Annotated in this window: 46 protein-coding genes and 2 pseudogenes (2 of these 48 cut by a window edge); 41 read left to right on the top strand and 7 right to left on the bottom strand. The window is 57.4% G+C overall.

What is annotated here, in order from left to right; all coding sequences use genetic code 11:
• The 9 genes and pseudogenes from glnT to RA27_RS23780 form a co-directional block, all read left to right on the top strand.
• On the top strand, positions 1–790 hold the 3' portion of the coding sequence (gene glnT / locus RA27_RS17775; RefSeq protein WP_039542182.1) for a type III glutamate--ammonia ligase. 539 nt of this gene lie to the left of the window's left edge; the window shows 790 of its 1,329 coding nt (coding positions 540–1,329); its start codon lies beyond the left edge, outside the window; it ends in the stop codon at positions 788–790.
• Between the two features lie 138 nt (positions 791–928).
• Positions 929–1,792, top strand: a complete 864-nt coding sequence (locus tag RA27_RS17780; RefSeq protein ID WP_039542184.1) for a nitronate monooxygenase — start codon at positions 929–931, stop codon at positions 1,790–1,792.
• Between the two features lie 321 nt (positions 1,793–2,113).
• A complete protein-coding gene (locus tag RA27_RS17785; protein ID WP_039542186.1) occupies positions 2,114–3,223 on the top strand; it encodes an aromatic ring-hydroxylating dioxygenase subunit alpha in 1,110 nt (369 codons plus the stop codon).
• 15 nt (positions 3,224–3,238) lie between these two features.
• Positions 3,239–3,676 carry a lactoylglutathione lyase gene (gene gloA / locus RA27_RS17790; protein ID WP_039542190.1) on the top strand — a complete coding sequence of 146 codons (438 nt, stop codon included), beginning with the start codon at positions 3,239–3,241 and terminating at the stop codon, positions 3,674–3,676.
• Between the two features lie 3 nt (positions 3,677–3,679).
• The gene (locus RA27_RS17795; RefSeq protein WP_039542193.1) at positions 3,680–4,078 is read left to right on the top strand and encodes a cupin domain-containing protein; all 399 of its coding nucleotides are present in this window, start codon (positions 3,680–3,682) and stop codon (positions 4,076–4,078) included.
• A 151-nt stretch (positions 4,079–4,229) separates the two neighbouring features.
• Positions 4,230–5,669 (top strand): glutamine synthetase family protein, encoded by a 1,440-nt coding sequence (locus RA27_RS17800; protein WP_039542195.1) that lies wholly within the window; start codon positions 4,230–4,232, stop codon positions 5,667–5,669.
• A gap of 62 nt (positions 5,670–5,731) precedes the next feature.
• Positions 5,732–6,748 carry an alpha/beta fold hydrolase gene (locus RA27_RS17805; RefSeq protein WP_039542393.1) on the top strand — a complete coding sequence of 339 codons (1,017 nt, stop codon included), beginning with the start codon at positions 5,732–5,734 and terminating at the stop codon, positions 6,746–6,748.
• A gap of 189 nt (positions 6,749–6,937) precedes the next feature.
• Positions 6,938–7,462 carry an Lrp/AsnC family transcriptional regulator gene (locus tag RA27_RS17810; protein WP_039542198.1) on the top strand — a complete coding sequence of 175 codons (525 nt, stop codon included), beginning with the start codon at positions 6,938–6,940 and terminating at the stop codon, positions 7,460–7,462.
• Between the two features lie 247 nt (positions 7,463–7,709).
• Positions 7,710–8,048, top strand: a pseudogene (locus RA27_RS23780) (transposase); the annotation flags it as partial.
• Positions 8,049–8,057: 9 nt separating this feature from the next.
• Here the strand turns inward: RA27_RS23780 and RA27_RS17815 are convergent.
• Positions 8,058–9,064 (bottom strand): annotated as a pseudogene (locus RA27_RS17815) (M20/M25/M40 family metallo-hydrolase).
• A gap of 132 nt (positions 9,065–9,196) precedes the next feature.
• Here RA27_RS17815 and RA27_RS17820 point away from each other — a divergent pair.
• From RA27_RS17820 to RA27_RS17850, 7 genes are read left to right on the top strand one after another with little or no spacing between them, the layout of a single operon-like run.
• A complete protein-coding gene (locus tag RA27_RS17820; RefSeq protein ID WP_241484102.1) occupies positions 9,197–10,081 on the top strand; it encodes a MurR/RpiR family transcriptional regulator in 885 nt (294 codons plus the stop codon).
• A gap of 31 nt (positions 10,082–10,112) precedes the next feature.
• Complete coding sequence (locus RA27_RS17825; protein WP_039542201.1) at positions 10,113–10,889, top strand: ABC transporter substrate-binding protein; 777 nt, start codon at positions 10,113–10,115, stop codon at positions 10,887–10,889.
• 33 nt (positions 10,890–10,922) lie between these two features.
• Positions 10,923–11,633 (top strand): ABC transporter permease, encoded by a 711-nt coding sequence (locus RA27_RS17830; protein ID WP_039542204.1) that lies wholly within the window; start codon positions 10,923–10,925, stop codon positions 11,631–11,633.
• Positions 11,633–12,367, top strand: coding sequence for an ABC transporter permease (locus RA27_RS17835; RefSeq protein WP_039542207.1), 735 nt, complete (start codon positions 11,633–11,635; stop codon positions 12,365–12,367). Before RA27_RS17830 ends, RA27_RS17835 begins: the two co-directional genes overlap by 1 nt.
• A complete protein-coding gene (locus RA27_RS17840) occupies positions 12,364–13,122 on the top strand; it encodes an ATP-binding cassette domain-containing protein (RefSeq protein WP_039542210.1) in 759 nt (252 codons plus the stop codon). Before RA27_RS17835 ends, RA27_RS17840 begins: the two co-directional genes overlap by 4 nt.
• 41 nt (positions 13,123–13,163) lie before the next feature.
• A complete protein-coding gene (gene menC / locus RA27_RS17845; RefSeq protein WP_039542397.1) occupies positions 13,164–14,297 on the top strand; it encodes an o-succinylbenzoate synthase in 1,134 nt (377 codons plus the stop codon).
• Positions 14,294–15,016, top strand: a complete 723-nt coding sequence (locus RA27_RS17850; protein WP_039542213.1) for a GNAT family N-acetyltransferase — start codon at positions 14,294–14,296, stop codon at positions 15,014–15,016. The genes menC and RA27_RS17850 overlap by 4 nt, the downstream gene beginning before the upstream one ends.
• Before the next feature lie 199 nt (positions 15,017–15,215).
• Here the strand turns inward: RA27_RS17850 and RA27_RS17855 are convergent, their stop codons facing one another.
• Positions 15,216–16,178 carry a LysR substrate-binding domain-containing protein gene (locus tag RA27_RS17855; RefSeq protein WP_152610736.1) on the bottom strand — a complete coding sequence of 321 codons (963 nt, stop codon included), beginning with the start codon at positions 16,176–16,178 and terminating at the stop codon, positions 15,216–15,218.
• A 79-nt stretch (positions 16,179–16,257) separates the two neighbouring features.
• Between RA27_RS17855 and proX the strand changes: the two genes are divergently transcribed.
• The 10 genes from proX (at position 16,258) to RA27_RS17910 (ending at position 37,687) form a co-directional block, all read left to right on the top strand.
• Positions 16,258–17,217 (top strand): glycine betaine/L-proline ABC transporter substrate-binding protein ProX, encoded by a 960-nt coding sequence (gene proX / locus RA27_RS17860; RefSeq protein WP_039542216.1) that lies wholly within the window; start codon positions 16,258–16,260, stop codon positions 17,215–17,217.
• 63 nt (positions 17,218–17,280) lie between these two features.
• Positions 17,281–18,300 (top strand): glycine betaine/L-proline ABC transporter ATP-binding protein, encoded by a 1,020-nt coding sequence (locus RA27_RS17865; RefSeq protein ID WP_039542401.1) that lies wholly within the window; start codon positions 17,281–17,283, stop codon positions 18,298–18,300.
• Positions 18,301–18,311: 11 nt separating this feature from the next.
• Positions 18,312–19,229, top strand: coding sequence for an ABC transporter permease subunit (locus RA27_RS17870; protein WP_039542218.1), 918 nt, complete (start codon positions 18,312–18,314; stop codon positions 19,227–19,229).
• Between the two features lies 1 nt (position 19,230).
• A complete protein-coding gene (gene betC, locus RA27_RS17875) occupies positions 19,231–20,727 on the top strand; it encodes a choline-sulfatase (protein ID WP_052265362.1) in 1,497 nt (498 codons plus the stop codon).
• A gap of 727 nt (positions 20,728–21,454) precedes the next feature.
• Entirely contained in the window at positions 21,455–22,189 is a 735-nt protein-coding gene (locus RA27_RS17885) for a LuxR C-terminal-related transcriptional regulator (protein ID WP_039542223.1), read from the top strand.
• Between the two features lie 140 nt (positions 22,190–22,329).
• A complete protein-coding gene (locus tag RA27_RS17890) occupies positions 22,330–32,145 on the top strand; it encodes an Ig-like domain-containing protein (protein ID WP_039542225.1) in 9,816 nt (3,271 codons plus the stop codon).
• Positions 32,146–32,159: 14 nt separating this feature from the next.
• Positions 32,160–32,945: a SapC family protein gene (locus RA27_RS17895; RefSeq protein ID WP_082025181.1), complete on the top strand. Its 786-nt coding sequence runs from the start codon at positions 32,160–32,162 to the stop codon at positions 32,943–32,945.
• Positions 32,942–34,255, top strand: a complete 1,314-nt coding sequence (locus RA27_RS17900; RefSeq protein WP_039542230.1) for a TolC family protein — start codon at positions 32,942–32,944, stop codon at positions 34,253–34,255. The genes RA27_RS17895 and RA27_RS17900 overlap by 4 nt, the downstream gene beginning before the upstream one ends.
• A gap of 8 nt (positions 34,256–34,263) precedes the next feature.
• Positions 34,264–36,384, top strand: a complete 2,121-nt coding sequence (locus RA27_RS17905; protein WP_052265363.1) for a type I secretion system permease/ATPase — start codon at positions 34,264–34,266, stop codon at positions 36,382–36,384.
• A 1-nt stretch (position 36,385) separates the two neighbouring features.
• The gene (locus tag RA27_RS17910; protein WP_039542232.1) at positions 36,386–37,687 is read left to right on the top strand and encodes an HlyD family type I secretion periplasmic adaptor subunit; all 1,302 of its coding nucleotides are present in this window, start codon (positions 36,386–36,388) and stop codon (positions 37,685–37,687) included.
• A 164-nt stretch (positions 37,688–37,851) separates the two neighbouring features.
• On the opposite strand, the gene RA27_RS17915 is transcribed toward RA27_RS17910, so the two are convergent.
• The 5 genes from RA27_RS17915 to RA27_RS17935 form a co-directional block, all read right to left on the bottom strand.
• On the bottom strand, positions 37,852–38,178 hold the full coding sequence (locus RA27_RS17915; RefSeq protein ID WP_039542235.1) for a hypothetical protein: 327 nt from the start codon (positions 38,176–38,178) through the stop codon (positions 37,852–37,854).
• A gap of 245 nt (positions 38,179–38,423) precedes the next feature.
• A complete protein-coding gene (locus RA27_RS17920; protein WP_039542238.1) occupies positions 38,424–39,524 on the bottom strand; it encodes an aminotransferase class V-fold PLP-dependent enzyme in 1,101 nt (366 codons plus the stop codon).
• Positions 39,524–40,258: an SDR family NAD(P)-dependent oxidoreductase gene (locus tag RA27_RS17925; protein WP_039542241.1), complete on the bottom strand. Its 735-nt coding sequence runs from the start codon at positions 40,256–40,258 to the stop codon at positions 39,524–39,526. Before RA27_RS17925 ends, RA27_RS17920 begins: the two co-directional genes overlap by 1 nt.
• Before the next feature lie 4 nt (positions 40,259–40,262).
• Positions 40,263–40,793: a 2,4'-dihydroxyacetophenone dioxygenase family protein gene (locus RA27_RS17930; protein ID WP_039542244.1), complete on the bottom strand. Its 531-nt coding sequence runs from the start codon at positions 40,791–40,793 to the stop codon at positions 40,263–40,265.
• A gap of 17 nt (positions 40,794–40,810) precedes the next feature.
• A complete protein-coding gene (locus RA27_RS17935; RefSeq protein ID WP_039542248.1) occupies positions 40,811–41,512 on the bottom strand; it encodes an SDR family oxidoreductase in 702 nt (233 codons plus the stop codon).
• A 96-nt stretch (positions 41,513–41,608) separates the two neighbouring features.
• Here RA27_RS17935 and RA27_RS17940 point away from each other — a divergent pair, with 96 nt between their 5' ends.
• The 15 genes from RA27_RS17940 to RA27_RS18010 all read left to right on the top strand — a co-directional run.
• Positions 41,609–42,364: an IclR family transcriptional regulator gene (locus RA27_RS17940; protein ID WP_039542253.1), complete on the top strand. Its 756-nt coding sequence runs from the start codon at positions 41,609–41,611 to the stop codon at positions 42,362–42,364.
• A gap of 279 nt (positions 42,365–42,643) precedes the next feature.
• Positions 42,644–43,006: a DUF2089 family protein gene (locus RA27_RS17945; protein WP_082025182.1), complete on the top strand. Its 363-nt coding sequence runs from the start codon at positions 42,644–42,646 to the stop codon at positions 43,004–43,006.
• Positions 42,996–43,949, top strand: a complete 954-nt coding sequence (locus RA27_RS17950; RefSeq protein ID WP_039542257.1) for a LemA family protein — start codon at positions 42,996–42,998, stop codon at positions 43,947–43,949. Before RA27_RS17945 ends, RA27_RS17950 begins: the two co-directional genes overlap by 11 nt.
• 3 nt (positions 43,950–43,952) lie before the next feature.
• Positions 43,953–44,987: a TPM domain-containing protein gene (locus RA27_RS17955; protein ID WP_039542260.1), complete on the top strand. Its 1,035-nt coding sequence runs from the start codon at positions 43,953–43,955 to the stop codon at positions 44,985–44,987.
• Between the two features lie 256 nt (positions 44,988–45,243).
• Positions 45,244–46,431 carry a cation:proton antiporter gene (locus tag RA27_RS17960; protein ID WP_039542262.1) on the top strand — a complete coding sequence of 396 codons (1,188 nt, stop codon included), beginning with the start codon at positions 45,244–45,246 and terminating at the stop codon, positions 46,429–46,431.
• 253 nt (positions 46,432–46,684) lie between these two features.
• Positions 46,685–47,362 carry a response regulator transcription factor gene (locus tag RA27_RS17965; RefSeq protein ID WP_039542265.1) on the top strand — a complete coding sequence of 226 codons (678 nt, stop codon included), beginning with the start codon at positions 46,685–46,687 and terminating at the stop codon, positions 47,360–47,362.
• Entirely contained in the window at positions 47,349–48,710 is a 1,362-nt protein-coding gene (locus RA27_RS17970) for a HAMP domain-containing sensor histidine kinase (protein WP_039542268.1), read from the top strand. The genes RA27_RS17965 and RA27_RS17970 overlap by 14 nt, the downstream gene beginning before the upstream one ends.
• An 82-nt stretch (positions 48,711–48,792) precedes the next feature.
• The gene (locus RA27_RS17975) at positions 48,793–49,446 is read left to right on the top strand and encodes a YfdX family protein (RefSeq protein WP_039542271.1); all 654 of its coding nucleotides are present in this window, start codon (positions 48,793–48,795) and stop codon (positions 49,444–49,446) included.
• A 131-nt stretch (positions 49,447–49,577) separates the two neighbouring features.
• Positions 49,578–51,239, top strand: a complete 1,662-nt coding sequence (locus RA27_RS17980) for an ABC transporter substrate-binding protein (RefSeq protein WP_039542274.1) — start codon at positions 49,578–49,580, stop codon at positions 51,237–51,239.
• Positions 51,240–51,384: 145 nt separating this feature from the next.
• Positions 51,385–52,371 carry a MoxR family ATPase gene (locus tag RA27_RS17985; RefSeq protein ID WP_052265364.1) on the top strand — a complete coding sequence of 329 codons (987 nt, stop codon included), beginning with the start codon at positions 51,385–51,387 and terminating at the stop codon, positions 52,369–52,371.
• Between the two features lie 10 nt (positions 52,372–52,381).
• Entirely contained in the window at positions 52,382–53,287 is a 906-nt protein-coding gene (locus RA27_RS17990; RefSeq protein WP_039542277.1) for a DUF58 domain-containing protein, read from the top strand.
• On the top strand, positions 53,284–53,742 hold the full coding sequence (locus tag RA27_RS23265) for a DUF4381 domain-containing protein (protein ID WP_052265365.1): 459 nt from the start codon (positions 53,284–53,286) through the stop codon (positions 53,740–53,742). The genes RA27_RS17990 and RA27_RS23265 overlap by 4 nt, the downstream gene beginning before the upstream one ends.
• On the top strand, positions 53,739–54,734 hold the full coding sequence (locus RA27_RS18000; protein WP_039542414.1) for a VWA domain-containing protein: 996 nt from the start codon (positions 53,739–53,741) through the stop codon (positions 54,732–54,734). The genes RA27_RS23265 and RA27_RS18000 overlap by 4 nt, the downstream gene beginning before the upstream one ends.
• Entirely contained in the window at positions 54,731–56,689 is a 1,959-nt protein-coding gene (locus RA27_RS18005) for a VWA domain-containing protein (RefSeq protein ID WP_039542280.1), read from the top strand. Before RA27_RS18000 ends, RA27_RS18005 begins: the two co-directional genes overlap by 4 nt.
• Before the next feature lie 14 nt (positions 56,690–56,703).
• On the top strand, positions 56,704–57,671 hold the 5' portion of the coding sequence (locus RA27_RS18010; protein WP_039542282.1) for a BatD family protein. It continues 721 nt past the right edge of the window; the window shows 968 of its 1,689 coding nt (coding positions 1–968); it begins with the start codon at positions 56,704–56,706; the stop codon falls past the right edge of the window.

A 57,671-nucleotide genomic window follows, 5' to 3' on the forward strand; every position in this document is an offset into this window, starting at 1 on the left:
AGACGCCAATGGCCAGTTCGAGATGAACTGGGAATATGACGATGCCCTACGCACCGCCGACAAGCATTCCTTCTTCAAGTTCATGACCAAATCGGTGGCCGAAAAGCACGGCTTCCGTGCGACATTCATGCCGAAACCGGTCGAAGGACTGACCGGAAATGGCTGCCATGCCCATATCTCGGTCTGGGACGCACCCGGCGCCGATGCCGGGATCAATGTCTTTGCCGGTGACGGCGATGGCCCAACGGGCGAGGTTGGCTTGGGTGAGAAGGGTAAGCACTTTCTTGGCGGTATCATGAGACATGCCATCGCCATGGCGGCTATCACAAACCCCACTGTGAATTCCTATAAGCGGATCAATGCTCCCCGCACGATGTCCGGTGCGACCTGGGCGCCGAACACCGTAACATGGACGGGTAACAACCGTACCCACATGGTGCGTGTCCCTGGGCCGGGCAGGTTTGAATTGCGTCTGGCGGACGGTGCGACAAACCCCTATCTGCTGCAGGCCGTGATCATCGCGGCTGGCCTGTCCGGTATCCGATCACAAGCCGATCCAGGGCCACGCTACGATATCGACATGTATGCCGAGGGTCACACGCTGACCGATGCCCCGAAACTGCCGCTGAACATGTTGGACGCCCTGCGTGAATTTGATCGGGACGGTGAGTTGAAAGCGGCGATGGGTGAAGAGTTCTCGGCAGCGTATCTGAAGATGAAGCATCAGGAGTGGAATTCCTTCGTCAGCCATTTCTCGCGCTGGGAAAAGAAGCATACGTTGGATATCTGACCGGATCGACGGAGTGGCTGGCATTTTCCGCAGACACGTCGCCAACCGTGCCGCAATCAGACCTTAAATGTCGCCGGAGTGTTCGTCACGCTCCGGCGTTTGTGGTTGAATATTGTAACGTTATAAAAGAGATGAAGAGTGATCGATACCCGATTCACCCGTCAATTTGGGCTAACATGCCCAGTGATGCTTGCCCCTATGCCAGGTATGGCTGATGGGCTGTTGGCTTCGGCTGTCGCGCAAGCGGGTGGCCTGGGTATGATCGGGGTTGGTCAGCGAGACGCCGGGTGGATCGCGGCTCAGTTTGGAGCCGCAGGGCGTGAAAAAGTCGGCTGCGGATTCCTGACATCTCACCTGGCGCAATCGCCAGAGTTGCTGGATTTGGCATTGTCTCGGCAGCCGCGTGCGATTTTCCTGACTCACGGCGACCCTCGCCCTTTTGCCCCTCGGATCGCGCAGGCGCAGATTCCGTTGATCTGTCAGGTGCAGAGCCTGGAGGGTGCGGCCTTGGCGGTCGATGCCGGGGCCGATGTCATCGTGGCACAGGGCGGTTCGGCAACCGGCCCTACAGGCGTGCGCACAACGCTTGCCCTGTTGCCGGAAGTGGCCGATTTCCTGCACCGCGAGGCACACGACACCGTTTTGCTGGCCGCCGGAGGCATTGCGGATTCCCGAGGGCTGGCAGCCTGTCTGGTAATGGGTGCTGATGGTGTTGTGATTGGGACCCGCCTGTGGGCCAGTGTCGAAGGACGGGTGTCCGATACACAGATGCAACAGGCTTTGCGGGCAACAGGCGATGATACGATCCAGACCCTGCAATCGGATACGGGCTGCTCTGAGCCTATAGCGACCCGATATTTGGCGAATACCCGCAGCACGTGCCCGGCGGGTGAAGGTATCGGGCTGATCCGGGACTTCCCGCCCGTCGCCGACATTCTCAATACCCTCACGGACAGGGCGGGCCGGTTGATGATTCACGCACAGCGCAAAGTGATCCCGTAAGGCGGTTGAGCCTTACATATCTCTGACCCCGAGCGGATTCGGGTTTCGCAGATGCAAGCGAGGCGCGCTGTTTGATTCGAAGAAGACTGCCCGAGGTCTGGCGGTTCCCGCAGAGTTGCGCCGAAAGGTTACGAAAACATCACATTACTCCCGGATATATGAGATATACTCTACGAATATAGCCAGTTTGTGTGATGGATTCGAAAAAATTTCTAGACAGGATGCGTATTACGCAGTTCACTGATGCTTAGACGCGTCGAAAGCAGATCGGTGACCTCCCTGCGGCGGCGGTCGCGCAATCTAATGTCAGGAACTTGAACGATGAACCCAATCCATTCGTTGCTTGAGTCTTTCTACGAGGAAACAACGCCCAAACGGGGCCTGCCCGCAGCCGCGTACAAGGATACGGAATTCTGGCGGGCCGAGTGCGCCTCGGTCTTCACGCGCAACTGGATTTGCGTCGGCTTTGCGCATGAATTGCAGTCCACCGGAGATGCCGTGCCGGTTACCGTGGCAGAGCACCCTCTGCTGCTGGTGCGCAACACCGCGGGTGAGATCAGAGCTTTCCACAATATCTGCCGCCATCGCTGTCTGACATTAGTCGATGCACCCAAAAACGTGGGCAAACTGATCCGCTGCCCCTATCACGCCTGGGCCTATGATCTGGACGGCCAGTTGCGTGCGGCCCCGCATTTTGGTGGTGCGAACGCGCATCAGGCGGATGGCTTTGACAGGAAAAAGAACAGTCTTGTTCCGGTGCGCAGCCACGTCTGGAATGACTGGATATTTGTTAACCTCGATGGAACGGCGCCTGATTTCGATGAATACTCTGCCGCCATTCAATCTCATCTGGAGGGCATGAACTGGGACAAACTGAACTGTATAGGAACGCTCGATTTCGGGGAAATCGCCTGTAACTGGAAGTTCATCATGGAGAACTTCATCGAACCGTATCACGTGCAGTTCGTACACGCCTCGACCACAGATCAGCCGCTGGAGGATCACTATACGATCATTGACGGCAACTGCATGGGTAGTGCTGTCGATCTGGAGGAAGAGATCGGGACCTCTGGCAGTCTCGGTGTCAGCTCCCGTTATCTGACACTCTATCCGAACTTCATTCTGGGGCGGTACTTTCCCGATCAACTGGGTGTCTATCTGAACATTCCGACCGGCCCCGGCACGATGACGCAAAAAAGGGCGCTTTACACCACCGAGGGCCAGACCCTGACGCAAGACGAAGTCGAGGGTCTGAAGAAACTGTGGTGGGATGTGCACAAGGAAGATCACGAAATGACCGAACGGCTTCAGCTGGGGCGGGCATCATCGATCTCGGATGAGGGCGGTGTGTTGTCCCCGGCGTGGGAGGACAGCGTCCGTGCGTTTCAGGAAATGGTGGCGCGTGACGTGACCACAGCCGGACAAAATTGACTTGAGGAGAATAGCGTGAGCGACACGATAAGCAGCGGTTTCCGCCTTGCACACACGATGATGCGGGTAATGGATATGGAAAAATCACTGGAATTTTATTGCGGCATTCTGGGGATGCAGGTCCTGCGCCGCACAGATTACCCCGAAGGCAAGTTTACCAACACGTTCATCGGCTACGGCCCCGAGGCGGAGTCTCCGACCCTAGAGCTGACCGCAAACTGGGATCAGGAAAAGCCGTATGAAAAGGGAAATGGCTGGGGGCATATCTGCATCGAAACACCGGATGTCTACAAAGCCTGTGAAGATCTGGCCGCAGCCGGGGTGAACATCACCCGTCCGCCCGGACCAATGAAAAACGGCACGCGCGTTATCGCGTTTTGCGAAGACCCTGACGGCTACAAGGTCGAACTGAACGAATCCATTCTGAAACATCTTGCCAAGGAAGGGTCCTGATCCATGGGCGACAAACCGCAGCTATTCAAGTTCGATCTGGTCGAAGAACGCTATAACGCGATGGGGGAAAGCGACACCTACATCAAACCGATGGTGACCAGCGAGTTCAGCAAGACCATGTGCGGCGGCATCAATGTGCTGAACAACATCAAGGTGCCGTGGGATCTGACCTGCGATGAGATCATATATTGCCTCGAAGGAACCTTCCGGCTGGTCTGCGATGGCGAGGAATATGTCTGCGATCGTGGCGATGTTCTGTTTGTGCCCAAGGATAACCACATCTCTTACGAAGCGGATGGCAAATGTGTCATCTTCTATGCCGCCTATCCTCATAACTGGAAGCAACTGGCCGGTATCACCAAGGTTCCGGGAATTGACCCAAGCGATTTTGTGGCGGGCTGAGTGCCCGACACAGCCTGAAGGCAGGCGCCCCCCACTCTGTTCTTCCCGTTTCGGGGCGCCTGCCTTCCCCCATGGCAAATGTACTGCCCAATATTACGCTGCCACGTCCTGAAACCGGACGGCTCGCGGGGCTCTGACAGGAGGAAGCCAAATGCCCAAAGACAATTCAAACAGCCGGATTTACTATGAGAGCTTCCAGGATGCGGTTGAACGCAATCGGCCCAGGATACCTGCCGTCAAAAAGCGGCTGGAAGAGGCGGGCGTCAAGTATCTGATGGGCGCATGGATCGACCTGCACGGCATTCCCAAAACCAAACCCGTCCCCATGAGCGATTTCGAGGAACTCTGCCTTGGGAAGGGGCCGCAATTCGCTGTACACTCGATTTCATATGTCCCCGAACTGAGCCCGGCCGACAGCGACCAGGTCGTGGTGCCGGATTTGGATGCGGTCTATGTCTGCCCGTGGGACACTTCGATGGCGATCATCTTCTCTGACCTGTATTGGGAAGACGCGCCCTATAACGTCTGCCCCCGCCAGGCGCTGAAGCGTGCGATGCATGAGGCGGCACAGGAAGGGTATGCAGGATATGCCGGGGTTGAGCCGGAATTCATCGTCATGAAATACGATGAAGCCGGTCAGCCCGTGAAAGCCTTCGATGACGACCCGGCAGATGGGTTGCGCCCGCGCCGCCAGGCGTTTGGCTACGACGTGGAATACTCGGTCGACTCGATGCCGTTCCTCAAAGACATGATCGACATCATCGAAGGATTGGGTTGGAATCTGCATGATGTGGTGGCCGAAGGCGCCTATTCCCAGTTCGAACTGGATTTCCACTATACCAACATGCTGGAAATGTCGGACAGGCTGGCGTTCTTGCGCATCGTTCTGAAAGAGGTCGCCAAGAAACACGGCATGTTCGTGACATTCATGCCGAAACCGACGGTGGGTGACTGGCGCTCGGGTGCGCATATCAACATGTCGATGCAGCATGAAAGCCGCCCCGGCGAGAACATATTCGAGACACCGGAAGGTGAATGGAGCGACGAATCCCGCTGGGCCGTCGGCGGTCTGATGGAACATGCCGAGGCGATCACCGCGATCACCTGTCCGATTGTGAACTCGTATAATGGCCTGGTGCCGCGCGTCGGCGGTTTCGAAGGCGGTACTGTGACATGGGCGCCGACTAACATCACATACGGTTACAACAACCGCTCGGCCCAGTTCCGCCTGCCACAAAGCCGCCACTGCATCGAAAACCGTGCGTGCGACATGACGATGAATGTCTACCTTGCGATGGCCATGCACCTGAGTTGCGCAGTGAAGGGGATCAAAAACAAGATCGACCCGGGCAAGCCGACCGATTTTGACCTCTATTCCAAAACCGAGGCCGAGCTTGCCGAGCTGGGTATCCGCCGTCTGCCGCGCACCCTGTTTAACGCCATCGAGGCTTTGCGGCATGACGATATGGCAGAACACGTTATGGGCCCGGTCATGCGCAAATCCTATCTGGAGTACAAAAACGACGAGTGGGAGAGGTATCACCAGTCCGTCACCGACTGGGAAGTGCAGGAATACCTGCGGCTTTACTGATCGAAATAAAGGTGGCCGCGGTGAAGGCCGGGGCCGCCAATTTGTCAATAACAGGTGCCTCCATGACACAGGAATTTCAAATCCTCGAACTTGGCGATTTTCCTTTGTTGTCGGGCCTTGTCCTGAACAACGCCAAGCTTGCATACCAAACCTACGGGACCCTTTCGCCAGCCCGCGACAATGTAATCGTGTTGCCAACCTTTTACACAGGCACCAATTCGCGCAACGAAGGGTTTTTCGGGGCGGGACGTGCCATTGATCCGGCGCGGCATTTCATTGTCAGCCCCAATCTGTTCGGTAACAGTCGATCATCATCTCCGTCGAACACGCCGCCGCCGCAGGATGGGCCGCGTTTCCCGTTGATCCAGATGTGGGATAACATTGCCGCACAGCACCGGCTGATCCACGATCATCTGGGCATTGATCGGATCGCACTGGTGGCAGGCTGGTCCATGGCTGGTTGCCAGTCTTATCAATGGGCGGCGCAATATCCGGATATGGTGCAGGCGATCCTTCCGTTTTGCGCTTCGGCCAAAACCTCACCACATAACTTCGTGTTCCTCGAAGGCGTCAAAGCCGCGCTTTGCGCAGACCGGAACTGGAATGGTGGCGACTACGACAACCCTCCTGTCGCGGGCCTCAAAGCGTTTGGGCGGGTTTATGCGGGCTGGGCATTTTCCCAGACCTTCTATCGCGAGGCTCTGTACAAACGGCTTGGCTTTGAAACAATCGAAGACCTGCTTGTCGATTGGGAGGTCGACCACGTTGAAGGCTGGGACGCCAATAACCTGCTGGCCAAGCTGGCCACATGGCAGGCCGGCAATATATCGACAGGTCCACTGTATAATGGCGATTTCAAAGCGGCCCTTGCGGCGATCAGAGCCCGTGCGATCCTGATGCCCTGCACGCATGATCTGTATTTCCCGCCCGAAGACAACGCGATTGAGGCAAGACATATACCAAACGCCGTGTTTCGCCCCTACGATTCACCCTGGGGACATTGTGCAGCTAATCCCGGAAACGATTCCGGATTCACAGCGGCGCTGGATACGGCCATTCGAGAGCTTCTGCAGGACTAGTGCAAGGAAAAGGACTGAGGATCGGGAGCTTTTCGGCAGTTCATTGGTATGGCGATGCTGAGGGTTGAAGATATAACTGCGGATGCCTTGAGATGATCCGTAAATCGATTTGATGTCCGGTAACGTTTGCTTTTATGTTTCGGTTTCGGACGAAACGCCTGCGAACCTGCTGAAACAGAAGGAACGGTCGTGAACTTATCGCGGAAGCCAGAAGTCGAAAAAACCGTCCGCCAGCGAGGGACGCATTCGGTTGACGAGCGTTTGAACAGCGAAATCGTTCAGATGTTGGAACATGATGGGCGGACGCCGTTTTCGGAAATTGCCCAGAAACTCGGCGTTTCGGAAGGCACGGTTCGAAACCGCGTCAACGCCATGAAGGATGCGGGTCTACTGCGGATCGTGGCAATCGCAGACCCTGCCGCATCCGAATACAAGGCGGATGCGATGATCTGCCTGAAGGTCGCGCCAAGTGTCACCCCGCAAATGGTCGCCCAGCGGCTGGGTGAGGTGCCCAGCGTGGTCTACATTCTTTGGGTGACGGGCCGTTTTGATTTGATGGTCGAGCTGGTCTGTGACGAACCGGACGACCTGACAACCTTTCTCGAGGAACACATCCACGGCGCCGACGACATCGTGGATTCCGAAGTCATGCTGGGCCTCAAGAACTTTAAGAACCAGTTCTTGCTCAAACGTAATTGGGAGCCGCGTGCATGAAGCCGCGGCCATGCTCCGAAAGGTCGTCTGAGGCCCGAAACCCCGAGGAGTTACGGACCTCAGGAGGGATCAGTTAAACCACCATCTTTCAATTGCGCGGCCACCGTCCAGCTCCCAGTCACCACCAATTTTCGCAGGTACGCCGACACTGGCTGTCACTGACATGATGTGATTGGCAAACATTGGAATAACGGTGCCACCATCATCAGACACAAGTTGCTGCATCTCGTGATAGATGTTGGCTCTCGGTTTCGATTTGGTCGTGGCTGATAGTCTGCCACCACCGCACGTTCTTCCGGCAGACCGGGGTCACGACGCCGACAGCATTCGCAACACCATGGACAACCGCAACGTTCTGCAAATGATCCCATGCGGAAATCGCGCAAGAAGCGCGTTGGTGCCGACAGGTCACTCCATCGCCTTGGTAACTTGGTGGAGCGTTGCTTCAACAAGCTGAAGAATGCCCGCGGCGTCGCCCACACGATATGACAAGACCGCCGAAAGCTACCTCGGCTTCTTCGAAATAACATCGATCCGCCTCTGGCTGCGCCATTTGTCAACACGACCTAGATCGCGAACTGGCTAGAGGCAGACATCAGCTTTCGGTTTGTTGAAAAAAATCCCGCAGGATTGTGGAATAGACCGCCTTGAGCTGATGGACCTGCGCAACCTCGACCCGCTCGTCTACCTGATGCATTGTTTGTCCGACCAATCCAAACTCAACAACCGGGCAATGCGCTGTAATAAACCGCGCATCCGATGTTCCGCCGGTTGTCGAGAGTTCCGGCTCAATACCAGTATGTCGCAGAACAGCTCCTGCAACCAGTGCGGATAGGGGACCGGGTTTGGTCAGGAAGCTCTCGCATGAATCGATGATTGCGACATCGATTGCGACCTTGAACGAAGCGGCAACGCGATCCGCCTCGGACCGTAGCCATTCCGTTAGGCTCGACGAAGAATGCAGGTCGTTGAAACGAATATTTACCGTGGATGTGCACTGTGCGGGTATGCGGAGTGCCCTTGAATACCCGTCGCCGTAAAGGCGACGGACATATCGCCGCGCCGCCCGATCTTGATCATATCTCCCATCTTGTCCGGGCAGGTTGGCTCTCCTACCAGACAGTAAGACATACGCTCACCGGTGTGCTTCATATGCTCCAGCAGGGCTGCTGTGCCATCCACTGCTTCCCCTTCTTCATCGCCCGTGATTGTCAGGATCACCGAGCCATCGGGCGGCGTTTGTGTCACAAAGTCGATTGCGGCGGCCACAAATGCTGCGACACCGGATTTCATGTCGGTGGCACCACGGCCGTACAGAACTCCGTCTTTCAGGGTGGCGTCGAAGGGTGGGTGTGTCCAATTGTTGACGTCACCCACCGGAACCACGTCGGTATGCCCATTGAAGCCAAAGGTTCGGGGATGAGTTTTGGTGCCCCAACGGGCAAACAGGTTACATACATTGCCACGATCGACTCTGACGCATTCGAACCCGGCAGTGCTCAGGAGGTTTTCCAGCAGAACAAGGGCTCCGCCTTCGACAGGGGTCACCGAGGGGCAGCGGATCAGATCGGCCGTCAAGCCTACGGCATCCACTTGTGTCATAGCCTTACTTCCTCTCCAGATCATATGACCGGCAGTCGGCAAACCGCTGGCAGTTTGGCATCTGCGCCTTTCTGTTGACTTTTGCAAGAAAACTTTTACAAGATTCACCATAGAAAAAAACTTGCAGAATGTGTGAACTTGCAATCGTCCGTCAAAACGAAAGTATCAGAGTTTCTGACCTCGGGATCGAAGGCCGAAAGGGCTTTGGCAAGTCATATCCTGAACGCTACTGAGAGCATCCCTTTTGAAACGGCCGCCAGTCTCGGCAAGAAAGTGGGTGTCAGCGAATCCACCGTCGGGCGATTTTGTCGGTCCGTGGGATTCAGAAGTTTCAAGGATCTCAAAGACAAGCTAAAGGGCGATCTTGGCGATACGCCCTGGCTGGTCAGCGACCGCCTGCAAGAGCTGCGCGTCTCCGTCCGTGGGGGCGAACAACATCTCAACGCAGGGATGGAGCTGGAAATTGCGGCGTTGGTCCGCATCTATGAATATGCCGCGACGCCTGAGTGGCAGAACGTGGTCAGGCGTCTTGCCACCTGTAACACGGTTTTCGTAGCCGGTTTCCAGACAGAGCGCGGAATGGCACAGTATTTTGCAAATCAACTTCAATACCTGCGGGATCGCGTTGTTCTGACCGACTTGGCAGGCGGAAACTTTGCTGAAATTTTGGCTGCAGACGCCGGTTCCTGCCTTCTGATCTTCGAGGCGCGGCGGTATTCACGCCTGTCCAAGGTTTTGGCTCAGGAAGCCCGCGCTGCAGACATCCCTGTCACTCTGGTTACCGATACCTTTTGTGATTGGGGAGCAGAATCGACCACGGAAATGTTTACCATTCCCACCCAATTCAATCAGTTTTGGGACTCCACCGCACAAATGGCGAGCTTTGGCAACCTGTTGCTGAACAGTGTTTTTGTCGAACTGGGCGTGGCAGTCGAGTCTCGTCTGAAACGTACGGCTGAGCTCTATGGAAAGTTTATCGGTCACGTGGGTGATCCGGTGGGCAAACTTGAAACGTGAAAGACCAAACCTTCAACATGGAGAAAGTGTTATGAAACTGAGAACCGCTCTGTCCGTTGTGCTGGCGACCACCGCGATCACAGCGACTGTTGCTCAGGCCGAAGGCCTGCGGCTGGGTACCGAGGGCGCCTATCCCCCGTTCAACTATATTGAATCGGATGGCAGCATTGCGGGTTTCGATGTCGAGATCGGGCTGGAACTGTGCAAGCGCATCGGAGAGGAATGTGAAATCGTGGCACAGGACTGGGACGGGATCATCCCCGGTTTGCTGGCCAACAAATATGATTTCATCATCGCCTCGATGTTCATCACTGACGAGCGCAAGAAGCGGGTTGATTTCACCGATCCGTACTATTTGGCGGCCATGACCCATGTTGTCCCGAAAGACTCGGGTATTACCGAATTCACAAACGAAAGCATGGCCGACAAGGTGATCGGGGCGCAATCGGGTACCACTCAGGCGGATTATATCGAAGCGACTTACCCGGATGCCGATATCCGTCTCTATCCGACTCAGGACGAAGTGAACCTCGACATGGCGTCCGGGCGCATCGACCTGCAGGTGGGTGACATGCTGCCCATGCTGGACTGGACCACCAAGACCGATGATGGCGGCTGCTGCGAACTGGCCGGCGAGCCGATTACCGATCCGGCCTTCGTTGGTGAAGGCGTGGGCATCGCCGTGCGTCAGCAGGATGACGAGTTGCGTGAAAAGCTGAACGCCGCTCTTGCAGAAATCCGCGCTGACGGCACTTACCAGACGATTAACGACAAGTACTTTGATATCGACGTCTATACGATGAAGTAAGATCGACGTCCCTCCGGCCCCAAAAGGTGATCTATGTTTGAGCTCTTTTCATACGGCGATGCCGGCTGGGGGGATGAAATTCTGCGCGGGTTGGCGATCACGGTACAACTGGCAATCGTCACGCTCCCCGTCGGGCTTTTCCTCGGATTTCTTGCTGCCTTCGCATCCATGTCGAAACTGGCACCGTTAAGATACCTCGGTTTTGGCTATACCACCGTGATGCGCGGGCTGCCCGAAATTTTGACACTGTTTGTGGTCTATAACGGTGTTGGGCTTCTGATAAACGCGATACTGCATTGGTGGAATCCCGAAGCGTCGCCCACCGAGTTCAGCCCCTTCGCAGCCGGTGTGGTGGCACTTGGCATGGTCTTCGGAGCCTTTGCCGGAGAGGTTTTGCGCGGCGCGTTCCAATCCCTCGACCAGGGTCAGGTTGAGGCCGGGCGGGCCATTGGCATGACCGAGCGCAAGGTTTTCTGGCGTATCCGGCTGCCCCAACTTTGGCGTTTTGCACTGCCCGGGTTGGGCAATCTCTGGATCAACATGCTGAAGGACACTGCACTGGTGTCGGTCATCGCTTTGGACGACCTGATGCGCATGACCAAGGTTGCCGTTGGTGTCACGAAACAACCATTCACCTTCTATCTTCTGGCTTGCATGATTTACTGGGCAATGTGTGTCCTTTCCGAACTGGTGCTTGCACGGATGGAAAAACGCGCCAACCGCGGTATTCGGAGGGCCAGCTGATGCACCCGATCGAAATCATCACGCAATACTGGCCCCGATTGCTTGATGGCACGTTGCTGACCATCAAGCTGACGCTGCTTGGTGCCTTGATCGCGGGATTGGTATCTCCGGCTTTTGCGCTGATCCGCGTCCATGCCTCGCCGATGGCTCAGGCGCCGCTCAGACTTTATATTTCGTTCATGCGTGGCACGCCCATACTGGCGCAGCTGTTCCTGATCTTTTACGGCTCGGGTCAGTTCCGTCCCGAGCTGCAGGAACTGGGCCTTTGGACGTTCTTTCGCGATCCGTTCAACTGTGCCCTTCTGGCTTTTGCGCTCAACTCTACCGCTTATCAGACAGAAATCCTGCGCGGCGGCATACTTGGCGTGCCGCAGGGCGAGATTGAAGCGGCCAGAGCGGTCGGCATGAGCCGTTTGCTGACCTTGCGCCGGGTGGTATTTCCACATGCCTATCGCATTGCCTGGCCTGCACTTGGGAACGAGGTCATCTTGCTGATGAAAGCAAGCGCCCTGGCCAGCATCGTCACCGTCTTTGACCTGATGGGACGCACCCGCCAAATCTTCTCCAGGACCTTCGATTTCTCGGTCTATCTGTGGGCGGCGTTGATTTATCTCTGCATCACCGCGCTGTTCGTCCTGCTCTGGCGGCAGGCCGAACGACGTCTGGACCTCCACATCGACGCCCGACACAAGGTCCGCAACGCCAATCAGCCCCAGAAGGACACCATGACATGAGCCAGCCGGACGTTATCTTGAAGGCCGAGGATATCCACAAATCCTTTGGTCAGGTCGAAGTGCTCAAGGGCATTTCGCTTGAGGCGCGGAACCATGATGTGATCTCGATCCTTGGATCGTCGGGTTCGGGCAAGTCGACCTTTTTGCGCTGCCTCAATTTTCTGGAAACTCCGACATCGGGCCGGGTGACTGTGCACGGCGAGGAGGTTCTGGTCAGGGATGGTAAGCCGCAGAACATACGCCACATCGAAGAGATCCGCGCGCGCCTGGGCATGGTGTTTCAGCAGTTCAACCTGTGGTCTCACCGCACTGTGCTGGAGAACGTTATGGAAGGGCCGGTCCACGTCAAAGGGGAAAGCAAGGCCCACGCCCGTGAGCGGGCCGAAGCTCTGCTCGACCGCGTCGGATTGGCCGAGCGCAAGCAGATGTACCCGTCGCAATTGTCCGGAGGACAGCAACAGAGGGTCGCAATTGCACGCGCGCTGGCAATGGAGCCGGACGCCATCCTGTTTGATGAACCTACCTCGGCCCTTGACCCCGAGCTGGTCGGCGAGGTTCTGAAAGTGATGCAATCGCTGGCCGCCGAAGGCCGTACAATGATCGTCGTGACCCACGAAATGGGCTTTGCACGCGAAGTTTCGTCCGAAGTCGTGTTCCTTCACGAGGGTCGCATCGCCGAACAGGGTGCGCCAGATGAAATGTTCGCCAACCCGCGAACCGACGAGTTCCGCCGCTTCATCGCCAACGCGATGTAGCCCTTTCCCATCAACGCTCCAAAATGACCAAAGACCTGCATATGAACACTGGAACTCTCCGTCCCGGAATCCGCATCGAAAGCGCCGATTTGCGGATCGTCAGTCTGCCGCTGTTGTCACCTTTCGTGATCTCGACCGGCACCATGACCGCAAAAACCTTTCCGCTTCTGGTGCTCAAAGGTGAAGGAATAGAAGGCGTAGCCGAGGCGGTGATGGATCCCCAGCCCGACTATCTGGAGGAAACCATCGCCGGGGCGATGGACTTTTTGCGGCGCGTGTTGTTGCCTCAGATCGTCGGGAAACGTTTCAGCTCCCCGTATGAGCTGGAACCGATTCTCGCGCCGTGGCGAGGTCATCGGATGGCCAAAGCAGTTGTCGAAATGGCCTTTTGGGACCTGTGGGCCAAAAGCCTTGGCATTCCGTTGCAGGCGGCGCTTGGTGGAACTGGCGATAGCGTTGACGTCGGAGTCAGCCTCGGTATCGCCCCGGTTGAAACAACGCTGGAACGTGTCGCCGAAGCAGCAGAGCAGGGGTACAAAAGGACCAAGCTCAAAATCGCCCGGGGGCACGACGTCAAAATTGTAGAGGCGGTTCGGGCACGGTTTCCCGGTATCAAGTTAACCGTGGATGCCAATACAGACTATGGGTTGGCCGATAGTCCGATCATGCGGGCATTGGACGCCTTCGACTTGGACTACATCGAGCAACCGCTTGCCTATGACGATATTCGCGATCATGCAAAGCTACAGTCGCGGGTCAGGACGGCGATCTGTCTGGATGAGAGTATCCGGTCGGCCCGCGATGCACGCATCGCGCTTGAACTGGACGCAGCCCGTGTCATCAACATCAAGGTTGGTCGCGTTGGCGGTTTCATGTCTGCGCGAGCGATTCACGATACCTGCGCTGCCTTTGACGTTCCTGTATGGTGCGGCGGTATGCTGGAAAGCGGCGTCGGTCGGGCACACAACATCCACTTGGCGACATTGTCCAATTTCACAAAACCCGGCGACACCTCATCGGCCAGCCGATATTTTCACCGTGACATCATCAACGAACGGCTTGAAGCCTCCGAGGGCAAGATGCCGGTCCCGAAGAACGGGCCGGGTATTGGCGTGACACTGGACCACGCGTTTCTGTCGACGGTCACCGAGAGTTCCGAGGAGATTCTACCATGACGGAACAGAGCGAGCTGGTTCTTCGGGAATTGGACGGTCTTTCCGAGATGAAGGCCTCGGAGGATTTCCAGCGTCTGGTCTGGGGTGAAGATGATCCGGCGGACAATGCCGATCTGCTGTTGTCCATCCAGCACGAGGGCGGTCTGGTCGCCGGAGCATTTCTGGGTGATCGAATGCTGGGGTTCCTGTTCGGATTTCCCAGCAGTGAGACAGGCATTCAGCACTCTCATCGCCTGGCGGTTCACGCGGATAGCCGCGGAATGGGGCTGGGTCGACGGTTGAAGTGGTTCCAGCGCGACTGGTGTCTGGCACGCGGCATCACGCTGGTGCGCTGGACCTACGATCCCCTCAGACGTATCAACGCAACGCTCAATATCGAACGACTGGGGGCGACGGCGGGCATCTATCACGAGGATTACTATGGAACGATGCAGGGCATAAACGCCGGCATTCCCTCTGACCGGCTTGTGGCAGAATGGGACCTGGAGTCGCGAAATGTCTGCTCACTGAGCGAAACGGGTCGAAGAGTTATGCAGCCGGAACTGGTAGAAACGGTGGAAATCCCGCGCGATCTGGACGAACTGCTGGCAGCCAATCCTCAATCAGCGCTCGATGAACGTCTGAACGTGCGCGCAGCGTTGACATCAGCCTTCAAGCGCGGCTTACGCATCACTGGATTCGATGCCAAACACAATTGCTATCGATTGACCCGAAAGTGATCGCTTCAAGGTGAATCGATTGGATCAAACGCTCATATTCGAGGCGCCGTGTGGTCCGAACGAGGCCGAATTTCACCGATTGAACCTATCGTGGCAGCGGGTCGGTGCGAACAATTGGAGGCCTGCGTATTAAAGGGCCAGAAACTGATCTTCGTATAATACAGCTTTGAGGCGGCGCGGATCGGACATTCGTCGTACTTCACCGAAGTATTGGTGGTTCTTTTGTCACGGCCGTCTGGTCAAGCACCCAATTGCAGAACCTCTCTGCATCCTCCCTGTCGGTGGTTGCGTTGATTAAATAGAAATAGTCCCGCTCGATTTCCATGAAGCCTTTCAGTTTGATCAGTGTTCCGTCGGCGAGGTACGGGTCGACCAACGGGTTTCCTGCCAGCGCGATACCTTGTCCCGCAATCGCGGCCTGCAGCATGTTGATGTAGGTATTCATAGCCACGCCACTGGACTCCGCTGACAGCACCAGATCATTGGCTTTAAACCAATGTGGCCAACGCGCCTCGGGTCGGTAGATACCGGACAAATGAAGCAAGTTTTCCCTTGTCAGATCTGCGGCGTCAGACAGGGCGGTATTGGGGGAGTACTTTGGGCTTAGCACCGGGAATATTCGCTCGCGCAGTAACGGAGTCACTTTTTCACCGGGTGGGGTATCCTTGGAGTAGCGGATCGCAATATCGATATTCTCGGCCGCAAGATCCAGTTTGCGGTCGGTTACAACGAGGTTCAATTCGACCTCTGGAAACTGATTGCTGAAGTCAACCATGCGCGGCATAAGCCAGTAGGTGGCAAATGCGGTCGTGGTGGTGACTGTCAGAGGGGTATCGCCCGACTTTTGTGAAACGCTCTGAATGGCATCTGCAATTTGGTGCAGGGCTGGCGCCACTTCCGCCTCGAGCAACCGACCGGCCTGCGTCAAAGATACTTTTCGGTGATCCCTGATAAACAGTGTTGTCCCAAGCTCTTGTTCGAGTTCAGCAATCTGGCGGCTGACCGATACACGCGTGACACCTAATTCTTCTGCCGCACGTGTAAAGTTTGAATTTCGGCATGATGCCTCAAAGGTGATCAGATGCGGCAGTTTTGTAAGAGTTTTACGAAGATTTACCATAACGATTTGGTTAACATAGTGGACCGTATTTTTGAACTTCACAACTGCACGTAGATGCCAAAAATATCCCTAAGAGGAGAAACTCGCCGGACTGGCCTGTAGAACTTTCAGGGAGGAAACCATGAAGAACTTTTCCAACTTTGCGTACGCTGCGGCGATGACGACAGTATTTGGACTTCCGGCATTTGCCGCTGATCAGCCCGGCGCAGGTGTCGATGTGTCGCCGATCAAAGGGTCACCCGCCAACGCATGGTTCCAGCATATGGTCGTACAGCAGGGCCTTGAGGCGCTGGGATACAACGTCGAGGAAACCCTGGAGGCGGACTTCCCCGCGGTTCATCTGGCTGTCGCTTCGGGGGATGCCGATTATACTTTCAATCACTGGAAACCCCTGCATAACGACTTTTTTGATAAGTCCGGAGGCGAAGGCGTGATGACGCGCGTCAACGCAGCAATAACCGGGGCAGGTCAGGGGTTCTATATCGACAAAAAGACCGCAGAAGCGAATGATATCACCAGTATTAGACAGCTTTCCGACCCTGCGGTAGCCGCTTTGTTCGACGCTGACGGAGACGGGCGTGCCAATCTGTCAGGCTGCAACCCTGGTTGGGGATGTGAAATCGCGATTGAAGATCACCTGGACAACTTGGACCTGCGCGACACCGTTCAACATGATCAGGGAAGCTATTTCGCGATCATGGCAGACACCATCACCCGTTATAACGAAGGCGGTGCCATTCTGTATTACACTTGGACGCCGAACTGGATTAGTGACGTGTTGGTTCCCGGAGAAGACGTGGTTCAGATCGGCGTTCAGAAAGACGGTGAAATGGACGCAGGCTTTGCTGTGAACGACGTCTATATCGTCGCAAACAATGAATTTCTTGAAGAAAACCCTGCCGCTGCAAAGTTCTTTGAACTCGTTGACATCCCGATCAGCGCCGTCAATGCGGCTCAGGTGAAGCTGCGTGATGGCGAAAACACGTTGGAAGATTTTCAGCGTCACGCCACCGACTGGATTGCTGAAAATCAAGAGCAATTCGACAGCTGGGTGGTTCAGGCAGCCGCCGCCGCGAACTAACCCTCCCTGTGAACCTGAGGGGCGGTGCACGTGGCCGTCCCAATTTTTTTTAAGGATGATGCAATGGGTGATGCGCAGATCGAGTGTCGTGACCTCTGGAAAATTTATGGAAACCGCTCGGACGAGGCCATGAAAGCGGTTCTGGCTGAGGGGTTGTCGAAAGAGGAAGTGCGCGACAGGTTTGGCTGTGTTCTGGGCGTTCGGGATGCAAGCTTCAGCGTCCAGAAAGGCGAAATCTTTTGCATCATGGGGTTATCGGGGTCGGGCAAATCCACCCTTGTGCGCCACGTGAACCGGTTGATTGAACCGACATCAGGCCAAATTCATGTGGCGGGTCAACGTGTAGACGCGTTGGGCGAAGATGATCTGCGCCAGTTGCGGGCCGAAACGATAGGAATGGTTTTCCAGCACATGGCTTTGTGGCCCCACCGGACATTGGGTGAAAATGTCGGTTTCGGTCTCGAGGTTCGCGGCATCGATTTGGAAACGCGGCGAGAGGCCGCGATCAGGGCGCTGGAAGCGATGGACTTGGGCGGGTGGATCGACCACTACCCCGATCAGCTGTCGGGCGGTATGCAGCAACGTGTGGGTCTGGCTCGAGCACTCGCAGCCGATCCTGAAATCCTGCTGATGGATGAGCCGTTCTCGGCACTTGATCCTTTGATCCGCCGACAGTTGCAGGACCAGTTCCTGAACCTGTCGGCGCATATGCACAAAACCACGCTGTTTATCACCCACGATCTGGATGAAGCCATTCGGATGGGAGATCACATCGCCATCATGAATGATGGCGAGATCGTGCAAATCGGCACGCCCGAGGAAATCGTCACCAGCCCGAAGGACGACTATGTCACCGAATTTGTGAAAGGCATCAGCCGTGTCGCGCTGGTTAGAGCCGAAACGATCATGGAACCACTCGATGGGCGGGACGTCACCGGCAAAACCATCGGCGTGGATGCTGAGCTGGGAGAGATTATCGATCTCTTTATGGACGACCAATCTCCGGTCACCGTGGTGAGCCCAGATCATGCATCTGTCGGGCAGATCACTATCAAAGACGCGTTGACCGCGTTGCGCGGGTAAGGGGCCAAGTCATGGACATCTGGAATATATTTGACACCGAATGGGTCCCCGTCGGAACTTGGGTCGAAACCTTTCTGCAATGGGTGGTGACCAATTTCCGGTTCATCTTTCAGGCGATCAAGGTACCGTTTGAAATTGTTCTGACAGGGTTGGAGGACGTTCTGACCCAAGCCCCTGACCTGCTCGTTCTTGCGGTTATCATTTTGGTTGCCTGGCAGGCAGGCGGTCGCCGTCTGGGCCTGATCTCGGCGGCCTGTATGCTTGCCATCGGACTGATGGGCGCATGGGAAGAAAGCATGACCACGCTGTCCATCGTTCTGACCTGCGTCGTGTTCTGTTCGCTGATCGGCATTCCGCTGGGCGTGTATTCGGCCAAGAATGATCGGTTCTGGACAGTTCTGCAGCCCATGCTCGATCTGATGCAAACGATCCCGTCCTTCGTCTATCTGGTGCCGATTGTGATGTTGTTTTCGATCGGTAACGTTTCGGGTGTGATTGTGACCTTTATCTACGCGCTGCCGCCGGTGGTGCGTCTGACCAATCTTGGTATTCGGCAGGTCCGCGGCGATATGGTCGAGGCGGCACGTGCATTCGGCGCCTCGAACCGGCAAACGCTCTACAAGGTCGAATTGCCTCTCGCCATGCCCACGATTATGGCTGGCGTCAACCAGACCATCATGATGGCGCTGAGCATGGTTGTTGTGTCTTCGATGATTTCCGTGACAGGTCTGGGTCAGATGGTCCTGCGGGGGATCGGGCGGCTGGACATGGGGCTGGCGACCGTGGGTGGGCTGGGCATTGTGTTTCTGGCGATTGTCATTGACCGGACCTCGCAGAGCTTCGGCATTTCGGCGCGCGAGCGCGGTCACAGGAAATGGTATGAAACCGGCCCGGTCGGATATGTCCGTGGCCTGATGGGGCGGGGGTAACATGTCCGACAATCGCCCGAACATCCTGTTCTTTCAGGTCGATCAGCTGACCGCTTCTGCCCTGCAAGCCTACGGAGATAAAATCTGCCATTCCCCGACCATCGATGGATTGGCCGACAGGGGGGTGGTGTTCGAAAACGCCTATTGCAACTTCCCGCTCTGTGCACCGTCGCGCTTTTCCATGGCAACGGGACAATTGTGTTCCAATGTTGGGGCCTATGACAATGCGGCCGAGTTCTCTGCCGAGATTCCAACCTACGCGCACTATCTGCGCGCAGCTGGCTATCAAACGGCCTTGTCTGGCAAGATGCATTTCATTGGTCCTGATCAGTTCCATGGGTTCGAAAAGCGCCTGACCGCAGACCTCTACCCCGGCGATTTCGCGTGGGTTCCCAACTGGGAAAATGAAGGCAAACGCGATACCAACGATCCCCGCGCGGTGCGCATCGCGGGAATTTGCGAGCGCTCGGTCCAGATTGACTATGATGAAGAGGTCACCTTCAAGGCGATTCAGCATATCTTTGATATGGCACGTGGCGATGACAAGCGTCCCTTTTTCCTGCAGGTCTCCTACACCCATCCGCATGAGCCTTATCTTTGCCGGAAAGAGTTCTGGGATTTATATGAGGACAAGGACATCCCCATGCCCGCGGTCGGTGCCTTGTCGGAAAACGAGCATGATCCCCACTCCGTGCGCCTGCTGAAGGATTTCGGAATGTTGGGCATTCAGTTCAGTGACGAGGATGTCGCCTGTGCCATCCGCGCTTATTATGGATCGATCAGCTACATTGACAGCCTGATGAGCCGGGTCATGGATGCCATGCGCGCGACTGGCGCAGATCAGAACACAGTGGTCATTTTCACTTCGGATCACGGCGAAATGCTGGGCGAACGTGGCATGTGGTTCAAAAAGCACTTCTTTGAGAAGTCTTTACGCATTCCGTTGATGATCGCAGGGCCCGATATTGCGCCTCAACGGGTTCAGGAGCTGACATCGCTGGTAGATATCGTGCCTACACTAAACCGTATCGCAGGGGTAGAAGACTCGGTGGAACCGCTGGAAGGCACAGACCTTCTCGCCCTGATAGACCGGGATAACCCACCACCTAAGCGTGCAGTATATGCCGAGTATCTGGCCGAGGCGACGAAGGTTCCCATGTTCATGATCCGCCGCGGAAACTACAAGTTCATCTCCTCGTCGCGTGACGGGATCATGCTGTTCGATCTGCTGAACGATCCGAATGAGCGTACAAACCTCGCCTATGTGGAGGATCATCGTGACCTGACCGATAGCTTTGTGCATGAGGTCGCAGAAAAGTGGAATGAACCAGACCTGATCCAAGACATCGTCCTCAGCCAGAAGCGCCGAGCTCTGGTTCGCAAGGCAATGGCTCAAGGCAAAAAGCAGCGTTGGAACCACGGAGAGTCGGAAGCTGACCGGGTTCTGTGGTACCGGGGTGATCAGGGATACAATGAGTGGGCGTTTGACTATATCTAACGACACGTCCCTAAGCGATCTTTACCGAAAAGTGCGGCGAACTGCGAAATGTCTTCGTTCCGGGTCTCGGGCGCGATAGGATGCCAGTACGCTAGGCCGCCTCGACCCCGTATGGGGCATTCATGGCGACTACTAGCACAGCATTGCAGTATCATTAGAGCAACTTTCCGCTGCACGAGTAAAATCTGTCGTGGGGTACGGTTACACGGTGCGGGGTTTTATTGCTGTTCGCTGTCAATCCTTGAATGACGAATTTTGGCACGTTTCCTGGCTTCGGCCTCATTGGTTTGCAGCCGGAACAGAACGGTGACGGTGAAAGCGATGGCTGAATGGCCCCATCTCTTGTCGTGAGACAAGAGTGCTCCGGCGTTGTTGCATTCTACCACCAATATGCCGAGTGCGCCCGCGCGACCCTTTTTGCTACAATCAAATCAGAAACGGCGTTGACAAAGGCAATGGCTCTGGGGTTTCCCCGCAGCCCCTATCAACCGATAGCGTGTCAACTTGAGTTATCACGGCTGATTGTTATTCATGCCCGGGACGTCATCAATAGGTGGGTGCCGTTTCAGAGCGAGAAGCCGGAGATAGATGGTAAAGCTTGCTAGGGCTTTGAAAGTAAACGGTCTCGACGAAGACTGAAAATTACCAAATTATTGACTAAATTTCAGGCATTATGTCATTTTGGAACTAGCTAAGTTAACAAGTGAATTGGAAGCAGCGGGGGATCATGAAAAATGCACTGATTGATTTCGTTGATGCATTGGCTGGATTGAACTCTGCTGAAGATCGATGGAACGAAGCGGTTGTCCAATCCAAACTCATGGGACTTGACGCAATTCTGGTCGGTGAAGCCGATGGGATCAAGAAACAGATCTACTGGATGAATACAAACATGCCAGAAGACTGGATCACCGAGTATCTGGAAGAAGATTACATGTCGGTTGACGCGATGCTCGAGAATTTGGCCTGGGACGCACAGTATCACATTGTCGAGTCAGGCCGGATGAAGCGCGCCGAGGCGCGATCTGACAAAGAACATGCACTTGATCACGGTTTGAAGTCAGCCGGTCTTGCGTCCCTGGTTGGCTCGCGTTTTGGCGAGTCGGGGAAGCGAGGGGTATATGTGACCCTCTGCTCCGGCGGTAGTATGCAAACAGCCGAAAAAGACAGCGCGATTGATCTGACGATGTTTGCCGCTCTGCTCGCTACATCAATCACTGAACCAATTCAATCACCTGCCAACCTGAAGTTGCAATCAATGACCCAGTTATTATCACAGCGCCAGCAAGAGGTGTTGGAGTTGCTCGCTGCGGGATACCAGACGGCCCGCATAGCTGAGCGCCTGAAAATAAGTGAAGCCGCGGTGAACAAGCACTTCTTTCTGGCCCGGCGGGCGCTTGGCGCCTCTACCCGCGAACAGGCGCTTGCCATCGCTTTGAAACAAAACCTAATTAACTTGTGAAGGTATAGAAATCTCTACCTTGGGCGAAACTTTGTGTTTGCCTACTGTCTTTGCAAATTGTGCCGACCATTAGGAGGACTCCTTTCTTCGACGTGTCGGTCGCAGGAACGTTAGTACTTTTTGATGGAGTTTTTCCGCACATGTTCTCTAAATCGCTTTTGACCGGCCGCACGGGCTCTGCTTCGCCTTTCGCTGTTTCCACCGTTGAACTTCGCGGACTTTCTGCCGAGTTCGATCGATCGGTCAGCGCCTTGCCCGCATCAATGGCTGAACCTGTGCGTGTTCCGGCGGCGACCAAAGGGCGTGCGGACTTCCTGAAACAACTGGCTGCCAGATCGGCCGCCCGGCTTGCTGCCGGGGGTACTGCACTCGTGCTGGTTCTGCTGAGTGCGGAAACGGCACAGGCGCAGTCCTCCGACGTGTCGCTGAACACGCTGGACGGTGTCAAATCGGTGGAAGTGCTGGAGGACGGATCGGCCTCAGTAACGCTCGAGAACGGAGCCGTAATGCGTCTGCCAGCCGGAAGCTTCACCGTTGCGGGCGGAGAGGTTCTGGTCCCCGAGGCTGTGGCGCTTCAGGTGACCGAAGCCGCTGCGGCAGGCAGCGGCGGGTCGGCAGGCGCCATTGCTGCGGTAGGTGGCGGTGTGGCGGCCGCCGGGCTTGCCGCTGGCGGCGGCGGTGGTGGCAGCGACGGGGGAAGCGACAGCGGTGGAAGTGGCGCGGGCGGCTCGGGTACCTCTGCGCCCTCTCTCAGTGGTACGGTGGTGGATGGTTACATCGTAAACGCCACCGTGTTTCAGGATGTGAACGGAAACTCCGTTTTTGACGCAGGCGAGCCCAATACCACGACGGACGCTTTGGGCAATTTCAATATTACACTGGATTCGTCCAACCCGGCGGCCAAGCTGGTGTCCGTCGGTGGGGTGGATTCTTCGACCGGTCAGGCGTTTACCGGCACTCTGACGGCGCCTGCGGGTTCGAGTGTTATCACGCCGCTGACCACTCTGGTGCAGAGCCTTGTTGAGGCAAGCGCAGGCAGCGACACGCCGTTGACAGTTGATGAGGCCAACGCGCAATTGGCCGACGCGCTGGGTTTGTCTGGCCAGAACCTGCTGGAGCTGGACCCGGTTGAGGCCATTGAAGATAGTGGCGATGCCGCAGCGTTTGCAGCCGCGGCGCAGGTTGCGTCGGTAATCTCTGCCGCAGCGGCAACGCAGGACAGCGACGCAGATAGCTCGGCCGCTTCCGAAGCTGCGGCGGCTTCTCTTGCCGAACAGATTCTGGCAGCCGCAGACGATCCGATGGAAGATCCGTTGGAGGTCTTGAACGATGCGGATGCCATTCAGACTGCTCTGGAAGAGGCCGGAGTTGATGCGAGCGAGGCGTCGGGAATAGCGTCACAGGTTGAGACCGCGAATGACTTGATTGATGGTGCCAGCGGTACCCCGGAAGATATTCAGAACACCATCGAAGCCGTACAAGAGGTTGTACAGGGAGATCTGGTTGATGCCATCGAAGATGATGGTACTGACGTTGGATCTGTCGATGTTGCTGATGAGGCTGCCAATATCGTTCCCTTGCGTCCTGAGATCACGACAGAGGTTTCCGGATTAGTCGGCCCGGACAGTTTCGCTGCGACAATCCCGCTGGTCGGGACCGGTCGTCCGGGAAGCATCGTCCGTGTTTCTATCGGCGGCGTTGAGGATACGACCACTGTCGATGGCAGTGGAAATTGGTTGTTCAATCTGGACGCGGGCAATTTCCCGTCCGATAGCGGCACATTTGATGTGCAGGTCTCTGCGGCCCCCTCAGGTTCTTCGGTATACACCGTTCCCGTTTCCGGCGGCAGCGCGGAGGTTGATCTGACCCCGCCTGCCGCACCGGTGATCGATCCGGTATCCGATGACAATGCTCTGGATCTGGACGAGCAGCAAACTGCCCTGAACGTTACCGGGACGGCCGAGGCAGGCGCGGATGTTGCTGTTACCATCAATGGCGTGACCGAAGATGCGGTTGCGGGTGCGGACGGCGCATTCAGCGTCACCTTCGATGCCGGGGATGTCCCTGCCGCAGGCTTTACGATCAGTGCCGTCGCGACGGATACGCTGGGCAATGAGGGTCCGGCGGGTACGCAGGCGATCACGCTGGAGCCTGTTTCGGCCCTGACGCCGACCATTTCGCCGGTATCGGGCACCTTTGGGGCGGCGGAACTGGCGGCTGGCCTGACCTTCAGCGGCACGGGCCGCAGCGGCAGCACGGTGACCGTTACCATTGACGGCGCAGAGCAGGAGGCCACCGTCGATGGCGATGGCAACTGGAGCGTTACCTTCGCCGAAGCGGACCTGCCGGATGCAACCGGCGACTATACGGTCAGCGCGGTTGCCACTTTGGGCGGGACCAGTTTCTCCAGCGGGGCTGTTGCGGGTGGTGGATTCTCGGTCGATCTGGACGCGCCTGCCGCGCCGACCATCGACGCGATTGCGGGCAACGATGTGCTGGAGCTTGAGGAACAGGACGCCGACCTCACTGTAACGGGCACCGCGGAGGCGGGCGCGACCGTTGAGGTCACCATCGGCAGCGCCACCGAAAGTGCGGTTGCGGGAGCGGATGGCGCGTACACCGTGACCTTTGACGCGGCGGATGTGCCGGACACGGATTTCTCGGTTGACGCCACGGCCACCGATCCGCTGGGCAATGAAGGCCCCTCGGCCTCGCAGGCGGTGACGGTCGAACCGGTCTCGACCCTGACACCTGTGGTCGATCAGGTTTCGGGCATCTTCGGACCGTCGGAACTGGCTGCCGGTCTGATGGTGTCGGGTACCGGACGTGCTGGAAGCACGGTGCAGGTGGATGTTGCAGGCGTCGTACAGGACGCGGCGGTCGATGGCGATGGCAATTGGAGCACCACCTTCGCCGAGGATGCATTGCCGGATGCAACCGGCGACTACACCGTCACCGCTGTCGCGGTCCTGGACGGCACCGCGTTCTCCAGTGGTGAAGTTGCAGGGGGTAGCTTTTCGGTCGATCTGGACGCTGCTGCAGCGCCGGTCTTTGACACGGTTGCCGGAAATGACGTGATCGAGCTGGAAGAGCGCGGGTCGGATCTGACGGTTTCGGGTATGACGGATGCGGGCGCGACGGTCGATGTCACCATCAACGGTGTGACAGAGACGGTAGAGGCGGATGGAACCGGTGCGTTCAGCGTCACCTTTGCGGCGGCGGATGTTCCAACAACGGATTTCACCATCAATGCCACGGCAACAGACGATTTGGGCAATACCAGCGCGACCGCCATGCAAGCGATCACGCTGGAGCCAGTCTCGGCCCTGACACCGACCAGTTCGCCGGTATCGGGCACCTTTGGGGCGGCGGAACTGGCGGCTGGGCTGACCGTCAGCGGCACGGGTCGCAGCGGCAGCACGGTGACCGTTACCATTGACGGCGCAGAGCAGGAGGTCACCGTCGATGGCGATGGCAACTGGAGCGTTAACTTCGCCGAAGTGGACCTGCCGGATGCAACCGGCGACTATACGGTCAGCGCGGTTGCCACTCTGAACGGGACCACTTTCTCTAGCGGTGCGGTCAGCGGCGGTGGCTTCTCGGTTGATCTGGATGCACCGATCGAGCCGGTCGTCGACCTGGTTGCGGGCGATGATGTATTGGACCTCGAGGAACAGGGCGTTGATCTCACCGTCACCGGTACAGCCGAGGCGGGTGCAACGGTTGACCTCACCATTGGCAGCGTCACCGAAAGCACGGTTGCAGGTGCTGATGGCTCTTACTCGGTGACATTTGCTGCGGCGGATGTGCCGGATACAGACTTTTTGATCGAGGCCACGGCCACTGATCCGTTCGGTAACGAAAGCCCCTCCGGTTCGGTTGCAGTGACTGTCGAGCCGGTCTCGGCGCTGACGCCAACCATTAATGACACGACGGCGACGCTTGGCATCGCGGACCGGGCTGCCGGGTTGGATGTGAGCGGCACGGGACGTGTCGGGAGTACCGTGACAGTGACCATCAACGGTGTCGCGCTGCTGGCACCGGTGGCCGCAGATGGTCAATGGAATGTCACGTTCACAGAATCAGATTTGCCGGATGTTTCCGGGACCTACCCTGTCACCGCCGATGCGACACTGGATGGGTCCAGCGTAACCAGCGGATCTGTCGCGGGTGGCGACGTCACCTATGACCTTCAAGCGCCGGACGCGCCGACGTTGGATGCTGTTACGGGCGACGATTTCCTTGAAACCGCCGAACAGGACGCAGACCTGACGATTACGGGTACGGCCGAGGCAAATGCGGTTGTTACCGTGACCATCGGGGCCACTTCTGAACAGGTAACGGCTGATGGCGACGGCAATTTCAGTGCCACATTCGATGCGGCTGCGGTTCCGGGGGGTGATTTCTCGGTCTCGGCGGTTGCCGAGGATGCAGTTGGAAACCAGAGCACGCCAGCGGATCGCGCTGTGACGGTGCAGATCAGCGGGCAGTCGATCATCGGAGATTTCGGAAATAACGATCTGACCGGAACTGCGGGGGATGACTACATCAACCCTGAGGGCAATGATGGTGAGGCTGACGGGATCGATGTTGTCTATGGTTCCGCTGGCAATGACGAGATCGATCTGAGCACCTCGGGTGGCACCAGCTTTGTCGAGCTGAACTATGCGGCGCTTGATGGCCCGATTGATGTGACCCTGGATTATGCCAACAATACCGGCACCGTGGACAAAGGCAGCGACGGCACAGACACGCTGACCAGCCCCGAAACAACGGGTGAGGCGTTTGGGATCGGGCTTGTCGGAACGCAGGGCGACGATACGTTCACCGTTATTCAGGATGGTGACCCGACCTGGGCAGGGATCTTCTACGAAGGCGGTGATGACACGGTCAACGTGACCTTGGATTCGGGCATCGTTCGTGTGAAAGCGGTATCCATTGATCCCGCAGATGAAGATGTCACCGCCAATCTGAATACCGGCGATATCACCTTTGCCAGCGGTTCGATTGACCTGAATGTAACCGGCACTGGTGGCCGTATCGAACTTGAGACCGGAGACGGCAATGACTCCGTAACGGGCTCGGCACGGGATGAACGCTTCATTCTGGGTGCGGGCACCGATACGCTGGATGCGGGCGGTGGGTTCGATGAAGTGCGCTATGACCGCGGTGCTGTCGTTGACGGTGTCGAGGTGAACCTTGAAACCGGACAGGCAACCGGCACGTGGAGCGGCCAGGCATTCACGCACAATCTGTCCAATGTCGAAATGGTGCGTGGCTCGCGTACGGGCGATGACATAATGACGGCGGCGGATAGCGGTTCGACGCTGGATGGTCGCGGGGGCGATGACCTCCTCATCGGGGGTGCCGGGGACGACACCCTGATTGGCGGCGACGGGGAGGACATTTTCTTCGTCGGTCAGGGCAATGATGTCATCCGCGACTACGAAGGGGATATCGTCGACACGATCGAGCTTGACCCTGCCTACACCGAGGCCGAAATCGATGCGGCGATTGCCGCGGCCGTGCAGGATGGCGATGATGTTGTCGTCACATTTGCCTCAACCGGCGCGACGCTCCGGCTTGAGGGTTGGACGGTTGCGGACCTGCAGGCCGAAAATGCAAGCGGCGGGTCGGATATTGTCGGTACGCCGGACCCTGACAATCTGGTCGGCACCGATGGCGATGACACGATTGACCCGCAAGGTAACGACGGTAACGATCCGGATGTTGTGGTCGGCTCACTGGGCGATGACACAATCGATCTGAGCAATACTGGCGGCGAGAGCTTCGTTGTTCTTGACTACGAAGGGCTGTCCGGCCCGATTGACGTGACGCTGAACTACGCGCTCAACCAAGGCCAGATCGTGAAGGGTGTGGGCGGTGCCGATGGCACGGATACCCTGATCAATCCCAACACCACAGGCGAAGCCAACGGCATCGACATATTCGGCACATCAGGTGACGATACATTCACCATTGTTCAGAATGGTGCCGAGGCTTGGGCAGCCGCTTACTATCGGGGCGGCAACGACACGATCAATCTGACACTCGACACCGGTATCGTCCGGATCACGACTTCGGATGATGAAAACGTGACGGCCAATCTGAGCACTGGCGATATCACCTTCGCCAGCGGTTCGATTGATCTGAACGTGACCGGTACTGGTGGTCGGATCGAACTGGTGACCGGATCGGGCGACGACAACGTGACAGGCTCGGCTTTGGATGAACGGTTCAGTCTGGGTGCGGGCACCGATACGCTGGATGCGGGCGACGGTTTCGATCTGGTGCGCTATGACCGCTTTGCTGTCTCTCAAGGAGTGAACGTGAACCTTGAGACCGGGATTGCAACCGGTATGTGGGACGGTCAGTCCTTTACGCACAATCTGTTCAATGTCGAATATGTACGCGGTTCACGCACTGGTGGTGACACGTTGACCGCAGCCGATTCCGGCTCGCGTCTGGAAGGGCGGGGTGGTAATGACACGCTGATCGGTGGCGCCGGAGACGACCTGTTGGTCGGTGGCGATGGCGAAGATACTTTCATCGTCGGTCGGGGCAATGATGTCATCCGCGATTACGAAGGGGATGACGTCGACACGATCGAACTCGACCCTGCCTACACCGAGGCCGAAATCGATGCGGCGATTGCCGCGGCCGTGCAGGATGGCGATGATGTTGTAGTCACGTTCGTCTCAACCGGCGCGACGCTCCGGCTTGAGGGTTGGACGGTTGCGGACCTGCAGGCCGAAAACGCAAGCGCCGGTTCGGACATCATCGGCGTGTTCGGGGATGACACTCTCGATGGCACCGCCGGTGACGACTACATCGACCCGATGGGCAACGATGATGGCTTTGATCTCGTGAATGCGTCAGCAGGCAACGATGAGATCGACCTGAGCAATTCGGGCGGCACCAGCTATGTCGAGCTGGATTATTCGGCGCTCGCAGGTCCGATCATAGCCACGGTCGATTACGCGTCCAACACGGGTTCGGTCGATAAGGGTGCAGATGGGGTTGATACCCTGACCAGCCCTGCGACGGTCGGCGAAGCTTTCGGTTTGGGGCTGCAGGGCACGGCCGGGGATGACACATTCAACATCACTCAAGGCAGCGGCGACAGCTGGATCGGTGTGTTCTATCAGGGCGGCAACGACACCATAAATGCGAATATGGACAATGGTATCATTCGCATTGGCACGTCCGGCGAGGATGTCACCGCCAATCTGGTTACCGGAGACATCACATTTGCCAGTGGGTCGATTGATCTGAATGTGACCGGAACCGGTGGCAGAATTGATCTGCAGACATATGACGGAAACGACAATGTCACCGGATCGGATCGCGATGAACGTTTCATTCTGGGCGCGGGGACCGATACGCTGGATGCCGGGGGTGGTTTCGACACCGTTCGCTATGACCGGAGCGGTATCGATACCGGAGTAACCGTCAATCTTGGAACCAACACTGCGACCGGAACCTGGAATGGACAGGCGTTCACGCATACGCTGTTGAATGTTGAAGGCGTGCGCGGCTCGCGCTCGGGCGATGACATGCTGACGGCGTCTGATCTGGGCTCACAGCTGGATGGCCGGGGGGGCGACGACACACTGACCGGTGGCGATGGCGCAGATGTCCTGATCGGTGGTGCTGACAATGACACGCTGGAAGGCGGCGCCGGTGAAGACCTGTTCATTGTGGGCCAGGGAGATGACATCATCCGCGATTTCGAAGCCGGTATCGATGAGATCCAACTGGACAGTTCGGTGACAGATGATGAGGTTGCGACCGCCGTTGATAATGCGCAGCAGGTCGGTGACGATGTCCTGGTTACGCTTCCGGATGGGGCCACGGTGCTGTTCGAAGACTGGTTGGTTGCGGATCTGCAGCAGGAATACGCGGATCGCTTCGCAGTGACGAATGTCATCGGTACGGACGGGGATGATGTTCTCGACGGGACCGACGGGAACGACTACATCGACCCGCAGGGCAATAATGATGGTGAAGACATTATCAATGCCTCAACCGGCGATGATGCGATTGATCTGAGCGCATCCGGCGGAGAAAGCTATGTCGAGCTGAGATACGGCGCGCTGAGCGGACCAATCGAAGCGACAATCGACTACGCGAATGATTTCGGGTCCGTCAACAAGTTCGGGGATGGGTTCGACGACATACTCAATCCGCTCTCACCCGGCGAAGCTCTTGGTCTTGGGATCGACGGTACGGTCGGGGATGACGTTTACAACATCGTGCAGGGTGACACGTTCAGCTGGACCGGCGTTTACTACGAAGGTGGCAATGACACGATAAACGCCACCTTGAATGACGGCATTATCCGCGTTGACACCAGTGATGATGCTGTGACGGCAAATCTTACAACCGGCGACATCACATTCAATGGCGGATCGATTGATCTGAATGTGACGGGATCTGGTGGGCGGATCGAATTGCGGACGTTCGACGCGGATGACAACGTGACCGGATCTGACCGGGACGAGCGTTTCATACTGGGCGCGGGCAACGACGTGCTGGACGCAGGCGGAGGGCACGACGTCGTGCGCTACGACCGCGGCGATGTTACGGACGGTGTGACCGTCGATCTGGATCTGGGGCAGGCAACGGGAACATGGGACGGTCAGTCCTTTACCCACAGTTTGTCTGGGGTCGAAGAAGTGTATGGCTCTCGTTCAGGCAATGATACCCTGATCGCGGCGAGTACCGGGTCGGTTTTTGTGGGTCGCGGTGGCGACGACAGCTATACCGGCGGTGCGGGAGAGGACATCTTCGTTGTTGGCGAAGGTCATGACACGATCTTTGACTTCGACATCGATCTTGACCAGTTGCAGACCCGCGACGGCGCGTTTGAGTCGGGGCTGCCGGACTATGAGGATGTTACATCAAACGGTGAGCCATCATTGCGGTTCAATTTTGGCGCGGATGACTCGGTCACGCTGGTCGGTGTGACATCCCAGGATCTCGAAAATACGATTGCGTCCGAAAACCTGTCTTTGTCGCCGGGAAGCATGAACAACCCGGTCACCATCGAGGTTAACGGCACGTCCAATCAGGTTGCCGACATGGTGACGGCATTCCAAAGCGGCAGTATGACTCAATCGTCAAGCGAAGTGGTCTACACCTCCGGGAATATCACTCTGTCGCTTGCGGGTTCCGGATTGTCCGTAACAGGCGGGCCCGACTATGCAGGCAGCGTTGATACAATGACCCTGACTTTGGACGGCTCACCTGTATTCACGGCGACAGATATCGGCGCCCCCCTGTCCGACATTGCCGACATGCTGGACGATGCTGCGTTGCTGGGATCGCAGGAAATTGATCTCGGAACCGGGTTCGGAAACTTGCGCGATGTGATCGTGGTTGGGGATGATGCGGCTCAGGATATCTTCTACACCGATGTCGATCAGTGGATCGAGACCGGCGCAGGCGATGACACGATCACATTCGACCGCTGGGGAACCGGCATCGCGATTTCGGGTGATGGGAATGACACAATCAATATCCTCAACGATACCGGCGGGACGGATCAGGTGTTCATCTATATCGATGCCGACGACACGGGCACCGATGTGATCGACGGCTTTCGCTTTACCGATAGCGAGGGTACCGGAGACCGGATCGTGGTCCAAGACGACCGCGGTGCGTTCTCGATTGCCTGGGAAGTTGACGATGCGGGCGATCAATCCGACCTGGATGCGATTGCGGCGACATTCGATTCCATCGGTTCGGGCGAGTACGCACTGTTCTATGATCAAGGCGGGAACGCTGTATTGCAGGACCTGATCGAAGGCGGCGCGCCGGGTGCAAACTATACGCTGGGTGACACAATCGCGACCTTTACCAACGCGGATGTCAGCCAGTTCTCCGGCTCTTCGATTGACAGTTTCCTCAAATACTCGGACATCGACCTGCCGCCCGCATCCGAACTGGTCTGACGCACGGGGGGATTATGACTGCATCCGTCGCGATAAGGCCGCGACCGCTCACGCAACAGGACTGCGCCGGTTTACGCTGGCGCAGTCCTTCCGGTTATCGCTTTGCCAGACATATATCGTCGGTTTTGCTGAGCTCTTCCGAACTGGCCGCAGTGACGCTAGAATTGCCCTGGTTTTTTGTAAATGCTGGCGGCAAGTGGCGCGCTGTTGCGCCGCTGCGCAGGGATCGCGATGGTGGCAGCCTGTGGGTCCACGATGACGGCTCAGTTGCGCTGGACCGGCTGCCGTTTCTGCTGCGCATGTACCCGTTTGCTGTTCTGCCCGAGGGGGATAGCCATGTGCTTGGTATCTGGCAGGACCCGGACTGTGTGGGCGAAATCGGAAAGTTACTTTACGAAGATGGGCGGCTGTCCCCGACGCTCGACCCCGTGGCACGGGGCTTTGCCCGCTTCGTTGCAGGGTTGGAGGTGATGAACAGGATCGGGACCGCGCTGCAGGTTGCCGATGTCCTGAGGCCCGTCCCGCAGCAAAATGGCGGCGCATTGTTTGAAACGGACGAAGACGCGCTGCGGACCGCCCCGGCCGATGTGCTGGTTTCCCTCTCGCAAAACGGAGCATTGGGCGCGGCACATGCGCAGTTATTGTCACGCCATCATTTAAAAAAGCCTACAAGGCGTAAGGTTGCTTCCCAACCACAGAATACTCCTGTAACGCGAGATACGGACCGGGCCTTTTTGGATGCATTGACCGATGATTTGCTGTCCGGCGAAGAACTAAAACCAGGAGCTTTGGCACCATGAAGGCATGGTTGTCGGTTGTGATGACCACGATAATTTTGGCAGGCTGCAGCGAGGACTTGCAGGGGACTCAGTCTTTTGATCCGACCGCAAAACCTGCCGGGGTTCCACAGGGACAGAATAATCTGAAGGGGACCATCGCACGTACGGATTTCGCGGAACTGGTCCGGACCTCTGTTGCGACATCGCCTACGACGGCGGCAGGGGCAGCCAATGTACTGGCATCGAGGACCCGCATCGATGCCGAGCAGGGCGCGTTCCTGCCACAGATCGAGGCCGAGACGTCCCTGACGTCCGATGGGGATACGGTTCCGATCCTGCGGTTGAGCCAGATCATCTATGATGGCGGCAAAGTCTCGGGTCGCGTGGGACTGCGGCAGATCGAGGCCCGCCAAACCTGGCTGAGCGAATTGTCAGAACTGAGCGCGCTGAGCTTCGAGGCGATAGAAACCATAATTGATCTGGATCGCAATCGCCGCCTTGAAGATCAGGCGCAGCAAAATCTGGACCGCACCGATGCTCTGGTCGATGATCTTCAGTCTCGCTTTGATGCGGGTGCCGGGTCGGTTGCGGATTTGCTGGCGGGGCAGGGGCGGAAGTCTAACGCCGAGACAGAACTGGCGCAGGCACAAACCGATGTAGAGCTTGCCACGGCAACATGGGTCGAGGTGTTCGGAACCCGACCGGGTGCTATCCCCACGATCCCTCCGGCCCCGGTTCTTGCGGCTGCCTCTTCGCAGGAGATGGTCGAACGCAGCCCGCGCCTGCGTACACAGGTTGCCGTCAGTCAGGTGCGTCAGCAGGAGGTTGTGGTTGCTGAACGTGCCACACGCCCCACGCTATCGGCGATCCTCGAAACGGACTTTGACCAAGGCAGCATTGATGACGGGGCGCAGGCCCGTTTGGGTGTCACGGTCCCGATCTATCAGGGGGGGTCCGCGCGGGCCAATGTCGAAACGGCGCAGGCAAACCTTCAGCAAAGCAAAGCCGACGAGGAAGAGTTGCGGCGCGAGTTACAGCGTAACCTGTCCCAGGCGCTGGAAGAGACCAACTCGATCCAGCGCCGGCTGGCCACGGCCCGGCGTGCCGTGGAGATCAATGAACAGGCGCTCGAGGCCGCGTGGGGGCAGTTTGATATTGGACGCAGTACGCTGGTCCAGATTCTGGATGCCCTGCGCGAATTGAATCTTGCACAGGTACGGGTGATCCAGCTTGAAGCGCAGGCGCGCCGAGCGGAATACGCGGTTCTGGCGGTGACCGGAGATATCCTTGACGCGTTGGGTGTCGCGCAGCCAACCGATCCAACCTTGTGATATCCGCCATGAACCCGACCGCCGTCGACCCGCTGATCCTACACCTCCGGCTTCTGACCGAACATCTGGGTCACGGTTTGTCCGAAGCGGATTTTTTCCGTGTGTTCAAGGGCAAGCAGGATGCCTATGCGGTTGATGACGCGGTAAGCGCACTCGAAGCGGCAGGTTACAAGGCCGATTTCGGCAAGGCGCGGCTGTTGACGCTTGACCCGATATTGTTCCCGGTTCTGACGTTTGACGCAGACGGAGCCCCTTTTTTGGTACTGGATCGCGAGGACAAGGACCGCTTTCTTGTGATCGATGCGAGCAGCGGATCGACCGAGCCGCAGATCTGGCGGCAGCAAGACGACCGACTGCGCAAGGCACGCTGGATTTTGCGCGCCTCGCGCACGCGCCGCTCGGACGAAGACCGCTCGGCCCCGCAAGGTCACTGGTTCTGGTCCGCGTTCAGCGATCTGCGCGGGGTTTATGTTCAGATCATACTGGCCGCAGTGGTGACCAGCGTGCTTGGACTGGCGACATCTCTGTTCACCATGGTGGTGTATGACCGCATCCTGCCGAACGAGGCGGTCGACAGCCTGTTGGCATTGGTTGCGGGTGTTGGTTTTGCGCTGCTGTTCGATTTTCTGATCAAGAATTTGCGGACTCGGTTCATCGATACTGCGGGCAAACGAGCGGACATGAAAATTGCCGAGCGGTTGTTCAATCAATTGATGGCGTTGAAGATGAAGTCGCGCGGCGGTCAGAATGGACGTATGGCTTCGATCCTGCGGGATTTTGAGGTGGTACGAGATTTTTTCACCTCGGCGTCGCTGGTGGCTTTGGTCGATCTGCCCTTCCTGTTTGTATTTGTCGGTGTGATCTGGGCGATCGGTGGTCCGCTTGCGCTGGTTCCGGCGGTTGCGGTGCCTATCACTCTGTTATCCGGGCTCTTGGCGCAGCCTTTCCTTAGCCGCTATGCGCGCGAGTCAAGTATTGATGGTCAGACCAAACAGTCGGTTCTGATGGAAACGCTGACGGGGATGGAGACGCTCAAGACCACCGGGGCCGAGCCGGTGATGCGGGCGCGCTGGGACGATACGGTCCGGGCGCAGGCCGATAGTTCCGGCAAGACGCGCCTGTTGTCGCAAGGCACCGTCAACCTGACTCTGCTGGTGCAGCAGATCGCGCAGGTCGCGATTGTGTTTTACGGCGTGTTTCTGATCCGGGATGGTGTGATCTCGATGGGCGCGCTGATCGCCTGCGTGATCCTGACGGGTAAGACTCTGGCGCCACTGTCACAGTTGGCACAGGTGCTGACGCGCCTGAATCAGGCGCGCGTGGCCTATCGTCAGATCGACGCAATGATGGCGCAGGAGGTCGAGCGTGAACCCGGACGGCGTTATCTGTCGCGGCGCACCATCGAGGGCCAGATCGACTTCAAGAGGGTCAGCTTTGCTTATGATGAGGCATTGGGCTCGATCCTCAAGGATATCGATTTGTCGATCAAACCCGGAGAGAAAGTTGCCATTCTGGGACCGGTCGGGTCTGGCAAAAGTACTTTGGCGCGCCTGATCCTCGGCCTGTATGAACCCGATGACGGATCGGTTCTGCTGGACGGTCTGGATGCCCGCGCCGTGGACCCTGCAGACAAGACGCGCAATATCGGTGCCGTGTTGCAGGATTGTTGGCTGTTCTCCGGCACTCTGCGTGAAAACATCATCGCAGGCCGGTTCGGCGTGACCGATGACGAGGTGCACAACAAAGCGGCAATTTCGCTGGCCGATCAGATCGCGGGGGCACACCCGCACGGTTACGATATGCTAGTGCACGAGGGCGGCGCGGGCGTATCGGGCGGACAACGGCAGGCGGTTGCGATCGCACGCGCCCTGATCGGCGACCCGCCGACATTGGTGATGGACGAGCCGACCTCGGGCATGGATGTCCAGACCGAGGCGCAGGTGATCGAGAACCTCAAAACCTGGCTGTCCGATGACCGGACACTGGTTCTTGTGACGCACCGGACCAGCCTGCTGCAACTGGTGGATAGGGTGATTGTCCTGAACAACGGCAAGATCACCTATGACGGCAGCAAAGACGACATGCTTGTGCGCAACCGTCCCGCCGCGCGCGCCGTGAAGGAGGCATAGGGTGGCCGGGTCGGATTTTGCAGCAACTGCACGAGAGATGCGGGGCCGGCGCGGCGCCGCAGGAGGTCTGATCCTGCTCTCGGTCGTAGCACTGCTATTCGTCGTTCTGGTCTGGGCCTATTTCACTGAAATCGATGACGTGACGCGGGCCGAGGCGCGTGTTGTGCCCTCGCAGCTGGTGCAGGTGGTTCAGGCAGCCGAGACTGGTACCATTACGGAAATAAACGTCCGCGAGGGTGATACGGTCGAAGCGGGTGAAGTGATGATGCGCTTTGATCCTGCGCTGCTAAGGGCTGAACTGGATACCGCTGTTTCAGAAGCAACCGCTTTGCGCCTGCGCCGTGCGCGGCTCGACGCGCAGATTTCCGGGCAAGAGTTCGACTTGCCGGACCGTAGCGGCGCTGAGGCTGCGTTGCTGAATGCGGAACGGGATCTGTTTTCTGCGATGGCGGCGCATCTGACTGCCGATCTGGAAGTTCTGGATGCCCGCCGCGAAATCAAGCTGGCCGAAATCGAGGCGGCCCGCATCAGCAAGGATGTGAACAATGAAACCATCGGGTTGCTGGAAGAAGAAATCGGTGTGATCCAGCCTCTGGTGGAACGTCGGATTGAAAGTCCTCTGGCGATGATCGACCTGCGCCGCGAACTCAGTCGCCAGAATGGACAGCTGAGTGATGCCGGCAATCGGATACTGATGGCTCAGGCCGCGCTGACCGAGATTGACAGTCAGATCGTCGCCCGGAAGCGCGAGTTTCGCTCGACCGCAAACCGGGAATTGACCGAGACACAGGCCCGTCTCGCCGCGCTCGAGACCCGTATTCCCGCCCTTCAGGCCCGGCTGGCGCGTGCGGAAATCCGCGCCCCGACCCGGGGGGTCGTCAATCAGGTGCTGATTTCGACACTGGGTGGCGTGGCTCAGCAGGGTCAGACCGTTGTTGAGATCGTGCCGTTTGGCGATACCGTCACGGTTGAGGCGTTTGTCGCCCCGGATGACATTGCCTTCATCCGCCCGGACCAGGAAGTAAAAGTGCGTATCACGGCCTATGACGCCTCGCGCTACGGAGCCCTGAACGGGCGTGTGACGCGTATCGGTGCCGATACGGTGCTCGCCCCGGATGGCGAGACTTCTGTTTACGTGGTCGAGATACGGCTGAGCGGCGCGCTTACAGATGCGGACGGGCAGCAGTTGGATGTAATTCCAGGCATGGTAGCTCAGGTAGATATGTTGTCTGAACCTAAAACGGTTCTGGAATATCTGACCAAACCGGTCATTCGTGTCAAAGACCGCGCGTTTCGGGACTGAATCTTTTTTGGATAGATGTTGTGTTCGCTGACCGGTCATGACGGTCGCCCCAGAGTTGGATAGTCTGCTCAGAAAGTTATTTGAACCTACACCTGTATCGAACGCGCAGCTTGTCAGAACTTTCATGCGGTTTGGCTATGCTGTTGAAAGTAGCATGTCTGCATTCAGCGGGCCAAAAAATTGGCGACGCATCCTTCATGTTTGCTACTCTTGTTTGATGGCTTGTAGGATTTATGGGTCTTTTCTGACGCCAGGGATAGGATCGTTGTCAAAGGTGCTGATCCGGCAACGTAAATACAGAAGGTTACAACCAATCGTTTGTCACTTAGCGGGACAAAGACAACCCTACCACCTACAACGGCCTGATGGATATCGAACCACGTTAACAAGCTGATGGCGTCTCCGTTCGATACCGTTGAACGGATGTCGTTCACGAAATTGCTGTATCCGATGATGCCGGCTTTCTTTCGCTGTTGTTGTATTTCAGCCATCAATCGCGGCCAAAATGACAGTCCCTCATCCGGTCAACAAAGGGCTAAGGTCAGAAACTCGAGGATCGTGCCGCACATTTACTCAACCGGCCACAGTCACCGGTGGCCGTTCCTCCCTGTGGGACACTCGGCTTCATTGCAGCGCGCGGCAAAGCCCTTTCACGAGCAGAAATTTCTCAATTCGGTATCGCTGCTTCGACCTTTGAGGGTTTTCGTGGATGAGTGGTGGCTGAAACACATCTGTATCAGATTTGCTGCTCCAGAAAGCTTTCAACCCCGTCAGTCACCGGCCTCAGGACCCCGACCTTTGCATTGTCGCCCATATGAGCCACGCGAAAAACGTCTTCCTTGTTCGCACCAAAACCGCCTGCAATGCGAATATTGTGACCCGCCGCCAAAGCTGCGACCAAATCCGAGGATCGGAAGCGGCCACTGGTCTTGATTGCGGTGACGCCTGATGCACGGGAGCCGGGTACGATCTGCAGTTCCAGTCCGAGTTTTTCCATTGCGCCGCACAGGAAATCCCGTGCCTCAACATGGCGGGTGTAACGGGTATCCAGGCCTTCGGACAGAATCTTGTTCATGGCGACATCAAGTGCGTAGACCGCAGCCACCGGCATGGTGGTCAGGCTGGGATGCCAGTCGCGTGCGGCGTCAAGTTGATCGCGCCAGCGCAGAATGTCGGTGTATGCCCCGCGCGGAGACTGTTTGGCTTCGATCCGTGCCCATGCGGTGTCGGCAACTGCAACCAGGCCCAGACCGGGGACGGATTCCAATCCCTTCTGAGATCCCGATGTCATGATCGAAATGCCCCAGTCGTCCATCTGCGCGGGACATGTCCCAAGCGCACTGACGGAATCGACCATAACTGGCACACCGGCTTCTTGGGCGACTTTGGCCAAAGCCTCTACCGGTTGCTGCAACCCTGTCGAGGTTTCAACATGGGTATAGCACACAAGATCGATTTTCCGGGTGGCCAGCGCCACGCGTAGGGCTTCCGGGTCGGCGGGGTTGCCGTCAGCTACCGGCAGAAGAACCGCGTTGGCACCGCAGCCCTCGACGGCCCATTTCAGAATGGAGCTGAAGTAGCCGGCATCGAGGATCAGGGCTGTCTGACCTGCATCCAGCATTGCGCTGATCGCTATTTCGTTGGCAAGCGTGCCAGATCCCGGAATGATGGCGACATAGCCGCTGGTGCCAAAGACCTTTCGCAGGTTTTCGGTGGTACGGACATATGCCTGCGAAAAGCCGGGCCCGACATGCAGTCTCTGGGGGCCGTACTGGGCAGCGAGAACCTCGTCAGAAACCTCGACCGGCCCCGGGGTGAAATTGCGAAGATGGGCCATCAATAGGTCGCTCGCCCCCCTGACAGATCGAAGACCGCGCCCGAGTTGAAAGTGCAGTCTTCGGAGCTCAGCCACATGACCATGCGTGCGGCTTCTTCGACCCAGCCCAGTCGTTTCATCGGAGACTTGTCGATCATGATCTGCACAAAATCGGGCGTCATCTGGTCGAGGATCGCGGTTTTGATGGCCGCAGGCGCGATGCAGTTTACGCGGATCTCAGTCTGTGCAAGCTCCTTTGCCAGTGATTTGGTAAAGCCAATTACCCCCGCCTTGGCTGCAGAATAGGCCGATGCGTTGGGCGTCCCTTCTTTCCCGGCCAGGGAAGCCATATTGATGATCCGGCCAAATCCGCCTTCCTGCATCACCGGAACCACGGCATGGGCCAGATAGAAGGTACCGATCAGGTTCACTTCGATCACGCGCGCCCACGTGTCAGGGTCACTGTCAACCACCGGCAAAGTCGGCCCGGCGAAACCTGCGTTGTGGGACAGAAAGTCGATCCCGCCGAAGGCTGCGCGCGTCTCTGAGACGGCGGCCGCGATCTGATCCGGCTGACTGATGTCGACCCCGCAGGCGATGGCACCCTCGGGCAAATCTTCCGGGTCGGACAAATCCCAGATCGCGACCCTGGCCCCGGCCGCTGCGTAGTGGCGGGCGATTTCCGCACCGATTCCGGTGGCACCTCCGGTCACAACAGCAACCCGGCCCGCAAAATCATAGCTTACGTTGCTCATGCGGTTACCGGATAAAATTCTTCACATAGTCGGCTCCAAGGCCGACCTTCTCGAAATGCGCCCGGCACATGTCGATCTTGGTGAAAACATCCTCATAGCCCAGATGGTTTCCATCGGGGTCGCAGTAATACATCACTCCGTTGACCTGAAAGTATGTGATCATTTCCTGAACGTCGTCCGGCACGACCAAGGTATGGGTTTCGCCCGGTGGTTCGTAAACATACGACCCTTCGGTGGCCTCCCAGTCGTGCTCCAAATAATGCCAGCGTCCTTTCAGCACGAACCCGTGGACCGGGTTGGGATGGCGGTGGCGAGACAAGACTCCGGCCTTCGTCACCTTGAGCAGGTTCATCCAGTAACCCTGGCTGACATTCAGGCAGAGAGGGCGGAAGAAGACCGTTTCGGTCTGCTGGACCCACATGCGCGGGTCGTTTTCGGCCAGCGCATCGGGCACCAGGATTTCAGGCAACGCGTCCTGTGGCATGGGGTGCTTGTACGGCACGCGCGGGTTTTCATCGTTTTCTGTCAGTGGCATATCGCTTCCCTTTGCATTCAAACAGCGGCGTAGCCGCCATCCACGTTCAAGAGTGTTCCGGTTATGAACCCTGCATGTTCGGACGCCAGAAACAGCGCCGGGCCGATCAGGTCTTCGGGTTTGCCCCACCGCGCCATAGGTGTCCGGGACAGGATCGCCGCGCTACGGTCGGGATCGTTTTGCAGGTTCTGTGTCAGCGGCGTAGCGATCCATCCCGGTGCCAGCGCGTTCACACGAATACCATCCTTGGCGTATGCGATGGCCAGAGATTTGGTCAGTTGTGCAATCCCACCCTTCGAGGCGGCATATCCCGGCACCAACCCGCCGCCGAAATAGCTGAGCATCGACGCGATATTGATGATTGTGCCGCCGTTCTTCGCCAGAACGGGCCGGGCAGCGGCACAAACCCGCATGGTGCCATTGAGGTTGATGTCGACGACCTGGGTAAAAACATCCGGGTCAAGTTCTTCCTCGCGCCGGATGACGCCTGCTGCGTTCACAACAACATCCAACGTGGGAAGTCCGCCAATCAATGCCTCGATTGCGTCGCCGTCCGTGACATCCAGCGTCTTGTAAATCAGACCATCATCCTCTTCCGGCAGAGGTCCGAGGCCCACGGCCGTCACTGAATACCCGGCCTGATGGAATCCCTGTGCGATTGCCCTTCCAAGGCCGCTTGTGCCACCAGTTACCAGTGCGTTATTTTGTTTCTTTACCATTGCAGCATCTCAGAGATGTCCATATAATGGACAAAGATTTCAATATATGGTCAGATAACGGAATTGACTCTGCAGGTCAATCGAAGAGGAGCAGCAATGGCAAATCAGGTTCCGGGTACGCAGAGCTTCTCGCGCAGTATTGGTTTGTTGCAGCACATTTGCGATCGTGCGACGCCGCCGAACCTCCAGAATCTGCTGGAGGAATGCGCGTTCACGCGACCGACGCTTTATCGGTTGCTGGCTGGCCTGGAGGCGGAAAATTTAATCACGCAAACCCGTGACAAACGCTTTAAGCCCGGCGTTCGCCTGATAAACATGGCGCGCACGGCGCTCACGCAATCTGATATCCGCGATATCTCACGCGAGGCGCTGATAAAGCTGCGAAACCAGACAAGAGAGACAGTGCATCTCGCTGTCCCGAGCGGTGAAGGGCTGGTGTATATCGAGAAAATCGAAAGCCTTGAGACGGTTCGAATGAGTTCCACCATCGGTACCTTTGTTCCGCTCCATTCCAGCGGCGTGGGCAAAGCCTATTTGTCGGCATTGCCAGAGGATGACCTGGCAGCCTTTCTCCGCGATGCAGACCTGCGACCGATTACACGTTTTACGACAACTGACGCATCCCGGCTTCGAACTCAGATCATGACCTGCCGTATGCAGGGCTTCATATTTGACAATCAGGAGAATGAGGAAGGGATCGCTTGCTTTGGTGCTGCAATCCTGGATGACCAGCTTAGGCCGATAGGCGCGATAAGCGTATCCGTGCCGTTGTTCCGCTTGAATGAGGACGAGTCCCACTATTCCGCGCCGCTTCTGGAGTGTGTGCGCGGCCTGTCCGGCGGCATCGGATAAGCCGCGTCGACGCGGGTTTTCCAATCAAACGGCGGGCACACTTTTCGCCATACAAAGGCTAGGCTGATGCTTGCTTGTGGCGCTGGCTTTTGCTTGGTCCACGGGTCCTTTCAGACAGAATTTCATGGATTCCAAGGTGACTTCGATGCCGTTTTATCCATAGGCGCACAGCTGCTTTCCAAAGCGAGTTTGTTTTTGATGTCAGCTAATATTTAACAAAAAGAAAAATTGACGGAAGTATATTTTAATAATATTAAAGATTCGGAGGGAGATCCAGAGATGAGAACTTGCCCGCTGTGTAAAGACCAGAAAATGTCAGTGTCCAGGATTAGCTGTGACATGTGTAATCTTCATATCGAAGGCCCCCAACACATGCCGCCACTTGTCAGACTGGCGAGGGAAGACATGGCTTTGGCCGAGGCGTTCGTTTTGTCCGGCGGTAATTTGAAGGATCTCGCGCAAACGCTCGGAATTACCTATCCGACATTGCGCAAGAGGCTTGACGCGATGATCGAAAATCTGCGTGCGGAAATAGCGCTGGACAAGCAAAAAGTCTCTCAGGTTTTGGCGGACATTGAATCCGGCAAAATAGACCCGGAACGAGGAATTCACCTTCTCAGGGAGATCAACCATGACAATTGATGCGAAGATCGCGAGTATGCGGGATCGCGGGATTCTGACCAAGGATCAGGCATCTCGTCTTGCAGAGAGTCTTCAGAAAAAGACGGGTGCCCCAACCCCGCCCAAAAAAGAGCGGTCTGGAATACGCACACTTTTGATGATCTTCGGAGCATGTGCCGTCGCGCTCATTCTTGCTCTGGTTTTCGCCCCACAGGACCCGGACGTGATCCAAAATGTCAGTTCTGCGCTCAATCAACCCGAGGAAGTTGGAAAAATGAACACACCCCTTAATCGCGGAATGTCCCTTGCTTTATTTATCGTCGTTCCATTCGCAGTCGTCCTGCTTTGGTCCGTATGGATTTTCAACAGCTTGGCGGAACGGGAAGAGCTGGTATTCGAAAGCTGGGCTCAGGTGGAAAGCAACTACCAGCGCCGGGCCGATCTTATACCCAATGTCGTCGAAGCCGCGTCGGACTACATGGCATACGAGCGAGAACTGTTGCTTGAGACAACCGGTTCCAGAGCAGGTTCAACTGATACGGAGCGGCAGGAAACTATCGATGAACTGAGAGATATCATTGATGAAATCGCGACAGCGCAGGGTACTTCAAAGGATGTCATGGACGGCATAAGCGGGGCACCCAGCAGTGAAGCGACAATCGCAAAGCTGCTCGATGCACAGGCGCGGCTCGGGGCCTCGATGACCCGTGTGGTTGCACTTGCCGAAAACTATCCAACCCTGCAGTCAGGCGATCAGGTTCTTGCCCTTCAGGCATCGCTGGAAGGGACAGAAAACCGGATAAATGTCGCGCGTATGCGGTTCAATGAGGCTGCTTCGCAGTTCAATTCCGCAATCCGACGTATGCCCACAAGTCTGATCGCTGCGGTCGGAGACTTCAAACGCAAAGCTTATTTCACTTCGACCGAAGGTGCTGAGACCGCGGTTGATATCAACCTGGATTGACCGATGTCGAACAGGCGAACCGAGGCACTGATCTTTGTGGTGATCCTTCTGACGGGCGCGGTCTCGGTCTATGTTCTGCAGCCGCTAAGAAGCGCTCCACTCGTTCGGGATCAGGCGGACATTTTGAATGCAGAGCAGGAAGAACGCATTGCAAATTATCATCAGGCGATATTGACCACCTATGACATTGACCTGAGAGTTGTGACCTCGGACAGCGCCGATGATATCGACACTCTTGCCGTAGGGATTTTCGAACAGGATCGCGTCGGAGAGAACAGTTCCACAGCTCGTGGGCTTCTGTTCCTGATTTCCCCTGAAATCGATCAGGTCCGTATGGAGACCAGCCGGACGGTCGAGCCTGTTTTTACCGATATCTTTACGTCCTATGTAGAAGAACGGCAGATGGTTCCCTTTTTCCAGGCAGATCGGGTTGCCGATGGAATTCTGGCAACAACCGAACTGATTGCATCGCGCGCAGAAGCAGCGTTACGCAATGAAGCCTTTATTCCACCTGCAAAAACCTTCGAACCCAGCAGCGGGGCCGGCGCAAGCACCAGAGCCCGGATTGGAACCGGATACGAACGGCCCGAAGGACCACAGTTGGCGCTGCAGCAGGGTTATCAGCCATATCAGGTTGTGGAGGCCTATATCAGCGCGATGGAGGATCAGAATGCTAATCCTGACCTTGCCATATACTCCAGGGCCTCGCAGACAATGTTTCAGGACTGGGTGGTGACTCCGGCTCAGATGCGCAACGTAGCGAAGACCTATCAGGACTGCCCGCCAGCAGTTACGAGATCGCAGGGCGGCTTTGCAGTTGTTCAATATCCAGTCGAGGTGCGCACATGTTCACCGTTCTTTCTGCACCGCGAAGAAGGTGCATGGCGGCTGGACTTTCCGACCATGAGCCAGACAATCCGCTTCAATCAATCCAACCAGTGGTTTGTTGCTCGGTCTTTGCCCGAGAATTACAAATTTGCGTTTGCGGGTCAGGCGTTCGATCAGAACGGTTTTCCCTTGTCACGTCCCAAACGATGAGCCGCAGCTGTTTGGCGTTTGATCTTCGAGGTCGGTAAGCTTTCAGCACGGCCCGGCAACGCCATACGCCCGTTCTGGGTGTGCCAGAAGGGTCATTTCAACCCAAGCTGTCGTTGAGCCGTTCGCGTTCGAGAAACCGGAGAACCCTTAGCAGGTTGAGGTTGCAATCCGGATGTCTTTATTGTCCTAAAATTTTGGGAATTCGCGACTATGGCTCACCCTGTCGCGCCAAAAGTAAAATGGTGGGAAAGAACGGATGGATATCGGAATTTTGCTGCTTGCCGCGTTTGTTTTTGGCTACGCGATGACGGCCGACAAGTTGGACAAAACCCCATTCACAGCCCCCATGCTATTTCTGGGGTTCGGTTTGCTGATTTCACGGACCGGATTCATTCCCGGCGATCATGCCACCGAAATTTTGCATTTTGTGGCAGAGGTGACGCTGATCGTACTGCTGTTCCTGGACGCGGCGAAAACCGACCTGCGTGCGCTCAGAACGCATCATGTGTGGCCTATGCGAATGCTGTTGCTCGGGGTTCCGCTGTCGATAATTATCGGCGCTTTGATGATCCTGCCGGTATTGCCGGACTGGCCGGTGTTTGCAGTGATTCTGATGGCGACGATACTGGCCCCTACGGATGCGGCATTGGGGCAGGCCGTCGTAACCAACGCGGAGGTGCCGGAACGCGAACGCCGAACCCTGACGGTTGAAAGCGGCATGAACGATGGCCTTGCGTTGCCTGCGGTTCTTCTGTTCGCCAGCCTGACGGCCGATGTCTCGGGCGATCAGGGGGTCAACTGGCTGGTTTTTGGGGCCAAACAGTTGATCCTCGGGCCGTTGGTAGGCGTGCTGGTCGGAACAGTGGCCGGAACAATCATGATAGCCGCAAAGAACCGTAACCTGACCTCGCAGACCTTCGAAGGAGTCGGAACGCTGGCAGTCGCAGCCGTGTGTTATCTGCTGGCCGATGCCATCGGAGGCAATGGCTTCATTTCAACCTTCGTTGGCGGGCTGCTATTTGGGAGCGTCATGAAAGGCCACTGCAAATTCGTCTACGAATTCGCCGACACCGAAGGCAAAGGATTGTCCTGGCTTGCATTTTTTGCGATCGGGTTGGTTTTGGTACCCGAGGCGCTGCCGTATCTGGATGCCAGGGTGCTGATTATCATCGCGATATCCCTGTTTCTCGTTCGACCGCTCGCCGTCTGGATTTCACTGATCGGAACCGATGCGAGCAGTAGGACACGATTGTTCTTCGGCTGGTTTGGCCCGCGTGGACTGGCGACCGCTCTTTTTGCGTTGTTGATCGTGGACAAGATTGACCATGAATTTGCCCAGCCGATCCTGTTTCTGGCGGTGAACGCGGTATGGATCAGCGCGGTTTTACATGGAATAACAGCCTTGCCCGGCGCGCGTTGGTACGCCAAAAATCGGGCACGGTAATGGATGGTATTGACTGAGTGAGCAATAGGGTCACGAAGGTGGACCAAAACACCAGTTGCCGGTAGAGCGTTGGTTCAAAGACAGTTCAATCATCTTGACGATCTATCGTGTCGCGAAATCGACGGGCGGATGATCACTTCGGGGCTCACGCTGGCCTGGCAGGGATCGCGACTTGCAGGAACAGACCAAGCGGCATGGATGCACTTGTGCAGTTTATCTTTCCGAACCGCCGGATTTGGCATATCAAGCTGACATGAAAGTACTTTTGGCAGAAGACGACGCTAAATCGGCCGAATATATCCGTAAGGGGCTGATCGAAAACGGGTACGTCGTCGATTGGGTTAAAGACGGGCGCGAGGCGCTGACCTACTGCTTGTACAACAACGTGGATCTTGCCGTTGTCGACAGGATGCTACCCGGCATGGACGGTTTGTCAGTCGTCAAGGCGTTGCGGGCTGCCAAAAGCGAGTTGCCGATTATTTTCCTGACGGCGCTTTCCGATGTGGATGACCGTGTCGAGGGGCTCTTGGCGGGCGGTGACGACTATATGGTCAAGCCGTTTCATTTCTCGGAGTTGCTGGCCCGGATCACAGTTCTCGGACGCCGGCCCAAACATGCCGCGCAGGACCCAATCCTTCAGGTGCATGACCTTCGGCTTGATCTGCTTTCGCGGACAGCTGAACGGCAAGGACAGACAATTGAATTGCTGAACAAGGAGTTTGCGCTGCTGCATCTGTTGATGGAGCATCCGGGCCGGGTTATCAGCCGCACCATGATCCTGGAGAAGGTCTGGGATTTTTCGTTCGATCCAGGAACCACTATTGTCGAGACCCACATAAGCAAGTTGCGGCAAAAGATCGACAAGCCGTTTGATGCCGCCCTGATCCACACAGTCCGAAACATGGGGTACACGATCCGTGCCCCTCGGTGAGATATTTCGCGGCCAGCCGTTTAAGGTTGCAGTGCGGGTCACGGGCCTGTTTCTGGCGATGGTTGCGCTGGCGGGATGGGCCTTGGTTCGGGTTCTCGAAAATACGCTGGTCAGCGAGGTTCATGGGCAGAATGAAGGTGAAAGCCTTTTGCTGGGCGACATATTCGACGCCGAAGGTCGGACCGGGCTGGTTGCCACCCTTACGCAAATGGAGCGGGTATCGGCCCCGGGGGAACGGGTAACTTCGTTACTTGACGAAAGCGGATTTACACTGACCGGTCCAATTTCGATTGCACCCGATTTTGTCGGGGTGGCCAAACGGGACCTGGATACGCTGAGCGAAGGGCGTATCGAAGGCGAACATTATCTGAATGTACGCAAACTGGATGATCTGACGCTGATCGTCGGGCGGAGTGGTGATCCGATCCGTCTGGCCGTGATGCGTCTGACTGGCGGGTTGTTCCTGTTCGCTCTTGTCAACGCTGTTGGTATCCTGGCGTTGGGGTTCTGGGCCAGCCGCATATCGATGAGTCGTTTGCGCGAGATGGATCACGTTCTGGCGCAGGTGTCCGAAGGTGATATCGGCGCGCGGCTGCCGGTCTATGACCGAAACGACGAGTTTGATCGGGTTGCAATTCGGGTTAATCATAATCTGGACCGGCTGACACGGCTCGTGACCGGGATGAAATCGACGGCGTCGGCCATTGCGCATGACCTGAAAACGCCGCTGTCTCACCTTCAGATCGCGCTGCATGAGATTGCCGATGAAAGCGCGCAGGGCAGGGACCCCGGCCAGAAAATCGATGCCGCCCTGTCCGAGGCGGAATCTTTGAATTCAATCTTTGACACCATGCTGCGAATTTCCCGGATCGAAGCGGATCGAAACAATGATCGGATGAAACCGGTCAACTTGCGGGATGTCGTCGTGCAGGTCACGGATTTCATGCAGCCGATGACGGAGGAGCGGGGCCAGTCGTTGACCATGAATACGCAGGCCGTAACGGTATTGGCCGATGCCGGGATGTTGAAGCAAGCGCTTGTCAATCTGGTTGTGAATGCCTCGGCTCATGCGGGCGAGGGGGCGGAAATTCAGGTCAGTTCTATCAATGATGACGCCGGTCCGATCCTGTCTGTCAGCGATACCGGCCCCGGCATTCCAGCGGGAGACCGGGACCGGGTTCTGCAAGCCTTCGTTCGGCTGGATGCTGCCAGAACCACGCCAGGCAGCGGTCTTGGTCTGGCGCTTGTGCGGGCGGTTGTAGACCGTCACGACGCGATCCTGTCGCTTGAAGACGCAGAGCCCGGATTGCGGGTTTCAATCCAGTTTCCGAACTTCAAGAATCTTTAAACTTCATCTCAGGCACAGGTAAAATCGGTGCATTACCTCTCTGTCAGCCGCGGAACTGACTGCGGATGACAAGGAGAAGCAGATGAAGCCCAATTCGAAATTCGTTGCTGCAGTGGTTGCAGCCGCACTTGCAACAACCGGTGTTGCCCAGATCGCCAGCGCCGCTTCGGAGACCGCTGCTGAAACCGAACAGGCAACACAGGTTGCCGGTCAGAGCATTCAGATTCCGGAAAACGGCAAACATATTCTGGACGGCGTTCGTGCCGCACGTCTGGCTCTGTTTGATGGAAACATCGATCTGGCCAAAGAAATGATTGCTGCTTCGCACGACCAGATCAACGATCGCGCGGCCGAGTACGCGGTGAAGCTGGATGCCAATGGCGGTTTTGCGCTTCCGGTCGATAGTGGTCTGCAATTCAAGGATGGCTTCCAGCCCACAGACCAACATGCGCCCGTTATCAACGAGGCCGGAGCCCTGATCCAGAACGGTCAGGTCGACGAAGCCATCTCTGTCATGAACGATGCCGGAATCGAGTTGGATATCAAGGTCGTCATGTTGCCGGTGGGCAAAGCTGCGAGCCAACTGGATCAGGCCATTGCGGATATCGAGGCAGGCCAGATTCACAAAGCAAACATGGCTTTGAAATCCGTCGAAACATCAATCGAAGTTCAGGATTACCAGCCGGGCGGATTGCCTGCGCAGGGATATCCGCTGTCTGAAATCCTCACCGGATAACCGGCCACTCACTAGGCCCGCGCCCCGCAAGACTTCACCACCTCTGTGCGGGGCGCACAAATTCACAGTTATGCATTCTGAAAAGCTTTCACGCGCCATCCAACGACCTGAGGGACGAAAGGGAGATCATCATGGGACATGAAACATCCAACCACATGGTTCACTGGGCGGCGAAAATGCACGCTGAAGAATACGCGGCGGGTAAGCTCAGCCGGCGTGAGTTCCTGACGCGGGCAACCGGATTGGGCGTAACCGCTGCGGCAGCGTATGGGATGATTGGCCTTCCGACGCCGGCAGCCGCGGATGCGCCAAAGAAAGATGGCGGCGTTTTGCGTGTGCAGATGAACGTTCGCGCATTGAAAGACCCCCGCACCTACGATTGGTCGGAAATGGGCAATATCACGCGCGGAACGCTTGAATACCTTGTTCAATACAACGCAGACGGCTCGCTGACCCCGATGTTGCTTGAGGGTTGGGAAATCAACGAAGGTGCAACCGAATACACTTTGCATGTCCGCAAGGGTGTAAAATGGAACAATGGTGATGACTTCACCGCCCAGGATGTCGCGCGCAACATCCGATCCTGGACAGACAAAGATGTCGAAGGCAACTCTATGGCCGGTCGCTTTGCTGTTCTGGTAGATCCGGATCTGAACAAAGCCAATCCGGATATGGTCCAGGTCATTGACGCTCATACTGTCAAGCTGAACCTCCCGGAGCCCGATATTTCCCTTATCGCCGGTATGTCGGATTACCCCGCCGCGATTGTTCACGAATCCTTCGATGCAAACAATGTCAAAGGTGCCGTTGGTACAGGCCCTTATCTGATCGAGGACTTCGAAGTAGGTGTCAAATGCACTCTGGTGCGCAATGATGCCCATCCCTGGTGGGGCAATGACGTATTCGGCAAACCCGCCCTGGAGAAGATCGAGTACATTGATTATGGCACCGATCCGGCAGCATGGCTGGCTGCGCTGGATTCCGGCGATGTGGACATGCTGCACCAGGCGGTAGGCGAGTTCATCGATGTTCTGGAAGGGTTGGGCTACGAGAAGTCAGAAGTTCTGACCATGAGCACGATCGTCATTCGCCCGAACCAGCAGGCTGAAGTGAATGGCATCAAACCCTACGCTGATAAGCGCGTGCGCAGAGCCATTCAGATGGCTGTAAGCAACGCAGTCTTGCTGGAGCTGGGATACAGCAATCGTGGCGAGACAGCGGAAAATCACCATGTCGGCCCGCTGCACCCAGAGTTTGCACCGCTACCACCGATGCCGTTCGATCCCAAAGCCGCAAAGGCGTTGATGGATGAGGCCGGAATGGGCGATTATGAGCACGAGCTTTTTTCAATCGATGATGACTGGCGCCGGAATACGGCCGATGCGGTTGCCGCTCAATTGCGCGATGCCGGGATCAAGGTGAAACGAACTGTCCTGCCGGGTGCCACGTTCTGGAACGATTGGGTCAAGTATCCGTTCAGTTCGACCAACTGGAACCATCGCCCGCTCGGCGTCCAGATTCACGCGCTGGCCTACAAGTCAGGCGAGGCATGGAACGAATTTGGTTGGGAGAACGCCGAGTTTGACGCGCTGCTGGCCGAGGCCCTTACCATAGCGGATGCCGACAAGCGCCGTGTTGTCGCAAAAAAGATGGAAGAGCTGATTCAGGAAGAAGGCGTAACCATCCAGCCGTACTGGCGTTCGCTCTACCGGTTCATGGTCGAGGGTCTGACCGAAACCGGAATGCACCCCGCCTTTGAACACCATCACTACAAATGGGGATGGAAAGCTTAACTCAGCGGTCATTAACAGCTGCTGCCCCTCTGTCGGGGCCACTCACGAAACCATCTGTCCGGAGTCAAACACTCACTCACGGAAAGAGCGCTTTGCGGGATACCGGGGATGGCCCGCAAAGCGTACTAATCTTTAGGAGACTGAAATGAACCAAGTCGTCAACATTCAAACGGCCAGCGGCAACGATCTGGTCACCTATCTGAAGTCGCACATGAATGCGCGAATTGTTGGGCAAGAAGGGTTTGTTGACCGCCTGCTGCTCGCCTTGTTTGCGGACGGGCATATCCTGCTGGAAGGCGCGCCGGGCCTGGCCAAGACCAAAGCTGTTAACGCTCTGGCCGAAACCATCGACTGCGATGCACGCCGCATTCAGTTCACGCCGGACCTGCTGCCCAGCGACCTGACCGGCACCGATATTTTCCGCCCCGAACAAGGTACGTTCGAGTTCCAGTCCGGCCCGCTGTTTCACAACCTGATCCTGGCGGATGAGATCAACCGCGCGCCTGCCAAGGTACAGTCGGCCCTGCTTGAGGCGATGGCCGAACGTCAAGTCACCGTTGGCGGCACCACATACAAATTGCCCGATCTGTTCATGGTCATGGCGACCCAGAACCCGATCGAGCAGGAAGGTACCTATCCGCTGCCCGAAGCTCAGCTGGACCGCTTCCTGCTGCACGTCAAAATCGATTATCCCTCGGCCGATGCCGAACGTGAAATTCTTCGCATCGTGCGCGGTGAGGCCGCCGGTGAAGCACCCGCACCTGAGCGCATGGTCTCGGTCGCCGAGATATTCGAGGCCCGTAAAGAGGCGATGCAAACCTACGCTTCGGATGCGCTGATCGAATATATCGTCCAGCTGATCCAGGCGACCCGTCGCCCCGAAGCCTACGGTGAAGATCTGACTCAGATGATCGCCTACGGGGCCAGCCCGCGCAGCACCATCGCACTGGACCGTTGCGCCCGTGTTCATGCCTGGATGCGTGGATCGGATTTCGTGACGCCTTCGGATGTTCAGGCCGTTCTGCATGATGTCCTGCGTCATCGGGTGATCCTGAGCTTTGAGGCCGAAGCCGATGGCAAAACCGCCGACGGGTTCATTGATGCCCTGATCAACCGGGTTCCGGTCAGCTGAGGCACAGGCCATGCAAGGCATCTCGATATCACTTCCCGAGCTGGTCCGCGCACGTCCCCCGCGCGGCCTCACCGGGTTCGCGCCCTCTGGTCGGGTCTCGACCCATCAATGGGGCGCGAACCGGTCGATTTTCCGTGGACGGGGCATGGAATTTGCGGAATCGCGGGCCTATCAGCCCGGCGATGACGTGAAATCCATTGACTGGCGCGTTACCGCCCGGACTGGCCACGCGCATACCAAGCTGTTTCAAGAAGAGCGCGAGCGCCCCGTCCACATCCTGTTGGACCTGCGCGCGATGATGCAGTTCGGCACCCGTGTGCGGTTCAAATCCAATCTCGCTGCGGAAATCGCCGCGATGCTGGCCTGGGTCGGCCATGACGGTGGCGACCGGGTGGGTGGTTTGGTTCTGACCCGCGACGGCGTCATGGATTTCCGCGCCGAACGCACGCGCCGCGCTGTGCTGCGGTTTCTTGAGAAGATCGCCGAACAGACCGATCCCGAAATAGCCCCACAGGCAGAGGTCACGCTTGCCAAGGGAATTCGCCGCCTGCGTCGCGTTTGCCGACCGGGGACCCTTGCCTTTGTCATCAGCGACTTCAACGATTTCGATGATAGTGCGGCGAAAGAGCTGCGCCGCCTGTCTAATACGGCGCATGTGACCAATATCCAGATATCCGACCCGCTGGATGTGGCACTGCCGCCCAATGGCGGCCGGATCAGTGACGGGCATACAGCGACGTCTCTCAGTTCAATCGGTAAGGGTGATCTGCAGGCCTATGCTGACCACTATGCGGCACGGCAGGCCCGTCTGTCGCAGGTATCCCGTCAGAACGCGATGGCGCTGCATCACCTGCAAACCAGCGATGATCCGGCGCAGATTCTTTACCAGACCCCTCAAAACAGGAGCGCGGCATGACCCCCGAGATGTCCCCGGATATTTTGGCGCAGCTCGAACAGCTGCGTGATATCCGCCTGCCCGAACCCATTGGCTGGTGGCCGCTGGCCCCCGGGTGGTGGATCGCGCTGGCCGTTCTGTGTGCGGCGATACTGGCCGTGATGGTATGGAGCGTCCTGCGGAAATACACCACGCGCTATCTGGCCCTGCGGGAATTGGAGCAGATCCCCGTCGATGATCCGTCGAGCTTTGCCATCTGCGTCTCGGTCCTGCTGCGCCGGGTTGCGATCACCCATGACAAGACAGCGGGCCAATTGCAGGACGCGGGCTGGGCCGGGTTTCTGGCCGATCACGGAATGGCGCGCGAGATGGCCGACAAGCTGGCTTTATCACCCTACGCACAACCGTTGTCCGACAGCACCGATGTTGCCGCCCTGCGCAGCGCCGCCGCCCAATGGATCAGGAGGCACGCATGATCACGTTTCTCTGGCCTTTGGCTTTTGTTCTGCTACCACTGCCCTTCGTCGCGCGCCGATTCCTGAAACCGGTTGATCCGGGCTTGGGCGGTTCGCTGAAAGTGCCATTCTTCGCCGCGTTGCGCCAACAGGCGGGGCAGGGGAACACCGCGCAGAAAGCCCCGGTTTGGAAGCTGCTATTTGCGTCGTTGATCTGGGCGCTTCTGGTGACGGCTCTGGCCCGTCCGGCCTATGTTGGCCCCGAAATCCCGTTGCCTGCCGAAGGCCGCGACGTAATGATGGCGATTGACCTGTCGGGTTCGATGGATGAGCGCGACTTTGCAGTGAACGGTCGCCCGACAACCCGTTTGGGTGTGGTGAAAGAGGCCGCAGATGACTTTGTCGAACGCCGAGAAGGCGACCGGGTGGGCCTCGTTCTGTTCTCGGACCGGGCGTATCTGCAGGCCCCGCTGACCTTCGACCGTGATGTGGTGCGGCAGTTGCTGGATCAGGCGCAGGTGGGTCTGACCGGGCAGAAGACCGCCATTGGCGATGCCATCGCCGTGTCGATCAAGCGTCTGAAAGACCGTCCCGAAGAGGGCCGCGTGCTGGTTCTGTTGACCGACGGAGCCAACAACGAAGGTGTCATGGACCCGATCAAGGCCGCTCGACTGGCGCAGGAGCTGGGCATTCGAATCTACACGATCGGCGTCGGCTCGGGCTATTCCCGTGATCTGGACGAGGGCGCATTGCGGCAGATTGCCAACCTGACGGGTGGTGAGTACTTCCGCGCCACCGATGTGCAAGGTCTGGCTCAGATCTATCGCGCCATTGACCGGCTGGAGCCTGTGTCGGGCGATCCGCTGCATGTCCGGCCTGAGGTGGCGCTGTATTATTGGCCCGCAGCTGCGGCGCTGATCCTGGCTGGCCTGTTTGTCCTGATGACCTTGTGGCCGTCGTTATCGCGCGGTCTGTCTTTTAATCGCAAGCATCCGCAAGGAGTGCAATCATGAGCTTTGCCGCGTTTCATTTCCTGCGCCCCGAATGGCTTTGGGCGATCCTGCCCGCCGCAGCGCTTGGATGGCTGGTCCTGCGCAACCGCGATGGCGATGCCGCAAACGGCTGGGCCAAGCTGGTGGACGCGCATCTGTTGCAACACCTTGCGATCAGCGGGGCAACGGCCAAACGGTCGTTGCTGGTGCCGGTTGCCGGGTTTGCAGCTGTCATTGTGACCATTCTGGCCATCGCAGGACCGACATGGGAGAAAAGCGAAGTGCCCTCGTTCGAAGGCGGCGAGCCGGTCGTGGCTGTGTTGAGCCTTGCCCAGTCGATGAATGCGAATGACCTGACGCCGACCCGCCTGAAACGCTCGGTCCACAAGCTGCGCGATATCCTGCAGCGAACGCAGGGGGATGAGCGCGGGCTCGTAATCTATTCAGATGCGCCGTTCGTTGCAGCACCACTGACCAGCGACCCGAAAGTGATCGAGCAGATGCTGCCCGAGTTGTCGACATCCCTGATGCCTGTTCTGGGCAACCGTCTGGATCTGGCGATTGGTGAAGCGCAAGCCATGCTGGAACGCGGCAACGCGCCTAGCGGGCGGATCATCGTTATCGCAGACGATGCGGGCAACGACCCCGAGGCCAGTATCACAGCCGCCCGCGCGGCGGCGCGTGCCGGATTTGAGGTCTCGGTTCTGGCGGCAGGCACAGAAGAGGGCGCGATCCTGCAAACGGCGGATGGCCGGGCCATCGCATCGCAGGACGGTCAGACCTTCATTACGCATCTGTCGAAGGATGAGCTGGAACAGATTGCCAGCGCAGGCGACGGGGTGTTCACTATGATCACCCCGGGCAATGCGGACCTGAACGAACTGCTGCCTCTTGGCTCGGACGGGCAGGTTGCTGCCGGGGATCGTCAGGATTTTCAGGCCGATACATGGGTCGACATGGGCTATTGGCTGCTGATCCTGCCGGTTCTTCTGATGCCGTTCGCCTTCCGCCGTGGTCTGATCCTGTCGCTGTCGCTGTTTGCCGCCGGGGTTGTCATGCAGCCCGGATCGGTGCGGGCCGATACGTGGGATGACCTCTGGGCTACGCCGAACCAACAAGGGCAATCGGCCTTTGATGAAGCGCGCTTTGATGATGCGGCCGCTCTGTTTGACGCGTCCGATTGGAAAGCGTCCGCCGATTACCGCGCCGGGGATTATGCTAGCGCCGCTGAAGGTTTCGCCGATGATAACTACAATCTCGGTAACGCTTTGGCCAAAGGGGGGCAATTCCAAGAGGCGCTGGCGGCGTATGACGCGGCACTTGAGGTCGCACCTGATGATGAAGATGCGCAGTTCAACCGCGATCTGATTGCCAAGTTGCTGGAACAGCAGAAACAGCAAGAGCAGCAGCAGGACCAACAACAGTCGCAAGATCAACAGCAGTCTCAGGACCAGCAACAGCAAGAGCAGCAACAATCGCAGGACCAGCAGCAGGGCGGTGAAGGCCAGCCTCAGCAGCAGGATCAGGGCGGCCAGCAGGACCAGCAGCCTGGCCAGCAACAAGAGCAGTCCGGCGCAGAGCAGAACGCTCAGGAGCAACAAGGCGGCAGTGAAACCGATCAGCAAGAGCAGCAGGCAGACGCAGGCAAGCAGGACAGCGCCGACGAGCAAGCCGGTGACGAAGCGCAGCCCGAGCAACAGCAGGCGGAAGCGGGTGATGAGACCGCTGAGCAAACCGCCGACGCTGAACAAGCTCAGGACAGGGACGAGGAGTCCGGTCTGTCCAACTTGCTGTCAGATCTGTTGGGCGACCAATCCGGGGAAGAGCCGCAAGAGGCGGTCGAGGCTTCGGTGCCCGGTGCGCAACCGATCAATCAGGCGGTCGAACAGCAGTTGCGCCGCGTGCCGGACGATCCATCTGGATTGCTGCGCGCCCGTATCCGTCAGCACTATGCTCAGGCTCGCGCCAGAAACTGATCAAGGATAAGTCGATGAAATACGTGATCAAATCCAGTATCGCCGCCGCATTGATCGGTATCGCCGTGGCCTCGGGCGCCTACGCGGACGGTTTGTTGGCGCGGGTCAACACGACCCAGGTGGCCGAAGGGGATCAGCTCCAGTTGGTGCTGACCGCAGACGGACAGGGCGGTGCTGCGCCGGACCTGTCTCCTCTGTCGACTGACTTCAACATGCTGGGCACTTCGCAATCGTCGCAGACGCAGATCATCAATGGACGAACCTCGCAAAGTGTCAGCTGGATCGTGACGCTGTCCCCGAAAACCAAGGGGCAGTTGACCATTCCAAGCCTGTCGGCGGGCACATTGACCAGTGATCCGATTACGCTGAACGTGGTCGATGCCAGCCAGTTGCCGAAATCGCAGGGCGCGGGTGGCATCTCGGTTGCAGCTACGATCGACGATGGCTCCCACTATGTCTTTCAGGAAATTCCGCTGACGGTGCGCATCGAAACGCAGGTGCCGTTGCAGCGCGCCGAACTGATCGCGCCGAACGGCGACTTCGAACTGACGCAAACCGGGCAGGACCGATCCTCGCAGATCACACGGAATGGCCAGCCGGTAAATGTGATCGAACGCAGCTATCTGCTGCGCCCGCAGACCGAGGGCACGCTGACACTTGCGCCCTTTACTCTGCGCGGGACCGTAGCAGACCCGAACGCGCGCCGTGACCCGTTTGCCGATTTCGGGTTTGGCTCGTCGATGATGCAGCAGATGATGCAGGGTTCGCCCTTTGGCAGTATGTTCAACTCTGGCAAACCCTTTAGCGCGCGGTCGGATGCAATCACGCTGGATGTTCTGGCCAACCCGGGGACCGGCACGTCTGGCTGGTTCCTGCCTGCAAAAGCCGTTCAGATCGAGGCCGCGTGGCAGCCTGAAAACCCGTCCTTCCGCGAGGGCGAAGCTGTCACCCGTCGGATCAGTCTTCTGGCGTTGGGCGCTCG

Source organism: Ruegeria sp. ANG-R, assembly GCF_000813985.1.
Classification (GTDB): Bacteria; Pseudomonadota; Alphaproteobacteria; order Rhodobacterales; family Rhodobacteraceae; genus Ruegeria.

What these genes read in the sequence shown, in the direction of transcription:
- RA27_RS17900 (WP_039542230.1), top strand. Translation starts at nt 32,942, where the DNA reads ATGAAGGCATGGTTGTCGGTTGTGATGACCACGATAATTTTGGCAGGC.
- proX (WP_039542216.1), top strand. Translation starts at nt 16,258, where the DNA reads ATGAAGAACTTTTCCAACTTTGCGTACGCTGCGGCGATGACGACAGTA.
- RA27_RS17930 (WP_039542244.1), bottom strand. Translation starts at nt 40,793, where the DNA reads ATGCCACTGACAGAAAACGATGAAAACCCGCGCGTGCCGTACAAGCAC.
- RA27_RS17950 (WP_039542257.1), top strand. Translation starts at nt 42,996, where the DNA reads ATGACAATTGATGCGAAGATCGCGAGTATGCGGGATCGCGGGATTCTG.
- RA27_RS17935 (WP_039542248.1), bottom strand. Translation starts at nt 41,512, where the DNA reads ATGGTAAAGAAACAAAATAACGCACTGGTAACTGGTGGCACAAGCGGC.
- RA27_RS17865 (WP_039542401.1), top strand. Translation starts at nt 17,281, where the DNA reads ATGGGTGATGCGCAGATCGAGTGTCGTGACCTCTGGAAAATTTATGGA.
- RA27_RS17890 (WP_039542225.1), top strand. Translation starts at nt 22,330, where the DNA reads ATGTTCTCTAAATCGCTTTTGACCGGCCGCACGGGCTCTGCTTCGCCT.
- RA27_RS18005 (WP_039542280.1), top strand. Translation starts at nt 54,731, where the DNA reads ATGAGCTTTGCCGCGTTTCATTTCCTGCGCCCCGAATGGCTTTGGGCG.
- RA27_RS17785 (WP_039542186.1), top strand. Translation starts at nt 2,114, where the DNA reads ATGAACCCAATCCATTCGTTGCTTGAGTCTTTCTACGAGGAAACAACG.
- RA27_RS17835 (WP_039542207.1), top strand. Translation starts at nt 11,633, where the DNA reads ATGCACCCGATCGAAATCATCACGCAATACTGGCCCCGATTGCTTGAT.
- RA27_RS23265 (WP_052265365.1), top strand. Translation starts at nt 53,284, where the DNA reads ATGACCCCCGAGATGTCCCCGGATATTTTGGCGCAGCTCGAACAGCTG.
- RA27_RS17955 (WP_039542260.1), top strand. Translation starts at nt 43,953, where the DNA reads ATGTCGAACAGGCGAACCGAGGCACTGATCTTTGTGGTGATCCTTCTG.
- RA27_RS17990 (WP_039542277.1), top strand. Translation starts at nt 52,382, where the DNA reads ATGCAAGGCATCTCGATATCACTTCCCGAGCTGGTCCGCGCACGTCCC.
- RA27_RS17920 (WP_039542238.1), bottom strand. Translation starts at nt 39,524, where the DNA reads ATGGCCCATCTTCGCAATTTCACCCCGGGGCCGGTCGAGGTTTCTGAC.
- RA27_RS17795 (WP_039542193.1), top strand. Translation starts at nt 3,680, where the DNA reads ATGGGCGACAAACCGCAGCTATTCAAGTTCGATCTGGTCGAAGAACGC.
- RA27_RS17895 (WP_082025181.1), top strand. Translation starts at nt 32,160, where the DNA reads ATGACTGCATCCGTCGCGATAAGGCCGCGACCGCTCACGCAACAGGAC.
- RA27_RS17915 (WP_039542235.1), bottom strand. Translation starts at nt 38,178, where the DNA reads ATGGCTGAAATACAACAACAGCGAAAGAAAGCCGGCATCATCGGATAC.
- RA27_RS17985 (WP_052265364.1), top strand. Translation starts at nt 51,385, where the DNA reads ATGAACCAAGTCGTCAACATTCAAACGGCCAGCGGCAACGATCTGGTC.
- RA27_RS17960 (WP_039542262.1), top strand. Translation starts at nt 45,244, where the DNA reads ATGGATATCGGAATTTTGCTGCTTGCCGCGTTTGTTTTTGGCTACGCG.
- RA27_RS17805 (WP_039542393.1), top strand. Translation starts at nt 5,732, where the DNA reads ATGACACAGGAATTTCAAATCCTCGAACTTGGCGATTTTCCTTTGTTG.
- RA27_RS17825 (WP_039542201.1), top strand. Translation starts at nt 10,113, where the DNA reads ATGAAACTGAGAACCGCTCTGTCCGTTGTGCTGGCGACCACCGCGATC.
- RA27_RS17975 (WP_039542271.1), top strand. Translation starts at nt 48,793, where the DNA reads ATGAAGCCCAATTCGAAATTCGTTGCTGCAGTGGTTGCAGCCGCACTT.
- RA27_RS17945 (WP_082025182.1), top strand. Translation starts at nt 42,644, where the DNA reads ATGAGAACTTGCCCGCTGTGTAAAGACCAGAAAATGTCAGTGTCCAGG.
- RA27_RS18000 (WP_039542414.1), top strand. Translation starts at nt 53,739, where the DNA reads ATGATCACGTTTCTCTGGCCTTTGGCTTTTGTTCTGCTACCACTGCCC.
- RA27_RS17925 (WP_039542241.1), bottom strand. Translation starts at nt 40,258, where the DNA reads ATGAGCAACGTAAGCTATGATTTTGCGGGCCGGGTTGCTGTTGTGACC.
- RA27_RS17980 (WP_039542274.1), top strand. Translation starts at nt 49,578, where the DNA reads ATGGGACATGAAACATCCAACCACATGGTTCACTGGGCGGCGAAAATG.
- RA27_RS17940 (WP_039542253.1), top strand. Translation starts at nt 41,609, where the DNA reads ATGGCAAATCAGGTTCCGGGTACGCAGAGCTTCTCGCGCAGTATTGGT.
- RA27_RS17965 (WP_039542265.1), top strand. Translation starts at nt 46,685, where the DNA reads ATGAAAGTACTTTTGGCAGAAGACGACGCTAAATCGGCCGAATATATC.
- RA27_RS17830 (WP_039542204.1), top strand. Translation starts at nt 10,923, where the DNA reads ATGTTTGAGCTCTTTTCATACGGCGATGCCGGCTGGGGGGATGAAATT.
- RA27_RS17850 (WP_039542213.1), top strand. Translation starts at nt 14,294, where the DNA reads ATGACGGAACAGAGCGAGCTGGTTCTTCGGGAATTGGACGGTCTTTCC.
- RA27_RS17840 (WP_039542210.1), top strand. Translation starts at nt 12,364, where the DNA reads ATGAGCCAGCCGGACGTTATCTTGAAGGCCGAGGATATCCACAAATCC.
- RA27_RS17905 (WP_052265363.1), top strand. Translation starts at nt 34,264, where the DNA reads ATGAACCCGACCGCCGTCGACCCGCTGATCCTACACCTCCGGCTTCTG.
- RA27_RS17800 (WP_039542195.1), top strand. Translation starts at nt 4,230, where the DNA reads ATGCCCAAAGACAATTCAAACAGCCGGATTTACTATGAGAGCTTCCAG.
- RA27_RS17870 (WP_039542218.1), top strand. Translation starts at nt 18,312, where the DNA reads ATGGACATCTGGAATATATTTGACACCGAATGGGTCCCCGTCGGAACT.
- RA27_RS17885 (WP_039542223.1), top strand. Translation starts at nt 21,455, where the DNA reads ATGAAAAATGCACTGATTGATTTCGTTGATGCATTGGCTGGATTGAAC.
- betC (WP_052265362.1), top strand. Translation starts at nt 19,231, where the DNA reads ATGTCCGACAATCGCCCGAACATCCTGTTCTTTCAGGTCGATCAGCTG.
- menC (WP_039542397.1), top strand. Translation starts at nt 13,164, where the DNA reads ATGAACACTGGAACTCTCCGTCCCGGAATCCGCATCGAAAGCGCCGAT.